The organism is Klebsiella sp. CN_Kp100, assembly GCF_040065315.1.
GTDB classification, from domain to species: Bacteria; Pseudomonadota; Gammaproteobacteria; order Enterobacterales; family Enterobacteriaceae; genus Klebsiella; species Klebsiella oxytoca.
On sequence record NZ_JBEAIJ010000051.1, the window covers coordinates 1 to 57,383 of the forward strand.

Here is a 57,383-nt window from a genome sequence, read left to right on the forward strand (position 1 = left end):
CCCGTTACACAAAATGCAGAGATGGCTTGCATAACGGGAGGTGTCCATATACGGCTAAGCGCAGCGCGAGCCGGGAAAGGCTGGACGGAGATTCAACCGTACTGGCGAATTCGCGCAATCAGCTCATCCACGCTGTCGATGCGATCGGCAATCACAATCAGCGCTTTACCCAGGGTGATGGCGTGGCGCAGGCATTCATGACGCATGGCTTCGTCCGGGATAGCGTCGATATCCGCCACGTGCGATAGCCCGACGCTGCGGCGAATCAGCTCGGTGCCGCAGAAGCCGACCGCGTCGGCCCACACTTTTTTCAGAAACGCGGAGGCATAGCCGGGGCAGGCCAGCGCCACGTCGCGGGATTTCTCCGCCGCCAGCGCCTGGAAACGCTCGGCAAAGGTGGTCCAGAACTGCTGTATATCGTTGAGGCGCTGTTCGCGAGCGGCGGCGGCATCGCGAATGCCCAGATGCCCCGGCAGGCCGCAGTAGTTGAGCAGCAGGTTGCCGATGGCGGTGCCGATATCGAAGCCAATCGGGCCGAAAAAACCGAACTCGGCGTCGATGGCCTTAAAGCTGCCTTCGGCGACGAAAATTGAGCCGCTATGAATATCGCCATGCAGTAACGCTTCGGCATGGGAGAAAAACCGGTGCTTCAGCGCGGCCACCACCAGCTTCAGCTGGGTATCTTCTCGCAGGGCGGCGACGTCGGTTTCCAGCGCTGATGGATAGCTGTTGCGCTCATGAACCTGATACGGATCGTTAAAGAACAGATCCTCGGTAATTTCGCACATCTCGGGGTTGATAAATTGCGCCACATGGGCCTTTTTCTCGTGAGGATGCAGATAAAAGTCGCTGGTGTGGAACAGCGCCTGGGCCAGGTATTCCCCCAGCTGGCTGGCGGCGCGCGGGTAGTAAACGTTGTTAATCAGCTCACCGCGCCAGATGCGGTGATCGGAAAGATCTTCCATCACCATCACCGCCAGCTCGGGATCGAAATGCACAATCCGCACCGTGTGCTGTGGGCAGTGCTGATGGTGAGCCACCAGGGTTTGCGCCTCAAGGCGCGCGCGGTCAAGGGTCAGCGGCCAGGACTCTCCTACGCAGCGCACGTAGGGCAGCGCCTGCTTAACGATAATCCGGCTCACGCCCTCGGTATCAAAAATTTTAAACACCAGGTTGAGGTTGCCATCGCCCACTTCCTGCGCGGACACCAGTTCTGTCGGATTATCGATACCGCCAAATTGTTGGGCGTAAGCCACCGCATCGCTGGCCGTGAAAGTATGGTATTGCGACATTGCCTCGATCCTCAAAATTCTGATTAAGCCGTTCAGACGTCTATACTTCTGGATTTCATCCTGACACAATGTGATACAACAACGCAACAGGGATTTAACTAAATGCAGACACTACAGACCACCAGCCTGCGGGTAAGCGAAAATCAGCTCTTTATTCTTGACCAGCAGGCCTTACCGCAGGAAAAACGCTGGCTGGCGGCGGATAACGTCGAATTGCTGGTGGACCATATTCACGCCCTGCGGGTACGCGGCGCGCCGTTGATTGGCCTGTCCGCCAGCCTGCTGCTGGCGCTGCTGGCGCGGCGCGGTCTGACCCGCGATGCGCTATCTGAGGCGCTGGAGACGCTGCGCGCCGCGCGTCCAACGGCGGTGAACCTGATGAATAATCTGGATCGCATGAAGCTGGCGCTGGCGAAGGAGCACTATCCGCAGGCGCTGGAAGCGGAAGCGCTGCGCCTGGTCGCCGAGGATAAACAGCTTTGCGCCAGCATCGCCGAGGCGGGCAGCGCGCTGGTGACGCCGGGTAGCCGCCTGTTGACCCACTGCAATACCGGCGGCCTGGCGACGGCGGGCGTCGGCACCGCGCTGGGGGTGATTGCGCTGGCGTATCAGCAGGGGAAAGTGGCAAACGTCTGGGTGGATGAAACGCGCCCTCTGTTGCAGGGCGGGCGCCTGACCGCCTGGGAGCTGGGTGAGCTGGGGGTGCCGTATCGGCTGATTACCGATTCGATGGCCGCCAGCCTGATGGCGCAGGGCCAGGTCGACGCGGTTTGGGTGGGCGCTGACCGTATTGCCGCCAACGGCGACGTAGCCAATAAAATCGGCACCTATTCGCTGGCGGTTCTGGCAAAATATCACCAGATCCCGTTTTACGTAGCCGCGCCGCAAACTACCCTGGATCGCCATTGCCCGAACGGCGCGGCGATCCCGATTGAGCAGCGGGCAGCCGCCGAAGTCACCGGCGTCGCCGGCAGCTTTGGCGCGGTGCAGTGGGCGCCGAAAGAGGCTGCGGTTTACAATCCCGCGTTCGACGTCACGCCCGCAACGTTAGTCAGCGGCTGGGTGCTGGATAGCGGCGTGGTCACCCCGGAGCAGGTCGCCGCCGGGGCGTTCAAACCAGAAAAAGCCTGAACCTGAGCCAAAAAGCGAAGCGACCGCCAAAGCTTCGCCTTCTACTTATTTATGGCAGCACCATCTCCACCGCCGGAGCGGACTGCGGATCGATATTGCGGCCCAGCGCGGTCAGCGCCGCCTGGTAAGGGCACAGCGTCCCGACATCGGTCGTCTGGCAGCCCGCCTGACGCCACTCCTGGCGCAACAGCGGATGCTGGCTATCCGGCGTTTGCAGGCGGCGCAAATCGTCCAGACTTTGCGCCTGGAAGTAGACGCGCAGGTAGCGTTGACCGCTGCGGGTATCGCGCCAGCGTTCCAGCACCAGGCTGCTGCCCGGCGGGATATTGCCGCGGCTGTACCCTGGCAGCTGCCAGCTAAAGTCCATTAACGTCCGCACCATGGCGATATTCGTATCGTGCGCTACCAGCAGCAGCCAGCGCACGTTCGGCGCGGCGCCCTCTTTTACCCCTTCAAGCATGGCGTTGAGCAGAATCGAGCCGCGTTTTTGCGCGGTATAAAACACATCGTTGCTGAGATCGTAGTTCTCCGTCAGCAGCGGCAACAGGGCGGTTATCTGGCTGGAACGGGTAATATGGCCCCACGCCAGCTGGCTGAGAGGCAGGTTCTCGCTCCACCCCAGACGCAGCGTCTCAACCATATTGGCCATCACGCTCAGCCCGCTAATCGAGGTTTTGCCGCTTTTGCTCTGCTCCACCTGCCACGGTAGATCAAACACCGGGCAGGGCTTATCGGGTATGCAGACCGCGTTTTTCAGCAGCTGAATTGCCGGAGCCAGCTCCTGCCGACGCTGCGCCAGATCGCCGGCCTTCTTCTTCACTTCCGCCAGCTGGCGGGCGGGATCGGTTTGCGTAGCGGCAAATTTGTCGGTCTGAAACAGCGGATCCGCGTCGCCGCTGACGTGATGAATCATCACGCCGCAGCCGGGAAAGGCGCCGTCCACCAGCGCCTGGGCGGTGGCCCGCGTACGCTGCAGGGGGCTGGCGCGAACATAAATCTCACCGCTCGCCGGGCAGCCCGCCGTCAGCAGACCCAGCTGGCGAAAGCGCGCGCCCTCATCGCGCCCCTTATTGACGACGGCGGCATAGCCGTGGCCGGTCAGCTCGCCGTCGTGGGTGGTCCACTGCGTCCACGGACGCTGGGTCGCGGCTTCGATGGCCTCCCGGTTGCCCTCGGTCGGCGGACGAATGCCGTGGCGGCTGAGTTCAACCACTTTTTCCAGCGCATACTGCGTGGCGGCATGGCCCGGTGCGGCCAGCAGCGGCAGAGCGCAGGCAAGCAGCAGGCGTAGCAAAACCTGATGTCGTACAGGCATCATAAAATCTTCCTTATAAGTTAAAAGGTTATGACGAGAATGAGGTCTGACGTTCTATCGCGTGTCGCCTGGCGACAATCGCAGCGGTGGTAAAACAGAATAGCGCGGACACGAGGCCGGTGCCTACCCAAAACAGCGACAGCGTACTGAAGTCATATAGCGTTTTGCCGTTTTCGATCATCGAGGTTTTATCGATGATGATGCCGGTGAGAAACTCGCCGAGTCCCGCCCCCGCGTAGCTGGCGATACCGATAGTGCCGAGCGCGGCGCCCGCGGCTTTACGCGATGAAATATCGACCGCGATCAGTCCGCCAAGGAAGCAGGTCAACGCTCCGATGGTGGCGCCGAAGATAATCATCGCCAGAATATCGGTGTAGTAGCCATGCGGCGACCAGAGCATCAGCGCGAAGCCGGCGGTGTTGAGCAGGCTGATAAACCCGGCCATCACGCTGCGGTTACGCGGGAAAAAGCGGTCGGAGAGCATCCCGGCGATAATGGTTCCGGCAATGCCCGCGATAGCGTTGACCCCGATAATCCCGGACGCTTCGAGAGTAGAGTAGGCTTTATCCTGTTCCAGAAAGAAGATCCCCCACGAGTTCACCGCGTAACGGTCGATATACATAAACGCCGAGGCCAGGGCCAGCGTCCACAGGGCCGGGTTACGCAGCGCCAGCAGCTGGTTTTTAAATACCGAGCCGCGGGCTTCCGTCTCCTCCTGCGGTTCATCGCGAATGACGTTGATGGGCGGGAAGCCGCAGCTTTGCGGCGAGTCACGCATAAACAACAGCATCAGCACCACCCCGGCGGCGCCGAGCGCGGCGGTCGACAGGTAGCCCATCTGCCAGCCGAATCCGGCAATCACCGCGGCGATCACCATATAGGTCATCGCTTCGCCGATGTTATGCGCCGTCGACCAGATCGCATAAAAGGTACCTCGTTCTTTACAGCCGTACCAGCGCGCCAGCGATACCACGCACGGGCCAACGCCCATCGACTGCGCCCAGCCGTTAATCCCCCAGAAGATTGCCAGCAGCATGGCGTTGCTGGTCATCCCCATCATCAGGTTCATTCCGGCGCTTAGCAGTAGCCCGAGGCTCATGTAGCGCACTACGTTGGCATGATCGGCAATAAAGCCGTTGACCAGCTTGCCGATGGCGTAGCTGAAAAATAGCGTTGAGCCGATCATGCCCAGCTCCGTTGGGGTTATGCCGAGTTCCACCAGCGCGCTTTTGGCGACGGTGAACGATAGCCGGCAAACGTAGAACGTGACGTACGCCAGGGTCATGGTGATAAAGGTTTGCCAGCGCACGCTGCGAAAGCGCCGCTCATCGAACTCTCCGCCCGCTTTGGGCGGCGAAGCGCGAAAAAATGCGATAATTCTTCCAGACATAATGGTATCTCCGAAGGTCGGAGGCCTGACTGATTAGTGTGGTTCGTCCGTGAGGTTTATCGTCGTTGTGTAGAGTACATAATCAGATAAAGCCTGACCCGATACGGTTAAGGTAATGGGTGACAAAGCATGTTTTTTAATTGTGGGTAGAGCGTCTTGCTGGCCAGCAGCAGCGGGTTGCCGTGACGAATCCCGTCGTTTGCCAGATAATCGTTGCTAAGGCCGCCCGCTTCGCGCATCAGCACCAGCCCCGGCAGCCCGTCCCAGGGGTTCATATGCGGTTCGTAGTAGCCGATAAGCCTGCCTGCCGCCGCCCAGGCGCTCATCAGCGCTCCGGAGCCGTTGCGGATAAACATCCCGCCGTCGCTCAGCAGCGCATCGAGGAAGGGCAGAAAGAGCGCAGGCGTCACGCGGTGCGAGGTGCCGACGCCCATCACTCCCTCTTTGACCGTCGCACCCGGATGCGGCGCGATAGGCGCATCGTTAAGCCATGCGCCCTGGCCTTTCAGGGCGTGGAACAGCTCGCGATGGTTGGGGTCGTACACCACGCCGATAACCGGTTCCCCGTCGGCGACGATAGCCAGTGACAGGCACCAGGTATGCAGGCCGTTAAGAAAACAGCTGGTGCCGTCGATAGGATCGACAACCCACAGGACGCGGGCGTCCGGCATCTGCGTTCCGCTCTCTTCGCCGAGAAAGCCGTCCTGCGGGAAGGCGTCCATAATGCGCTGCTTCACAAACGCTTCGACCTGTTTATCGGCGACGCTGACCACGTCCTGCAGGTCATCGCCTTTATGATCCACCGCCAGCCGGTCGCGCTGTTGATAGTATTCGAACGCCAGTTCCGCGCCGGCCTGCGCCAGCTCGCAGGCCAGGCGGTAGCGGGCCTGCAGTTCATGTAATTCCAGTGATTTCATCGTAACTCCCTATTTTGCACACGTGTGCAATTTGCCTGAATAAAACAGCCCCGAAGGGCAAAATGAGTGTGGATGGATTAAAAAAATTATTCTGTGATCGCTCCAGCATAAAATGAATTTTTCATTTTGCACTTTGACGAACGATCAGTTTCACCGGCACTTCACGATGGCGTGACGGCAGACTGAATTTGGCGATCCGCGTGACCAGCAGATCCACCGCATGGTGGGCGAGCAGGGCAGTATTTTGCTGCACGGTAGTCAGCTGATAGGGCTGCCAGTCCGCCTGCGGGATATCATCGAAGCCGATAATAGCGGGTAGCGAAGCGGCGGGGTTGTCTGCCCGCAGACCGTCCAGGGCGCCGAGCGCCAGCATATCGGTGGCGCAGAAGAGCGCCTGCAGCTGCGGATGTGCGGCAAGCAGCTGTCTGGCGGCGGCAAATCCCGCCTGATAGCCGCTGCTATCGCAGAAGTGCGCGGCGATCTCCATGCCCTGGCTATGGGCAACAAACGCTTCGTAGCGCTGGCGGGTGCTGAAGTTATCCAGACTTTCGCCGATAAACCCGGCCTGGCGCCACTGGCGCTGAGTACACAGGTCGGCGACCAGCTTCGCGCCCTGCGCGTTGTCGCTGCACACGCGATCGCAGCCGGCCAGGTCGGCGTGGCGGTTGATAAGGGTGACCGGGATTTTTCGCTCCAGATACTCCTCCGCCAGCGACAGCGGCGGCGCCCCGGAGGTAATAATGACGCCTGCGACGTGATAGCTCAGCAACTGTCTGAGCGACGGGGCGAGCTGCTGCGGATCGTCGGCGTTCATCAGCAGCGGCATAAAACCGTTGAGCGCCAGCTGGTGGACCAGCGGCGACAGCAGCTTACTGCGGAACGGGTTATCAAATCCGGCGGTGACGATGCCGATAAAGTTGCTGCTGCCGGTGTTCATCGTGCGGGCGATAATATTCACCTGATAGCCCAGCGTTTCCGCTGCGGCGAGAACCTTCTGGCGGGTTTTTTCCGCCACCGACGCGCCGGGGGTAAAGGTGCGGGAAACTGCGGAACGGGAGACGCCAGCGAGCCGGGCAACGTCCTCTGCCTTAATCCATTTTTTTTCGCTCATAGTATCAGGGTACGGGTTGTCCTCAGTGAGCCCGCGCCGACGCAGGAGCCCATCGTCGGCACGGAAAAAGTAGTAAGAAGGTACCACATAAATCCTCCGGCGAGCAGCGGGTTGACGCGGCACAGGTACCGCGCCAACGTCAGGCTTATGCCGGATAGCGAATCTGCTCCGCCTGGCGCTGCAAAATGATCTTACCGTGACGAATGGAGGTCAGCACTTTTGCCTGGCGGCGCAGCGCGTCATAGTCGTTTTCCGCATCGAGGATCAGCAGGTTCGCCGGGCGCCCTTCGGCAATACCGTAGTTATCGCCGAGGCACAGCGTGCGGGCGCTGTTATCGGTAATCAGATCGAGGCAGCGCTGCAAATCTTCGTATCCCAGCATATGGCAGATATGCAGCCCGGCGTCGAGAATGCGCATGATGTTACCGTTGCCCAGCGGGTACCACGGGTCCTGAATGGAGTCCTGGGCGAAGCAGACGTTGATCCCGGCGCGGTCCAGCTCCGCCACCCGCGTCACGCCGCGGCGTTTCGGCCAACTGTCGAAGCGCCCCTGCAGGTGAATGCTTTCGGTCGGGCAGGAGATAAAGTTGATGCCCGACGCTTTGAGCAGGCGGAACAGCTTCGAGCAGTAGGCATTATCGTAAGAACCCATAGCGCAGGTATGGCTGGCGGTGACCTGCGCGCCCATGCCGCGCACCCGGGCCTCTTCCGCCAGCACCTCCAGAAAGCGCGACTGCGGATCGTCGGTTTCATCGCAATGCACGTCCACCAGGCAGCCGTGGCGCTGGGCCAGGTCCATCAGAAAAACCAGCGAGCTGACGCCCTTATCGCGGGTGTTTTCGTAGTGCGGGATACCGCCCACCACGTCGGCGCCCATTTCGATGGCGCGGGTCATCAGCTCGCGTCCGCCGGGGAAGGACTCAATGCCCTCCTGCGGGAAGGCGACGATCTGCAGATCGATAAGATGAGCCGCCTCCTTTTTCACCCTCAGCATTGCCTCAAGGGCGGTCAGGGAAGGGTCGGTAACATCAATGTGGGTACGCACGTGCTGCACGCCGTTGTCGCGCAGCATGCCGATGGTTTTCAGCGCCCGCTGGCGGGTATCTTCGACGGTGACGCTCGCTTTACGCTGGCTCCAGCGGGCGATGCCCTCAAACAGGGTACCGCTCATATTCCACTCCGGCTCGCCCGCCGTCAGGGTGGCATCGAGATGAATATGCGGCTCGACGAACGGCGGGATCGCCAGCTTTTGCTCTGCGTCGATATCGTCGGCGTCAGCCGTCTGCACGGCGGTCTGCGCGGTGATGCTCTTAAACAGACCGTCCTCTAGCTCAAGGGTATAAAGCGCTTCTTGCTGGCGCAGACGCGCGTTGATAATTTTCATGGTTGTTCCCGTAAATGGTTTTGCGACATACGCCAGATCGCCAGGGCGACCGAGGCGTTGAGATGAAATTGCGGATGGCTGACCGGATAGCGGGTCAGCTTTTCAATACGTTGGATACGCTGATGCAGCGTGTTGCGGTGGATACCCAGCCGCTCGGCGGCCCGGACCACGTTGCCGCTCTCCTGAAGCAGCGTTTCCAGCGTCTCCATCAGCAGCCATGGGCTTTTGCGATCGGGTTCGATCAGACAGCCGAGGGTATCGTGCATAAAATCGCTCAGTAGCCCTGGGTCGCCGACGGCGGAGAGCAGCTTGATAAAGCCCAATTGCTGGTAGTCGCTGATGCGCTGGGCCGGACGCAGGCTATCGCTGAGGTCCAGCGCCTGACGGGCCTGCGACAGCGCGCGCTGATATTCCTGTAGCTGCTGCACCGGCGCCGAAAGGCCGCACAGCAGCGATAGCCCGTCGTCGCCCTCCGCCAGCGCATGCAGCCACGTCTGGAGCCACGTTTTCTGCTGATAAAACTCGCCCTCTTCATCCGGCAGCAGGAAGAGAAACATATTGCCGCGCTCGACCAGCGGAAAAGGATTGCCCTGCTGATTGAGCTGCTGCTGCAGGCGCTGGCGTACGGTGCGGCGGGCCTGCTGCAGCCAGGCCTCGGCCTGCTCCGGCGGAAACTGACGAAACAGGCGTTGGATACCTTCCAGCCGCAGCGCCGCTACCCGTAGCGGCCGGGTAAAGTCCAGCTGCTGGTGGAGCGCGCGCTGATGCAGAATTTGCAGGTCGGGAAAGTCGCCGGTTAACAGCTGCAGCAGAATATCGCGCTGCGATTGCAGGGCGTTTTCGCTGCGCACCAGCGCGGTACCGATGCGTTCGGTCACGATCACCATCTTCAGCAGATAGGGCTGTTCGATCAGCGGTATGCCCAGTTCATCGGCCAGCGCAATCAGGCGCGGCGGGATCGCCTGAATGTACGCATCGCCGGTGAGGATCACCATCCCGGCAATCCCGCGCTGCTTGCCCTCCATCAGCAAATGGATCAGGTTGTCTTCATCGCGGGGATGGTTGATCCCGGTGATGAACACCAGCTCCCCGCCCATAATCCATTCGGCGATATTTTCATTTTCCGCCACGTAGTACCAGCGCACCGCCAGCTGTAGCCCCTGCTTACCGGCGCGCAGGCGCATGGCGGAAAGCCCATCAAGGGCGAGGATTTCGCCCACCGTCAGACTCATGACTACTGTTCCACGACGGAATCAGCGGCGGGCTGGCGTTTGCTCAGACGAGTCAGCGCGATATAGACCAGCGCGGAAACGGTGATACCGACCAGCGGGGCGATCCACGGCGAGAGGTAGGCCACCACCGCGCCCACGGCGTAGGCGCTAAGCCCCAGCCAGTTAAAACGCGGCAAACGGGCGGTGTGCAGCAGCGGGTAGCGGCCGCCGCGATAAAACCAGTAGTCGGCGAGGATCACGCCGCCGATGGGGGGAATGATGCTGCCCAGCAGCACCAGGAAAGGAATCAGCATTTCATACATACCGCCAATGGCCAGCAGAATGCCGACTCCGGCGGCGACTACGGTCAGGGTGCGGCGACGCTCGCTGCGCAGCAGATGGCAGGCCGCCGCCGAGACGTTATAAATCGTCGGCCCCTGAATGGTCAGCAGATTGAGGCACAGCATCACCACCGCGGCGACCGACAGCCCCTGCAAAATCAGCACTTCCACGATATCAGCCTGCTGGTAAACGATGGCGCACCAGGCGCCGGCGATAATCATTAGCCCGTTGCCGATCAGGAAGCTACTCATGCTGGCGACGATGGCGGTACGGCTGGAGTTGGCCAGCCGCGTCCAGTTGGTCGCCTGGGTCGCGCCGCTGGCAAAGGTGCCGAATACCATGGTGATGGCCGCAGACCAGCTCATGGTTTCGCCGGGTTCGATTTGGGTCATCGCCTGCCAGCCGCCGGCGTGATGGGCGGCAAGGTACATCGACACCACCAGCAGAATAAACATCAGCGGCACCGATACGCGCGACAGCGCATCCAGCCCCTTGTAGCCCACCAGCGCGGTGACGCAAAACAGGATACCGAACAGGATCATCAGCGGAGTCGTCAGCGCCTCAGGAAGGGCGAGGATTTTGACCAGCGAGATGGCGACCGTCGCGGTCCCCCAGGCGTACCAGCCCAGCTCGGCGAAACCGAGGATAAAATCGGCGAGCTTGCTGCCGATTTCCCCGAAGCAAAAACGCCCCATCAGCACGGTATTTAGCCCGCTGCGCGCGGCAATCCAGCCGAGCGACGCGGCGTACAGAGCCAGCAGAAAGTTACCGATTACCGCAATCCACAGCAGGTTAACGATGGAGAAAGAGACGCCCAGCTTGCCGCCCGCGAACATGGTGCCGGTGAAAAAGGTAAAGCTGAACAGAACCATCGAGATGGAAAATACGCCCTTGCGCCCGGAAGCGGGCGCTTCGACGAGTGGAAAATCATTGCTGTTTGACATGGTGGAACCTCTGAGTGGCTATCCGAATAGCGATGGCTGATGGGTAGCAAGAGGTATGCCAAAAAAATCAAGGCAGGCATAACACAAGAGGGTGGGCAATCTGCACATAAAATCGTATTTCTCGGTCGTCGATTGCCATCAATCTGTGCACAGTGCCATGTTTTGCACCATCGCGGGGCGCGGGGGTTGGCTACGGTAGCCGCATAAATACCGGGCGGAGGCTGGCGCCTCACCCGCCCTGAAAGACCGTGCCGAATCGACAAATGATGTCAATTTTGCGCCTTTTCCCGCTGGAACGATTAGCCATCTTTTTAACACTCCGCAGCCGGTAATTTTGGCGTCATGAAAATGTGTAGTTGTATTGTTGTTAAAAATCGTAATTACATATGCATTTCTGATATAACCATTCTCAATGTAAGTCTTTCCTGAAATATTGTTCGCTTACGTCGGCGGTGTTAGTATCGGGTAAATAGCCATTTAGACGGCTAAATACAACATCGCTAAACTAAGGAACTGCTATGTGGCAAGAAAGACTCGCGCAACTGGTCACCACCTGTCATTGGATCGGTGCGAAAGGTTGGGCGCCCGCTACCGGCGGCAATATGTCGGTGCGTCAGGATGAGACCTGGTGCTGGCTGAGCGAGTCGGGGCGCGATAAAGGTAGCCTGACGACGGAGGATTTCCTGCAGGTGGAGATCGCCAGCAATAAAGCGCCTTCCGGGCGTAAACCCTCAGCTGAAACCGGCCTGCATACCCTGGTGTATCGCCTGTTCCCGGAAGCGAATGTTGTACTGCATGTGCATACCGTCAACGCGACCGTGCTGTCGCGGATTGAAAAAAGCGCCACCCTGGCGCTACAGGGTTATGAGATGCAGAAAACCCTGGCCGGCCAGCACAGCCATCTTGATACCGTGCCGGTCGCCATTTTTGATAACGACCAGGATATCGACGCCCTGGCGGCGCGCATTGAAGATTATGCGCAGACCCACCCGCTGCGCTACGGCTTCCTGCTGCGCGGCCACGGCCTGACCTGCTGGGGCAAAGATATTCCCGAAGCCCGTCGCCAGCTGGAAGGACTGGAGTTTCTTTTCGAATGCGAGCTGATGCGCCGCCGCTACGAGCGCGACTAAATTTCCCTCCATCAACGGGTCAGGCATGGATTTTTATCTCGGAATTGATATCGGCACTTCGCGCGTGAAGGCGGTGCTGTTTGATCAACATTTTCAGGCGTGCGCCAGCGCGGCGCAGAACACCGGCCCGCGACTGTCGGCCAACGGTGAAGCCGAACAGGATATGGCCCAGCTGTGGCAGTCGGTGGTGGCGATTTTGCGCGATATCGCGCGGCATCCGGCGCTGCAAAACGGGCGTTTACGCGCCATTGGCCTCGCCGGGCAGGGGGAGGGCGTCTGGCTCTGCGACGCCGAGGGCGAACCGGTCGGGCCGGGTATCCTGTGGAGCGACACCCGCAGCCGGGAACTGATGAACGAACTCCTCAGCCGCCCCGGTTTTGACCGCCGTTTCTTTGACGATACCGGTACCCATCTTCAGCCCTGCAACACCAGCATGCAGCTGTGCTGGCTCAAGCATCATCAGCCGGAGCGGCTGGCGGCGGCCCGCTATCTGTTCTTCGCCAAGGATTGGATCCGCTTTCGCCTCACCGGCGTCGCGGCACTGGATCTCACCGATGCCAGCACCTCTTTGCTGAATCAGCAGAGCGGGAAGTTATCCGCGGTGGTGCTCAACGAGATGGGGCTGGCAGATTTACAACCTCTGTTTCCGCCGCTGCTGGCGCCGGACGCGCAGGCTGGCGCGCTGCGTGAAGAGGTCGCGGCGCTGACCGGGCTTCCCGCTGCCACACCGGTAGCGGCCGGCGCGCTGGATGTCTGCAGCGCGGCGCTGGGCTGCGGCGCGGTCAATGATGGCGACATTTATACTATTCTCGGCACCACCTGCTGCACCGGCATCGTCTGTCAAGGTCGCCAGACGGTCAATGAGGGGACGCGCTACGTTACCCACACCGAAGCGGGCAGCTTTATTAACCTTTTTCCGATGCAGGCCGGGACGCCGAACATCGACTGGCTCCAGCAGCAGATTTCGCTGGATCCGGATTTACAGCAGCTGGAACAACATATCGCCAGCGTCGAACCGGGCAGCGGCGGCGTCTTCTGGCAGCCCTATCTCAACGGCGAACGCGCGCCGTTCTTCAGCCCAGAGGCGCGGGCAGGCTATTTCGGCATTAGCCAGCACACTACCCGCGCAGAGCTGCAGCGGGCGGTATTTGAAGGTCTGGCTTACGCTATCGTCGACTCGCTTCAGGGCTACCCGCAGGGCGGCGAACTGTACCTGACCGGCGGCGGCGCGGCTTCAGCGACCTGGTTGCAAATTATTGCCGACTGTACCGGCAGAACGGTGGTTTCCAGTACTTTCAACGAGCTTAGCGCGCGCGGTGCGGCGATTCTGGCGGCGCGCAGCGTTGATGCCCTCAGCCGCTATCCGGCGCTGGAGCAGACCCGCTATCGGCCCAATCCACAGGCGCACAGCCGCTACGTCGCGCTCTATCCGGTTTATCGCCTGCTACGCGAGCAGATGCTGCCGGTGTGGCACGCCCGCCGCGAGGCGCTTCAACGTATTTCTCAGGAACAACGCATATGAAAATTGTTTTTACCGCCGAACACGCCGGCGACCTCAGCGCTTTTCAGCAACTGGGCGAACTGCGGGTGGAAGGCTGGGCGCTGGGCAAGCCAAAGCTGAGCGCAGACCAATTGATCGAGCTGGCCCACGACGCCGAGGTGCTGGTGACCAGCTACGATGAGGTGACGGAAGCGGTGATCGCCGCCTGTCCGCGTCTGCAGGTGATCGCCTGCACGCGCGCCAATCCGGTGAACATCGATACCAAAGCCGCCCTGGCGCGCGGTATCCGCGTGCTCTATACGCCGGGGCGTAACGCGGACGCCGCCGCCGAGCTGACGCTGGGGCTGATGCTGAGCCTGGCGCGGCATATTCCGCAATCGCACGCGGCGCTGAAGCGCGGCGAATTCACCCACGCCGAAAACGCGGCGCAGACCACCCAGAGCGGACTGCGCCGCGATGTGGTGTGGGACGTCAGTCCGCAAAGCCCTTACGAAGTGTTTAAAGGCAGCGAGCTGCGCAACAAAACCCTGGGGCTGATTGGCTACGGTAATATTGGCCGCCGCGTGGCGCGCATCGCTCGCGCCTTTGGCATGGCGGTGCTGGTGGTGGACCCGTTTGTCGCTGCCGAAGAGATTAACGAGCCGGGGCTGCAAAAAACGACCCTTGAGGGACTGTTCCGCGAGGCGGATATCGTAAGTCTGCATCTGAGCAGCGGCCCGCACAGCGATGGCCTGGTGAACGCGGCGTTGTTGAATAGCATGAAGCCGGGCGCGCTGCTGATTAATACCTCGCGCGCGGCGGTCGTGGATGAAGAGGCGCTGATTCATGCGCTGCGCCACGGCCCGCTGGGCGGCGCGGCGCTGGATGTCTACCATCGCGAGCCGCTATGGCGCGATCATCCGTTTGTCACCGAGTTGAATAACGTCATTATCACCCCGCATATTGCCGGGGCGACGCGGGAGAGCATCGCTAAGCATACGGCGATGATTGCCGCCGACCTTCAGCGCTATGTCGCCGGCGAGCCGCTGCTCTATCAGTGGCGTTAACCGGCTTTTGCCGCCGCGCGATGCGGCGGCAAAGCTTGTTATCCGCGCCGGTTTGCCGCCATAAACTGCCGGGTATGCGGCCAGTCCACCACGCCGGCATCCGATCCCATGCCGGTCGCCACCAGCGCGGCGACGGCGGAAGCCACCTCGCATGCCTTTCTGACGCTTAGCCCGCGGGCCAGCGCGGCAATAAAGCCGCCGCAGTAGCTGTCGCCGCAGCCGGTGGTATCCACGGCATCGACCCGGTACGCCGGGATATGTTCAACGGCGCCGTTGCGGGTCAGCAGCCAGGAACCGTTCTCGCCGTCCTTCAAAATACAGGTCCCGACGCCAAGGGCAAAAAAGAAGCGGGCGATCGCTTCCGGCTGGGTCTCCCCGGAGAGATACGCCGCTTCTTCAAGGGAGGGCATAAAGTAGTCCACCGACGGCAGCAGCGGGCGCAGCAGTTCCAGGGTATGTTCATTGGGGGCAATCAAATCGAAGCTGGTGATGACGCCGCGAGCCTTCGCCGCTTGCAGCAGAAGGGCGCTCTGCCCGCGATCCATCGCCGCCAGCAGGCCGGTGCCGCCGTGGTGCAGGAAGCGGCAGTCGAGGACGGCAGCAAACTCTTCTTCGCGGATAAAAAGCGTATCGGAAGCGCCCCGGCAGTGTAGCGCCGGGCGCTCGCCGTTGGGGCGGATAGGGAGGATCGTCGCCGACGTTTCCTGCTGCGCGGTACGCTGGACCAGCGAACAGTCGATTCCCAGCCGTGCATAGCTGGCGAGTATAAAATCGGCCTTTTCATCTTCGCCGAGGCAGGCCACCGCGGCGGTACGAATGCCCAGCTTAGCGGCATTAATATTGGCTCCGGCGGCGGTTCCGGCGGGGTTCAGACGAATTTGTTCGATAAAGGCCACCCCGCCACGCGGCGGGATGTCGATCACCGGGCGACCGGCGATATCCAGAATAGTCAGGCCGACAAAGACGGCGTCAAAAGCTGCCATAGGTGCTCCGCTTAACGGTGGGTCTGGCGCAAACGCGCCTGCCAGAAGGAGAGGGCCAGCGCCACCACCAGGATTACGCCAACCAGCGCATCTTTCACCAGGTAGTTCAGCCCCATCAGGTTCAGGCCGTTATCAATAATGGCGAGGAACAGCACGCCGCCGAGGGTGCCGGCAATGCTGACCCGGCCCAGCCGGTTAAAGGCGGTGCCGATAAAGACCGCAGCGATGGCATCCATCAGGTAGGCCTGGCCGGCCAGCGGCGTAAACTGGCGCAGGTTGGCGGAGAGAATGACGCCGCCGACGGCGCACAGCGCGGAGGCCGCTACCAGCACCCACAGCATGGTCCGGCGGTCGCGGATCCCGGCGATACGCGCCGCTTCGCTGTTCTGACCGATAGCGCGCACGTACTTGCCGAACAGCGTGCGTTCGGTCAGCAGCCAGGCCGCCAACCACAGCGCCAGAACTATCACCACCGGCGTCGGAATTCCGGCGACGGTGCCGACCGCCAGATCGTGATACTCCGGCGCCATCCGGCGGTAGGAGATAGAGCCGCCGCCGTCGGTATAGATGCGCTCGGCGCTGCTGGCGATAAACCAGGTGCCGAGGGTGGCGAGGAACGGGCGAATCTGGCAGACAAGGATCAGGAAGGCGTTCAGCAGGCCGATAATCACCCCGCCGAGCAGCGCGCAGCCCACCGCCGCCTGCCACGGCAGGTGCCAGGTTTTCAGCGCCACCAGCGCAAAGGCGGCGCCGAAATCCAGCGCCACGCCGACGGAGAGGTCAATCGCTCCGGCGCTAACGATAAGGGTCATCGCCATCGCCACGATCAGCAGAATCGCGCTGCCCTGCAGCAAATTGGCCCAGTTGTCGAAGGTCAGAAATACCGGGTTCGCCCAGCCGAACAGGGCAATCGCCAGTAGGGTAATGATGCCGAACCCTGCCCGTGATAGCCACGCCAGCGGGCTGCTGCCGGTTTGTCCCGTAGCGGGGGTCTTGAGCGTCATCTGGCTCATCAGTTGCCTCCTTTATGTCTGACCGCTGACGCCGCCAGCACCACGAGGATCAGGCCGCCTTTGATCGCGCCCATCCAGAAAATATTTACTCCCAGCAGGCCGAGCCCGTTAGAGAGCGCGTTGACCAGCACCGCGCCGAGCAGCGCTCCCCAGATGGTGACCACGCGACGCCGCGAGAACGCCGCGCCGATAAAAGTGGCAAGGACGGTTTCCAGCAGTAGCGGCGTCGCCGTGCCGCTCGAGCTGCCTGAGCCCTGGCTGAGCAGCGGTAAAATCGCCAGACCGGCGGCGAGGCCCGCCAGCAGCCAGACGAGAAGGGTTAAACGGCGAACGTTGAGCCCGCTCATCTGCGCCATATCGCGGTTACCGCCCACCGCCTGTAAATGCTGGCCGAAGCGGGAGTGGTGGAGCAAAAGCTGAAACAGCGCGAAGACCGCCAGCAGATAGAGAAGCGGCCAGGGAATGCCAAAGAGAGCGTTATCGCGAAAGGCCACCATCAGCGGATCGCTTACCGCGATGCGTCGCTGGCCGGTCAGCAGGTCGGTCAGGCCGGTGAAGGCTACCGAGGTCGACAGGGTCGCCAGCAGCGGCGGCAGGCCTGCCGCCAGCACCAGCACGGCGTTGACCGCGCCGCAGGCCAGGCTCACGGCGACCAGCAGCAGAATCAGCGCCAGGTAAGGGGTGTTCCACTCCGCCATACCGAGGCTGAGTAACGCGACGCCGAGCACCGCGATGGCGGGCAGCGACAGATCGATACCGCCGGAAACCACGTCATCGCCGCCGACGGCAATCACGCAGACCAGGCCGAAACAGAGGATCGCCAGCGGCACGCTCTGCACCAGCATCATGCTGATATTCTGCCAGCTTAAAAAGAAAGGCGACTGCAGGCTGAGCCAGACCAGCAGCGCAAAAAAGAGAATCAGGGGGAATTTTTCGATAAGCGTCGTGATGCCCGGAAGGGGGCGGCGCTGAATATCTGCACTCATACCTGTTGTTCCTGTCCACCGTTAATCGTCACCAGCAGCGCGTCCAGCGTCAGCCCCCGGGTCGGGAGATTGGCCACCAGCTCGCCGCGCCACATCACCAGGATGCGGTCGCAAAGGCCGAGCAGCTCCGGCGCATCGCTGGATGAGACCAGCACGCCGCGACCGCGATCCGCCAGCTCGCGGGTGCGCTGATAAATATCGCTGCGCGCGCCGATATCCACCCCGAGAGTGGGTTCATCAAGAATAAAAAGCCGCGCATCGGTGCCGAGCCAGCGGGCAAGTATCGCCTTTTGCTGGTTGCCGCCGCTCATAAAGCGCACCGGCAGCTCCGGACGGCCAGGGCGGATGGAGAGCTGCTCAATCCAGCTGCGCGCTTTTGCCAGTGCCCGGCCGCGATGCTCCCAGCCGAAAGTGGCGGTCTCCGCTAGCGAGGCCAGATTGATATTGTCGGCGGTGGAGAAGGGGAGAATCAGCCCCTGATGGCGGCGGTCGCGCGGCACCAGCGCCATCCCCGCTCGGGTGGCCTGATACGGCGTGCGCAGCCGCTTCGGCTGGCCGTCGATGCTTATTGTGCCGCTGCGCGCGCGGCGCAGCCCATAAAGCAGATCGACCAGTACGTCGCGCCCGGCGCCCAGCAGGCCGGCGACGCCGACGATCTCGCCCGGCTGAATATCAAAGGTAATATCATTCAGATGGACGCCGTCGCTGAGATGGCGAACCGAAAGAACCGGCGCGGCGGCATCTACCCGTTGAGCGCTGCTCTGGCGCGGGGTATAGAGCTGTTCGATGTCGCGACCGACCATCATTTTAATCAGCGCGTCGGTGTCCTGCAGCAGCGCCCGGTCGGGATAGCCAACGACCTCGCCGTTACGCAGTACCGTGCCGCGATCGCAGAGGGCGGCGATTTCGTTGAGGTAGTGGGAAATATAGAGAATGCCGATCCCCTGCTCCCGCAGGCGCAAAATCGCTGAGGAAACCAGGCTGGCCTCCTGCGCTTCCAGCGGCGCGGTGGGTTCATCAAAGACCACCAGCTTTGCCGCGCCGTCAATCAGCGCCCTGGCGATCTGCACCAGCTTGCGTTCGGCGAGGCTGAGGTCGCGAATCAGGCGGCGGGGATTGATGTCCAGCTGCCAGCTGTCGCGGAAAAACGCTTCGGCGGCGGCATTCATCCGCCGCCGGTCCAGCGCGCCCCAGCGGGTGCGGTACTCCTGGCCGAGAAACACCGATTCCGCCACCGTAAAGTGGGGGATCAGATTGAGCTCCTGGTGAATGACGCGGATACCCAGCGCTTCAATCGCCGCTGGATTGCCAAGCGGCAGCGGCGCGCCGTCAAGAGTGGCGTTGCCGCTATCGGCCTGGTAGACCCCGGCGAGGATTTTTATCAGCGTCGATTTTCCCGCGCCGTTTTCGCCAATCAGACCGTGAATTTCACCGGGATTCAGAAGCAGCGTGACCGCATTTAATGCAGTCACGTTGGCAAAGCTTTTGCCGATCTGGTTCATCGCCAGACCAGCGGCGGGATTCGCCCCGCCGGAGGATTGAGTGATCACTGCAGTTCGCCATATCCCAGCTGTTTGTAGACTGCTTTCGCCTCCTGCGGGCCTTTCACCGGGACCACCGGGATAAAGGTTTGCAGCGGCAGCTTCTGTTTTTCGAAGTAGCGAGCGACGTTATCGGCTGAAGTCTGGCCGATCAGGTGCGGCTGCTGGGCGACGTTGGCGACAAGCGGGCTACCCGGCTCGGCCATGATCTCCAGCGTCTCCGGGCCAGCATCAATAGCGGTAACCTTGACGTCTTTATCGCGGCCGGTCTCTTCCAGCGCCTGGACAATACCGATAGCCGGCTGATCCCAGCAGGCAACGTGAATCGCATCGAGTTTGCCTTTCGGATACTGGCTCAGCAGTTCGAGGGTTTTCTTCCGCGCATCTTCCGGCGAGTTGGCGAACTGTTCGGCCAGCTCTGGCTGAATAATATGAATATCCGGGTAATCCTTAAGGACATATTTCCACTGGTCGTAACGAATCCCGCAAATACGCAGGGAACTGGAGAATGCGTTAAATACCGCCACGTTGCCTTTGCCGCCCAGTTCATCGGCCATATAGCGACCAATGGTTGACCCCAGCGTGTAGTTATCGGAGGTGGTGTTATTGACCGAGTATTTTGAGACATGGTCAACGGTAAATACCGGGATGCCGGCATCGCGCAGCGCTTTAAATTTAGGCTCAACGGAACTGTCGCCCAGAATGCTAATTACCGCATCAACTTTACGCGACAGTAAAATATCGTGGTTATTAGCATGAACCTGGTTATCGCGTCCGCCGTCGACGCCGATGGCTTTACCGCCCAGTTTCTCAACCTCTTCGCTGGCGCCTTTATAGGCTTCGCGATCCCAGAAGTGCTGCGTGCCGACGACGGCAATACCGATGGTTTTTCCCTGAAGCGATAAAGCCTCTGCTGCCAGAGCGTTAAAGGAGGCAAGCGAGAGCAGGCCCAGCGCGATGGGCAATAATTTCTTTTTCTGCGACATTCTTATTATGGTCCTGTAATGGAGGTGGTTGTGCGGAGCAGTAGCATGACAACAACAACTACACAACCTCAAATACAAAATATGTCTAAGTTATATCAACAATGTTATATCGCAGATTTGCCTGAGGAAAACGTAAATTTGTCATCTGCAACCTGAAAATATTTCATGATGCAGCTTAATCCCTTTTTATTTTGTGGGCTTAATTTGCTTGCAACTCTTATTTATTCAAATAAAGATTGCTGCTTAATTAAAATTATTCTGTCGCTGTAATATATCGCATCCCGGAATAGCGTAGAACTATTCTGCGTGGAAAATCCTTTCTCAGCAGCAGATTGTATGGTGATACGTATTTTATTCCCAGGATTCGCACGCTTTATTATAGAGGCCGTTAGCAGGTGAGAAAAAACCGCATGAGAAAACAACATAATCTGACCGTAATGCACTGGGGAACCTGGCGGGTACAGGCCGGTGACGGCAAAATTGAGGCGGTGACGCCGGTGCCCTGGGATAAAAATCCCTCGCGCATTGGTCAGTCGCTCCCTGATGCGGTCACCAGCAAGACGCGCATTCGGCGTCCGGCGGTACGCGCCGGCTACCTGCAAAATGGCCCGGCTTCCCGCGACGGGCGCGGTAAAGAGCCGTTTGTTGAGGTGAGCTGGGAAGTGGCGCTCGATCTGCTGGCCCGCGAGCTGCAGTCGGTTAAAGCGCGCTGCGGCAATGAGGCGATTTTCGGCGGTTCCTATGGCTGGGCCAGCGCCGGCCGTTTTCACCACGCGCAAAGCCAGCTGCACCGTTTCCTCAAATGCTTTGGCGGTTATACCGCCAGCACTAATACCTACAGCAGCGCGGCGGGGGAGCGTATCCTGCCGCATATTCTTGGGCCGCTGAGCCCGCTGCACCGTCAGCATACCCATTTTTCCGAGCTGGCGCGGGAGTGCCAGCTGTTCGTCGCATTCGGCGGCCTGCCGCTGCGTAATGCGCAGGTCAACGGCGGCGGCGCCAACGACCATATGCTGAAATACTGGCTGGAAAAGATGCAGGCGCAGGGGACACGCTTTATCAATATTAGTCCGGTGCGCAACGATCTGAGCGCCGTGGAGAGCGCCGAGTGGCTCGCCGTCCGTCCCGGAACCGATACCGCGCTGCTGCTGGCGCTGTGCTACGTGCTGATTAATGAATCCCTCTACGACAGCGGTTTTATCGCCAGCCATACCGTGGGTTTCGCACCTTATTGCGCCTACCTGATGGGGGAGAGCGATGGCGTCGCAAAAACGCCGGAGTGGGCGGCGGCGATAACCGGTATTGACGCGCAGCGGATTGTCGCGCTGGCGCGTGAGATGGCCAGCCAGCGTACGATGGTCAATATCTCCTGGTCGATTCAGCGGGCGCGCCAGGGCGAGCAGGCCTACTGGGCGACGGTGGCGCTCACCGCGCTGCTGGGGCAAATCGGTACGCCGGGCGGCGGCCTGGGATTTGGCTATGCCTGCACCAATCTGGCGGGGGCGGGGCGTAAGGCCTTTTCCGGGCCGCGCCTTCCCGCCGGGGAGAACGCGGTGAACCAGGTGATTCCGGTGGCGCGCCTCTCCGATATGCTGCTGCATCCGGGCGAAGCATACGAGTTTGACGGCCAGCATCTGCGCTATCCCGACATCCGCCTCGTCTACTGGGCCGGCGGCAACGCGTTTCATCATCATCAGGATATTAACCGCCTGTGCGAAGCCTGGCGGCGACCAGAAACGGTGGTGGTGCACGAACAGTACTGGACCGCGCAGGCTAAATTTTCCGATATCGTCCTGCCGGTCACCACGTCGCTGGAGCGGGAAGATATTGGCAGCGGCGGTCACGATGGTTTTATGATCGCCATGAGCGCACAGATCCCGCCGGTGGGCGACGCGCGTGATGATTACGCCATCTTTTGCGATCTTGCCGAACGGCTGGGCTGCGGCGAACGTTTTAGCGAGGGGCGCGATGCCGGGCAGTGGCTGAGGGAGATTTACGAAGCCTCGCGACCGCGCGCGCAGGAAGAGGGGATTACGCTGCCGTCATTTGAGGCGTTCTGGCAGCAGGGAGTGCTGGAGTACAGCGCGCCTGAGCAGCCGCAGGTTTTTCTGGCGGATTTTCGCGCCGACCCGCAGCGCTATCCGCTCTCTACGCCTTCCGGCAAGATTGTGCTCTTTTCAGAAACCATTGCCGGCTTTGGCTATCGCGAGTGCCCGGGCCATCCGTGGTGGGATGAGCAGGAAGCGGCCTGGCGGCGGCAGGAAGCTGCGCGCTGGCCGCTGCATCTGCTCTCCAGCCAGCCGCGTACCCGCCTGCACAGCCAGTACGATCACGGAAGCGTCAGCCGGGCGACGAAAATTCAGGGACGCGAGCCGCTGTGGATGCATCCGCAGGATGCACAGGCGCGGGACATCAGCGAAGGCAGCGTGGTCAAGGTCTTTAACGCGCGCGGAGCGATTCTCGCCGGCGTCCATCTCAGCGAGCAGATTTTGCCGGGAGTGGTGCAGATATCGACCGGGGCCTGGTACGATCCGCTGGACCCGAATGAAAAAGGCTCGCTGGATAAGCACGGCAATCCCAACGTGTTAACCGAGGATCGCGGCAGCTCGCGCCTGGGGCAGGGCTGTAGCGCTCAAAGCTGCTGGGTGGAGATCGAACCGTGGCGGGACGCGCTGCCGCCGGTAACCGCTTTCGATCCGCCGAGGTTTATTGAGGGTTAGGCGGCCGGTAATACCCGGCTTACGGAATCAAAGCCCTCCGCGGGCGGATAGCCCGAACAGATGCGCAGCATCGCCTCCGGGAAAATCAGCCACGCTGCGTTCTGCTCCCGGGGGCGGCGCAGGGCGCCTGCCCGGGCTACATGTTCACAGTTGTCTGCAGATCGGTAGCCCGGATAGGGCGCGTTACGCCAGCCGCGGGTAGGCGCTGGCAATATCGTCGCCGGTAAACCGGGCAATCCAGCCTTCCGGATTATCGAAGATACGGATGGCGGTGAAGTTGGGTTCCGAGCCCATATCAAACCAGTGCGGCGTGTGCGCCGGGACCGAAATCAGGTCGTTCTTTTCACACAGAACCTGGAACACCTCGTCGCCAATATGCAGGCAAAACAGACCGGCGCCCTCGACGAAGAAACGCACTTCGTCTTCTCCGTGGGTATGCTCATTGAGAAACTTCTCCCGCAGCGCCTCTTTCTGCGGATTATCGGCGCGCAGGCTAATCACATCCCAGCTCTGATAGCCCTTTTCTGCAACCAGCTTATCAATCGCGTGCTGATAGGCGGCAATGACCGCTTCAGACGTTGGCGCCGCGCCTAAATCGCGGTCGGCCTGCCAGCGCTCAAAACGCACGCCTTTAGCGTTGAGCTGCTGCTGGATCTCTTCGGCGTTAGTACTGTGCCAGAGAGAGTTTTGCGGGTCGTTTACGGAAAATATGGTTAATGCGCTCATGCTGGGATCTGCTCCGGGTGAATATCGTCGAAACGCTGAACCTGCGGATGATGGCTGGCCGGGTCGCGGTCGCCGCGTACCAGCTGCAGGGTACGGAAACCGGCCTCTTCAGCGGCATCCAGCTCCTGATGGATATCGGACAAAAACAGGATGGCGGCAGGAGGCTGCCCCAGTTGTTCAGCAATATTGCGGTAGGACTGTACTTCACGCTTGGCCCCTACCAGGGTGTCAAAATAGCCGTTGAACAGATGAGTAATATCACCTTCATCGCTGTAGCCAAATAACAATTTCTGCGCAGCGACAGAGCCTGAGGAATATACATATAAATCAATACCCTGTGACTTCCATTTTTCCAGTGCTGGCAAAACGTCCGGATAGAGATGGCCGGTGAAGTCGCCGTTGACGTAGCCTTCGCGCCAGATAATCCCCTGGAGCGCCTTGAGGGCGGTGGATTTGCGGTCTTCATCCATAAACGTGAACAGGGTAGCAATAAGCTGTTCGGCGCCAGCCGCCGGCTGGGCGATCTCCTGGCGCAGGTTATCGAGAATGGTCTTGACCGGCTCGCCAAACTGCTGAGCGGTCACAAAACCGGCCAGACGTTCGCGGGCGTACGGGAACAGGACGTTGTGGACGAAGCGTATGTCGCTGGTGGTGCCTTCAATATCGGTCACGATAGCGCGGATCATGAGTTCTCCAGAGTGAGCGGTGGGTCGTGCTGACGGTGGCGTTGTGTTGAGAGCTGTTATTAAAGCCTAAGCGAAATAACATTATCATTTAGACGTCTAAGCGTCTTGATTGCCAAATATTAACATCGTGTTATAGTGGCTTCAACAACAGCATCACAGACGGTACAAAAAGAATGAGCAATAAGCCACTGATTCCTGAGAGTAAACTCCCTTCACTGGGCACCACTATCTTTAGCCAGATGAGCGCCCTGGCCCAGCAGCATCAGGCGATTAATCTGTCGCAGGGTTTTCCGGATTTTGATGGCCCGCGCTATCTGCAGGAGCGTCTGGCGTATCACGTCGCGCAGGGGGCCAATCAGTACGCGCCGATGACCGGCGTCGCCGCGCTACGCGAAGCGATTGTCGATAAAACCGAAGAGCTGTACGGCTATTGCCCCGATGCCAATAGCGACGTAACCGTCACCGCCGGGGCGACGGAAGCGCTGTATGCGGCGATTACCGCGCTGGTACGTTCCGGCGACGAAGTCATTTGCTTTGACCCCAGCTACGATAGCTATGCCCCGGCGGTTGAGCTGTCGGGCGGCGTGCTGAAGCGCATTGCTCTGCAGCCGCCTCATTTTCGCGTTGACTGGCAGCAGTTCGCCGCTACCCTCAGCGACAAAACTCGTCTGGTTATTCTCAATACGCCGCACAACCCGTCAGCGACGGTGTGGCAGCGTGAAGATTTTGCCGCGCTGTGGCAGGCGATTGCCGATCGCGAAATCTACGTACTTAGCGATGAAGTTTATGAACATATCTGCTTTGCTGCCGAAGGGCATGCCAGCGTGCTGGCGCATCCGCAGCTGCGCGAGCGCGCGGTGGCGGTCTCTTCATTCGGTAAAACGTTTCATATGACCGGCTGGAAGGTGGGGTACTGCGTGGCGCCTGCCGCTATCAGCGCTGAGCTGCGTAAAGTGCATCAGTATCTGACCTTCGCCGTCAACACCCCCGCTCAGCTGGCGATCGCCGATATGCTGCGCAGCGAGCCGGAGCATTATCGCCAGCTGCCGACGTTTTACCGCGAGCGTCGAGACCTGTTTATTGATGCGCTGCGTTCCAGCCGTCTGGAAATTTTGCCCTGCGAAGGGACCTACTTCCTGCTGGCGGACTACAGCGCAGTCTCCGATCTGGATGATGTCAACTTCTGCCGCTGGCTCACCACCGAGATCGGCGTCGCGGCGATCCCGCTGTCGGTGTTTTGTGCCGATCCGTTCCCGCATAAGCTGATACGCCTGTGCTTCGCCAAACAGCCAGCCACGCTGCTGGCTGCTGCGGAACGCCTGTGCCGTCTGTAGTTATTTAACGGTCCACGCCTGAGAAAATTGACGGTCGCCGAACATCTCCACCAGACCGTTGATTTGCTTCATGCGTAATACTTCGTCGGCGTCCATCCCTAACTCTTTGCCGATTTTCTCATCGGTCCAGCCGAGACGCGCCAGTTCCTGAACGATTTCCGACATCGCATGAATCTGGTGACGCCCGCGCGCCCGGTTATGGCGGATGGTGGCGGCCATCAGTGAATCACGCCTGACGCTGCTCCTTTCCAGACAGGTGACGGGGAGATAGCCTTTCAGCCGTTTTTTCAGCGCCGCTTTGCCGTTGGCCAGTTCATGACGATGAAAACCATCGACAATCGAATAGCGCTCCCGCCCCTGTTTCAGCACCACGATAGGCTGGGTGAAGCCATCCGTCTCCAGCGAGGTGAACAACAGGCGTTTTTCCGGTGGCGCAAGGTTATTTGGGTTGTAATCATTAGGCGAAACGGCTTCCTGTTTTACCCACAGTACGCAATCAACCGGTTGGGATTTGAAGGGGCTATATTCATGCAGAATCTGGCGAAAGGCGTTAAGCGCAGTAATCTTTTCTTCTTCATTTTCCAGCGATTGCAGATAGCGTTCTATTTCCTGGATTAATTGTCGTTGCATAGTATTCCCCATTGCTGGCGCTTTTTATTCATCCGCTCGCGATAGCGTTTATATTGAGTCGCTTTGGTTGGGCTGAAAGAGAGCTGGCGGCACCAGTAATCATTGTTTAACAGCACTTTACAGATGCGCCGCCAGGACGGGACGTCTTTGGAGCCAATATCCGCCGGCTGGGTGTCCGGAATATCCAGCATGCCCTTTTTTTGATACCAGTGGAGATAGACGGCGATTTTATTGCGGTAATGCTCCGCCGTTTTCTCCGGCATACTGTCGAGTAAAAACAGGGCGTAGCTTTTCCACGTATGATGTTCGGGTTTATCCAGCTTTCGATGGCCGTAGAACTGATTGTCGTGACCGGCGTAAACCCCGCCGCAGTGAACGCCGCTGACGCGCTGGCACATGGCGGCCCAGCGTTCAGGCTCCAGGACGTGGTAGAGCCACAGACCCTGGCGCTGCTCCGGGCCAAAGGGTTCGCAGATGCGCATATAACGCAGCGGTACCCCCGCCTGATACATCAGGTTATAGAGCGGGTTATAGGAAAGACCGCTTTTGCCGAACCAGGTCCAGATATCGGCGGTTTTCCAGTCATAGATAGGATAGATATACCAGGCGTGTCCGCCCGGCGCCGACGTGGTCCAGGGTTTGTCGTCGGCAAAGCGCAGTTTGCGCTGCGAGGAGATGGTGATAAACCGGTTAAGCGATTCATCGGCGCGGATGCCGACCATTACCGCGGCCGGACGATTTTGCGAGAACCAATCGGCGAATTCGCGGACGAAGGTTTCAAAACTCATTCCGGGTTGATAAAACGGGAAATAGTCGGGATCGGTGATGGCATCCTCCGGCGGCTGGCGCACCCAGGGCGCGCCGGGTTCCCAGCACTGCCACTCCGGCGTGAACTGGGTTAGCGAGTTCTGGGTGGTGAGAGGTAGCGCCACCCAGAAAAATTGCTCAATAACGTCGCGATACTCCTCGCGCATCTTTTCGCAATGAGCAATGGTGCAGGAGAACTGCGCTTCCCAGTCAATAAACAGGACGCAAATCTTTTTACCTGCCTGGCGGGCATGCTGCGCCGTGAGATGCAGCATGGTTGTTGAATCTTTACCGCCAGAAAAAGAGACGCAAACGCGGGAGAAGTTTTCCATAACCCACTCTATTCTTTGCTGACTGGCTTGCAGAACAGATTCTGGTAATGGAATTTTAATAAAAGACACAGCCATTATTCCTTTAATGCCAAAGAGACTGTGTACTTATATCATATTCGTTTCTTAATCAAGAGATTAGTTATCATTCACCAATTCAATGAAATCACTTTAACTATTCAATAATATTATTTCTTTCACACTCTTCGATAAAATTTGCGAAGTTGGGGTCGTCAAGATTCACCCGGTTGTAAATCATATAAATATTGATAGATGGAATTTTGAAGGGAGTCTCAATGATCCTGAATTTATTCTGAAAGCTAATGTGCTCTAAAATACATGTCGGAACGAAACCAATTATATCCGTTTGTTGAATAACATTAAGAATGGCTATGTATGAATCGCTGCTGAAAGAGATTTTTCTGTCAGAAAGCATACCCGCAGTTTGACTCTGAAAGGATTTTGTACCCTGATCGTTACAAATATAATAGGTGAAGCGTTCCTGCATGATGGCTTTTGTCGTCGTTAGCGACGCCAGTCGCGGATGGTTTTCATTACACACTAATGAAATGTCCAGCTCCTGGATGCGTTTACAGACGGTCGCTCGTGATGACAGCGCCGTGGTGCTAAATATCAGATCGGCCTTCCGGTAGGATAACAAACTTTCTATCGATTCACCTGAAGCGAGCAGATCATGATGTTCAACCTGCAGATTTGAATCATCTAATAACATATGAATCAGGCTGGTGGTTTTGGGCGTTATAAAAAGCTGCGGCGCATAGACAACGAGGCGTTTCCTTAATTCAGAACGATTGGTGAGATTGATGGTTTGTTCTAACTGATTAAGGTTATTTTCCAGGTGGTGATGCAAATTAACGCCGACGGTAGTTGGGGTAATCCCTTTACCTGAACGCACGAATAGCGGATCGTTGAGCTGGTTGCGTAGCCGCTGAAGCGACTGGCTTACCGCAGACGGCGTAATAAATAGCGTTTCTGCAGCCTTACTGATACTTAAATGCTGGTAAATACATTCGAAAATAACGAGTAGGTTCAGATCGAACTTCTTGAGATCGTAAAGATTAGCCATTTTCAACATCCTGTTAAGCTGGCGAGTAGAAAAAGAGGTTATTATATGTCTGCATTATATACATTACGTGATTATTCATTTTTTATTATTAATTGCTAATGCCTTATTAAGTTTATCTAAATATATACTACAGCGGCGCATTCCGCCAGATCCTTTTGTGTACTGCTAAACCCGGCGGAGGAGTTAGTTTATAAATGCTTATCTTGCCCCCATCATAATCTGTAGTTTTTCTTTATCTGGAAGCCCGATCGCTTGTTGCAGCATATTTTCTTTATTCATGTAATAAATAGCAGGGGTGACGCTGGCGCCGAGTTCGTCCATCAGCTGTTGGTTGAAATTAAGTATCTTCATTTGCTCTGGCTGAATACTGGTGGGAATATTTAGCGCTGCTTTGCCACCAGACTGCTCATAGTGAAGCCAGGTTTTCGCCGGGTCTTTGCTGGCCAGGATGGCCGCCGCGGCTGCGGGACTTTCCGGTTTTATGACGCCAACCAGTAGGGTGCGCAGCTGAACTTTCCCTGATTCTACCCACGGACGAGCCTGTTGCCAGAACTGTTGGCAGTAGGGGCAGAAGGGATCGGCAAAAACGTACAGAATCGTCGGCGCGTTTTCGTTACCGTCAAGCAGCCAGCGAGCGCTTTCCAGCTTTTTCCACATCTCCTGGCCCGCGGGGGTATAGAGCTCTTGCTGGAAGAGTTGTTCGCTAAGATTAGTACCGCTTTCGTCGTACATATAGCCCGAGATGGCGTGTTTGCCGTCCGGCGTGAGGTAGATGGCGACGCCCATATCCTGATACTTCCCTAACCAGCCTTTCATCCCTCCGGGCGCCTTGAAGGGTTTAATAATGGTAATTCCCTGTTTTTCTATCGCTTTTACGGGGGCGGGAAGCTCCTCTGCATAGCAGTAAAAAGGTAATAAGCTCAGAAAGAACAGTCGTTTTAACATGATTATGCCTTGTAAATTCAAAGAGAAAAGTAAGTGTAGCGGTAAAACCTATTACAGCCATAGGTAAGACCTGAGGCCGCGCGGATTGCCCTTTCGTTCTGTGGGTGATGTAATCCCTGAGCTGTTACATTAAGGTGTAGAGCGCAACACATTGCCAGCTACTGGCGCTGAACCTACCTGCGGGTGTTTCAGGTAACGGGGCCGCCTGCGAGGGCGGCCTTTTTACTTTTCAGCGCATATAATGCGAAACGCGACAGAAGTTTGCCATCGCGTTGACAGGTTCACAAAGTTGTCTTGTTCCGGTTGTTAGATAACGCTTATTGATTCGATAATGCAAACGCATTGGTCGAGTCAGGAAAAATTCGTTAACTTAGACCTCAACGAAAACACGGAGGAAGTATAGATGTCCTTAATTAATACCAAAATCAAACCTTTTAAAAACCAGGCATTCAAAAACGGTGAATTCATCGAAGTAACCGAGAAAGATACTGAAGGCCGCTGGAGCGTCTTCTTCTTCTACCCGGCTGACTTCACCTTCGTTTGCCCGACTGAACTGGGCGACGTGGCAGATCATTATGAAGAACTGCAGAAGCTGGGCGTAGACGTTTACTCCGTCTCTACCGACACCCACTTCACCCACAAAGCGTGGCACAGCAGCTCTGAAACCATCGCTAAAATCAAATATGCGATGATTGGCGACCCGACTGGCGCCCTGACCCGTAACTTCGACAACATGCGTGAAGATGAAGGTCTGGCAGATCGTGCAACCTTCGTTGTTGACCCGCAGGGTATCATCCAGGCTATCGAAGTTACCGCTGAAGGTATCGGCCGCGACGCGTCTGACCTGCTGCGTAAAATCAAAGCAGCTCAGTACGTAGCTTCTCACCCTGGCGAAGTTTGCCCGGCTAAATGGAAAGAAGGTGAAGCGACTCTGGCTCCGTCTCTGGACCTGGTCGGCAAAATCTAAATTTCCGTCTCCTTTCACGCAATTGCTGCGTTGGCGTCGCCTGCTCACCCCGGTCACTTACTGAGGTAAGCTTCCGGGGATTCTCAGGCTAGCCGCCTTGCTCTTGCGTGAAATGCTGAGGAAATTGCGTAGTAATATCTGGGCGCATCTGCGCCCGTTTTATTCCAACACCATGATGCAAGCGCATTCAGGCTGCCTGAACGAGGCCGCTTGCATGATGATGTTTTAAGCCCAGGAGATAAAAATGCTCGACACCAACATGAAAACCCAGCTCAAGGCCTATCTTGAGAAGCTGACCAAACCTGTTGAGCTGATTGCCACGCTGGATGACGGCGCTAAATCGGCAGAAATCAGGGAACTGCTGGCTGAAATTGCTGAACTGTCAGATAAAGTCACCTTCAAAGAAGATAACGGCCTGGCGGTGCGTAAGCCGTCATTCCTCATTACCAACCCAGGCTCCAGCCAGGGCCCGCGTTTTGCCGGCTCTCCGCTGGGACATGAATTCACCTCTTTAGTTCTGGCTCTGCTGTGGACCGGCGGTCATCCGTCAAAAGAAGCCCAGAGCCTGCTGGAGCAGATCCGCAATATCGACGGTGATTTTGAATTTGAAACCTACTATTCACTTTCATGTCATAACTGCCCGGATGTGGTTCAGGCGTTGAACCTGATGGCGGTACTGAACCCGCGTATCAAGCACACGGCGATTGACGGCGGCACTTATCAGCATGAAATCACCGAACGCAACGTGATGGGCGTACCGGCGGTATTCATGAACGGTAAAGAGTTTGGCCAGGGTCGCATGACGCTGACTGAAATTGTGGCCAAAGTGGATACCGGTGCGGAAAAACGTGCGGCGGAAGAGCTGAATAAACGTGAATCCTATGATGTCTTAATCGTCGGCTCAGGCCCGTCAGGCGCAGCGGCTGCCGTTTACTCAGCGCGTAAAGGCATTCGTACCGGTCTGATGGGTGAACGCTTTGGCGGCCAGGTGCTGGATACCGTTGATATCGAAAACTATATTTCGGTACCGAAGACCGAAGGTCAGAAACTGGCTGGCGCATTAAAAGCGCACGTCAGCGAATACGATGTTGATGTTATTGATTCTCAAAGCGCTTCCAGGCTGATTCCTGCGACGGTTGAAGGCGGATTGCACCAGATTGAAACCGCCTCCGGCGCGGTGCTGAAAGCGCGTAGCGTTATCATTGCCACCGGTGCGAAATGGCGTAACATGAACGTTCCAGGTGAAGATCAGTATCGCACGAAGGGCGTAACCTACTGTCCGCACTGCGACGGCCCGCTGTTTAAAGGTAAGCGCGTGGCGGTTATCGGCGGCGGTAACTCCGGTGTGGAAGCGGCCATCGACCTGGCAGGCGTTGTTGAACATGTAACGCTGCTTGAATTCGCGCCGGAAATGAAGGCCGACCAGGTTCTGCAGGATAAAGTCCGCAGCCTGAAGAACGTCGATATTATCCTCAATGCCCAGACCACAGAAGTGGTGGGCGACGGCAGTAAAGTGACCGGCCTGCAGTATCGTGACCGCGTGAGCGGCGATGAGCATCACGTCGCGCTGGCGGGGATCTTTGTACAGATTGGCCTGTTGCCGAATACCAACTGGCTGGAAGGGGCGATTGAGCGCAACCGCATGGGTGAAATCATCATTGATGCGAAATGTGAAACTAACGTGAAGGGCGTCTTCGCGGCGGGGGACTGCACAACCGTACCGTACAAGCAGATTATTATCGCTACCGGCGAAGGTGCAAAAGCGTCTCTGAGCGCGTTTGATTATCTGATCCGCACTAAAACGGCATAATTCATAATAAAGTAAGACCGAACCTGCACAGTAAAGAGGCTACCCCTGGGTAGCCTCTTTTTTTTAGCTCTCTGACGCTATCTCACCACCATCACCGGAATATGCGCATGGCGGATCACGCTTGAGGCATTGGAGCCGAGCAGATGCGTGCTGATAGACGGATTACGCGAGCCTATCACCACTACGTCGGCTTTAATTTCATTGGCCAGTTCATTGACCATATCCCGCACGTTGCCAAAGCGAACGTGCATTTTGATTCGCGACGGCTCAATGCTGAAATGCCCGGCCATTGTTTTCAGGCGCGTTTCTGCTTCATGCTGCAAATGCTCTTCAAAGCGGCGCAGATCGGCGGTAAACCGGCTCATGGTAAAGCTTGATGAACCGGGCAGTACGTGGAGAAGATGGATAACCCCGTCCTGCTGGGCTAAAAACTCCGCATGGCGAACGGCTTTATCGCTTAACTCCATTTCAAAGACATCAACGGGCATAATGATTGTTTTATACATATGCATTCCTCCTTGTTCGTCTGCTTTTATATCAACATATTATAGGAAAATATTGTGCCATTCAGGTCGCAAAATTGTCAGATCGGTTAGAGGGTGGCGTAAAAGTTTGTCAAAAGAGAGGCGTAGAGGAGAAGGTGCAGAAAGAGGATGTAGCGACATCCTCTGGATAAAGCGCGAAACGCTTCAGGCAGCGGGGAGATTAACGGTGAAAATCGCCTGCGGCCTCCGGCTGGTATAGCAGTTCCAGCACTTCAAGATGCGTTGAGGTGCCGCCGGGCAACTCCCAGTGAATGGCGCTGCCGACCTTGAGCCCCAGCAACGCTGCGCCAACCGGCGCCATAACCGAGAGCTGGGTGGCGCTATCGGTCACCTGAGCCGGGAAAACCAGCGTGCGGATGCGCTCTTCGCCGGTGGTTAAATCGCGGAATCTCACCTGGCTATTCATGCTGACAACATCATGCGGCATGGCTTCCGGAGCCAGCATCTGCGCGCGGTCAAGCTCGTCGTTCAGTGCGTCCGCTACCGGCGAGTTAGCGAATGCCGGTTGTTCCAGCAGCCTGTCGATGCGTTCTGCATCCAGTTCATTAATGATGATTGCGGGTCTGGTCATCTCATACTCCATGTTATCCAGGAACCTGTCCGTAAAAGAAAACCCTCACCGAAAATGGCAAGGGTTAATGTTCTCTCATCATACTGAGACTTGCGGATGGTTTGAAGTGATTAAACGCACATTCATCAACGAACAATAGTTAAACCGTATGAAACTTAGCCGGCTTTATCCAGCAGAAATTGTTTACCGCAGTTCCCGGGATGAGGCTGAGGTAAGAATGAATTTACCGAGAGAGGCGCGTTGATGGCCGCCGCTTTGATGGAAATTTGCATCTCGGTCAGATAGGCGGGATTGCCGTTACAGGTTAACTTGAAAGCCTTAACGTTCTGATTTCCATAGGCCTCTGCGACCGCGGCATTGAAATCATCCCGGCTAACGGTCTGCCCATAGTGACTGGCCAGGAAATGACCAAGGGGGCTTTGTTTAATCTCGCCGTTCAGGCGCACCATAGTGCCGAAATAATTGTCAGGATCGAAACCAAAACAAACCCCGTGCTTGGCGTATTCATAACGCTCAAGACATGAATTGCCGCCGGATCCCGGCATCACGCCGTTAAGCTTATTCGCCATTTCCAGCGAAAGGCCGGTTTCAGCCGCCCGACATTTTTGCCCGGCTTTCGCTTCAGGCATATTGGGAACAGGGCGAGTCGCGCAGCCAAAACGCATCCAGCGGCGTTCGTCCACTCCGCGCGCGGCGATAGACTTGGGCAGGCCTGGCCACAAGCCGTGAACGGTGAGAAAATCGGCTTTGTTGTCTGGTTCCTGCTGCAGGCGGCACTCTTCCGGCTCGCTGCGGTTTCGGTCCTGCATACTCTGGCAAAACCCCGTTTGCCAGGAGAGGGCCAGCACGTAGCGATCGAAATCGCCGTATTGCGTTGCGATCAGCGGATCGGCGCTGACCTGAGAAGCGCTTAGCAAAAGAGCGAGAGCGACGAAATCCTTCCTGAACATTTTTATTCCTGATGACGAATGGTCATTAATAACTTTGAGTTATTAAAGCATAAAAAAGGCGCCAGCAGGCGCCTTTTCACACGGTTTCAGCGTTAGCGGATTGCGCTACCGGGAACGAGGACTTCGGTGGCGATAATAACCACTAATAAACCAACCAGTACCGGGACAGAGGTGCGTTTCACCACTTCGAACGGCGAAATTTTTGCCATACCGGCCACGGCGACCACGACGCCGGAGACCGGAGAAATGGTTCGGCCAAGGTTAGACGCCTGCAGCATCGGGATCGAAAGATAAGCCGGGTTAATGCCGGACGAGTGCGCCAGCTTCGGGATCATCTCAACGAAAGCATAGAAGGGGGCATTACCAGAGCCTGTGGTCATCGCCGCCAGCATGGTCAGAATGACCAGTACCAGCATCAGAATAATACTGGCGGAGCCGAAAGAAGTTGCAATGGAGATCAGGCCGTTAATAAAGCCAATGGTGCTCAGCCCCTGCGCAAAGACGCCAGCGGCGACCAGCAGCATCACCACACCGGCAAAGGCGTCGGCCATCCCGCGATATGCCGCTTCCAGCCCATTAAACACATTTTTAGTATTAAAGCCGCGGCAGAATTCCAGAACTGCCGCCAGCAGCATGCAAAGTACGAGGATGGTAATGATGTGCAGCTCCGGACCCCATTTGCCATCAAAAATCAGCACCCCGATTATCGGCGTAAACGGCAGGATGGCGTAGAAAGAAGGGGCGGTGGTGGTGATCTCGTTCACATCAAGCATTTCATGCGCGACGTTTTCCTTTTTATCCAGATAGCGCTGCCAGAAGAAGTGAGCAATCGCCATGCTGATAATCGCCACAATAGAGATAGGCAGCGTGGTTTTAAAGGCAAAGTCAATCAGCGGCATTTCGGCGGCTTTGGCGGCCAGCACGACGTCGCCGGAAGTCGGGGAGAGAATAATCGCCGCCGGGGAGGCGCAGATTGCGGCGGCGGCGCCGCGGCTGATACCAACGTTGACCATGACCGGGAACAGCGTGGCCATCAGCAGGACGCCCAGGCCGGTGGCTGAGGAAACAGCCAGCGACATCAGGCAGGCCACGAAATAAGCAGCGATCATCAGTAGATAAGGGGAGTTAATATAGCGCAGCGGTTTTGAGGCCAGTTTGACGACCATATCGTTGGCGCCAATATGCGTCATATAGGTGGCGAAACCGCAGAGCATCATGATCATCATGCCGAGGTCGCCGCCGCGGCTCATGAGCAGTATCTTAATATACTCAACGATATCGGTAGCAGAGTAGCCGGTGCTCTTTGCGTCGCCAGGTAAAATCTTATGCCCCATTAGCGCGCTGGCGATGAGTAATACTAAGCCACCGACGAACAGCACTCCGGTGGCGGAATAACCTTTAATGATATAGCGGGCGACGCCCACAATGACCACAATCCCAATCAGGATCTCTACTAGCGTAAGCATTCTTAAACCCCTAAACCATTAACCCAAAGAATCTACTGATAAATAAAGCGAAGGAAAAATTTAGTGAGGGAATGTGCCTAAAAAACGGGCAAAACTCGCTGATGCAAATCAATAAATCGATGAGAATCCCTGGATGGTTGGGCTTTACTGGCGTAACCGGCAAAACCGCGCGGAGAGTTTTTCAGATTTTTTGTAGCGGGCAAATCAAGAGTTTGCCTAATTTCGTTAAGGAAGTATTAAGCTTATCCTTGCTATTTTAACCCGCTCAAAAAATGATACTGGTAAGAGAAAAGTGTTAATGCATCGTCGATTTATAGGTTTTTTTCTTGGGTGCCTGGGGCTGCTGCTGTCGTCAACTTCTGCTAACGCTTCGTTCAGCTCGACGCTTCGCGATGGTTACAACACGCTGACTGATAACGTTGCGCAGACCTGGAATGAGCCTGAGCACTACGATCTTTATATCCCTGCGGTGACCTGGCATGCGCGTTTTGCCTATGACAAGGAGAAAACCGACAGGTACAACGAGCGCCCCTGGGGTGCCGGTTTTGGCGTTTCACGCTGGGATGATAAAGGGAACTGGCATGGCATCTATCTGATGGCTTTTAAGGATTCTTATAATAAGTGGGAGCCCATCGGCGGCTATGGCTGGGAGAAGACCTGGCGTCCTTTGGCAGATGATAATTTCCATCTTGGCTTAGGCTATACGCTCGGCGTCACGGCGCGTGACAACTGGAAATATATCCCGATCCCGGTAGTGCTGCCTTTGGCTTCCATCGGCTACGGCCCGGCCACCTTCCAGATGACCTATATTCCCGGCACCTATAACAACGGAAACGTTTACTTCGCATGGGCACGCATTCAGTTTTGAGGCGATTTTCCATAGCAATAAAAGAGATAAGCAGGCTGTCTTGAGGAAAAACAAAGACTAATGTGAACCCTGCCCAAAAAGATAGAGACTTTTATCACTTTTTAGCAAAGTTGCGCTGGACAAAAGGTACCACAATTGGTGTACTGATACCCGACACAGTATTAGTGTCGATTTTTTCATATAAAGGTAATTTTGATGTCTAAGATTAAAGGTAACGTTAAGTGGTTTAATGAGTCCAAAGGATTCGGTTTCATTACTCCGGAAGATGGCAGCAAAGATGTATTCGTACATTTCTCTGCAATCCAGTCCAACGGTTTCAAAACTCTGGCTGAAGGTCAGCGCGTAGAGTTCGAAATCACTAACGGTGCCAAAGGCCCTTCTGCTGCAAACGTAATGCCTATCTAAGCAACGCGTCAGCAGAATATAAAAACCCGCTCTCAGCGGGTTTTTTTTTGCCTGCGTCTAGCGGCTGGCGGCTTGCGAAAACAGCCAGAACGCAGCGGCCGTCATGGCAAATGAACCTAACAGATTGACGAAAACGTTCAGCAGCGCCCAGCTAACGCGCCCCTGCTGCAGCAAAAACACCACTTCAGCGGAAAATGTGGAAAAGGTGGTCAACCCGCCGCAAAAGCCGGTAGTGATGAGTAGCTTCCACATCGGATCGACGTCCGTCAGGCGATTAAACCAGGCCAGACCGGCCCCGATAATAAATGCCCCTAGCAGGTTAGCGGTGAGAGTACCAATGGGGATAGCATGGTGCATGGGGTTAAACTTCATACCCAGCCACCAGCGCAAAACGCTGCCGGTGCCGCCGCCAAGAAATACAGCCAAAAGGAGTTGCAACACGATTGTTCTCTGCTTATTGATTGCGACTAAACTTCGAGTGTAGCGCGCGAAATACCTTGCTGGCTATGAATTACCTGACGGGAGAGAAAAGATGCTTGTTGCTGCCGGACAATTTGCCGTAACGCCGGACTGGACGGTCAATGCTCAGACCTGCGTGAGCATGATGCGTCAGGCCGGGGAGCGCGGAGCAACGCTTCTGGTGCTACCCGAGGCGTTGCTGGCGCGAAACGACGCCGATGCGGATTTATCAGTCAAGTCCGCCCAGCAGCTGGACGGCGGTTTTTTACAGCTTCTGCTGGCGGAAAGCGAAAACAGTCCCTTGACGACGGTGCTGACCCTGCACGTGCCTTCTGCAGAAGGGCGGGCAACGAATACGCTGGTGGCGTTACGTCACGGGAAAATTATTGCGCAATATCAGAAACTGCATTTGTATGATGCTTTCAATATTCAGGAATCCCGGCTGGTCGATGCCGGTCAGCAAATTCCGCCGCTCATTGAGGTCGACGGGATGCGCGTCGGGTTAATGACCTGTTACGATTTACGCTTTCCTGAGCTGGCGCTATCCTTAGCGCTCAGCGGCGCGCAGCTTATTGTCCTGCCCGCCGCGTGGGTAAAAGGGCCGCTGAAAGAGCATCACTGGGCGACTCTGCTGGCGGCACGGGCGCTGGATACCACCTGCTATATTGTCGCTGCGGGGGAGTGCGGAACGCGTAATATTGGTCAGAGTCGAATTGTCGATCCTTTAGGAACGACGATTGCCGGGGCAGGGGAGCAGCCGCAGCTGATTTTCGCGGAGCTTTCAACCGATTATATTCAGCAGGTAAGAGAGCGCCTGCCGGTGCTGCAGAATCGTCGCTTTGCGCCACCGCAATTATTATGACGTTTTTTTAAACAAGGCTTGATTCACCTTGTTACAGATTGCTATTGTGTCCGCGCGTCAAATAGCCGTTAATTGTATGCGTGTATGATGGCGTATTCGCAGCTTGTATTAGAGAAGAAGGTTAGCTATGGGTGAGATTAGTATTACCAAACTGCTGGTAGTCGCAGCGCTGATTATCCTGGTGTTTGGTACCAAAAAGTTACGCACGCTGGGTGGAGACCTGGGCTCGGCTATCAAAGGCTTCAAAAAAGCCATGAGCGATGACGATGATAGTGCGAAAAAGACCAGTGCCGAAGAGGCTCCGGCGCAGAAGCTCTCTCATAAAGAGTAATTCGCGACGAGTTTCCCGCTGAAGGAGGCTCGCTACCGACGGGGAAACCGCGTCGGCAAAGAGGCCGCAGCGATAGCGCTGCGGCCTCTTTTTGTCATCTGCACGGATTTTGCTTAAAAAGATGCAACTAACTGTTACCGCGTTGGGTTTTATTATTGGCTAGCAAAATGAGTGGCAGGAAAGACCGCTGCGCTACAAATATAACGCCGCGGTCGCAACAGGAATTACTTCACTTCCATGCCTTTGGCCTGCAGGTCGGCATGATAGGACGAACGAACAAAGGGTCCGCAGGCGGCGTGGGTAAAGCCCATTGCCATCGCTTCGGCTTTCATCTCTTCGAATTCATCCGGGCTCACGTAGCGCTGTACCGGCAGGTGGTGGCGGCTCGGCTGCAGATACTGGCCTAAAGTCAGCATCGTCACGCCGTGGCGGCGCAGATCGCGCATGACTTCAATGATTTCAGCATTCGTTTCGCCTAAACCCACCATCAGTCCCGATTTCGTCGGGATCTCCGGGTGCGCTTCTTTAAAGCGCTCCAGCAGCTTCAGGGACCAGTTGTAGTCGGCGCCAGGGCGAACCTGACGATAGAGGCGCGGAACGTTTTCCAGGTTATGGTTAAACACGTCCGGCGGCGTGGCCTGGAGGATCTCCAGCGCACGATCCATACGGCCGCGGAAGTCCGGCACCAGAGTTTCAATTTTGATCGTCGGGCTTTTTTCACGAATCGCGCTGATGCAGTCGGCAAAATGCTGAGCGCCGCCATCGCGCAGATCGTCGCGGTCCACGGAGGTTACAACCACATAGCGCAGCGCCATATCGGCGATGGTTTGCGCCAGCTTTTGCGGCTCGTTGGCGTCCGGCGTTATCGGGCGTCCGTGGGCAACATCGCAGAATGGGCAACGGCGGGTACAGATGGCGCCCAGGATCATAAAGGTCGCCGTTCCGTGGTTAAAACATTCCGCGAGGTTAGGGCAAGAGGCTTCTTCGCACACGGAGTGCAGGCCGTTCTTACGCATCGCTGCCTTGATCCCCTGGATACGGGACGAGTCAGCCGGAAGTTTGATTTTCATCCATTCCGGTTTTCTGAGCAGAGCTTCACGCTCAGTTGCCACGTTTTTCACCGGGATAAGGGCCATTTTATCGGCATCGCGGTATTTAACACCGCGTTCCATCACAATGGGTTTACTCATAGCGTGCGTGTTCCAGTTGCGAGTGACGAAGGAAAGCGAATCAATTCAAGTAAATGTTGCATTTATCAACTATTTTTGAATTAAACGCAGGCAGTATATCATTGATACGGGGCATAAAGCAGCCTGCTTGCCGGGCAAATTGTAAAATAGTTGTTGTTTTATGCTTTTCCCACACGTGCCTTATCGACTAGAAAGCCTGACGAATTGTCCCGACGATCTCTTTCAACAAGGGTTCCTGCGCGCTGAGCTTGTTATAGTGCAACGCAATATCAATTTTTTCTTCGCGCAGAGGGGCGAAGTCGATCATTTTCAAAGGCCATATTCTGTCAACCAGAGAAAACATCCCGGAAGTTATCAGCCCCAGCATATCGCTTTCGCTGACCAGCGCCGCCTGAGTTAACAGATTGTAGCTACTAAAACCGCAGCGGCGTTCGCCGAGGTGTTCCTGCAGGCGACGCAGGATGGTGGTGTAGCGCTGCCCCTCTGGCTGCAGCAGAGCGAATTCATATTGACTAAGATTATCTGCGGTTGCAGGCAAGGCGAGAGCCGGATGTCCTGCCCGGCAGAAGATGTGCACGCTGTCCTGGTAAAGCACATGGTGCGTAATCGTCTGCCCGCTGTGGGGATAGCTGTCGATAAGCAGGTCCACCTGACGCTGGTTTAGCTGACTGACTGCGTCGTTGATAGCGATATTGTGCAGCAGTATCTGGGGAAAGACGGCCCGCAGTTTTTGGGTGATAACCGGCATGATTAACGCGCCAATAGCCGGGGAAGTGGCAATCGTTATCACCCGCTCCCGCTGCGTATTGCCGGTGAGATCCAGCGCGTTGAGAAACGCCTCCATCCCCTGACTAATATGCTTATGCAAATGCGTAGCGTAGGCCGTGGGGGTCACGCCCTGTCCCTTACGAATAAATAGCGGGTCAGGGAAGAGCGCGCGCAGCTTGTTGATTGACTGGCTTATCGCCGACGGCGTGATATTGAGTACCTTTGCCGCGTTAACGATGCCTTTATGGACGTAAACCGCTTCAAAAATAGTGAGTAAATTGAGGTCTATCGTACGCAGAATGCGAAACATCTGCCGACCGTGGCGATCGTCAAGCCGATCGCCTGATTCTGCCTGAGAGTTATTGTCGTCCACTCTTTATTTCCGCTAGTGATGATTAGCACCATTATAGCGGTCACATTTATTTTATTAGTGATGATAGATTGCAAATAAAAGGCTTAATCCGGTCCGAGGAAAAACGAGACGTCCCGCGGCAACGGGACGTGATGGCTAACGGGATAAAATGTATTCCGATGGCGGATCGTTCAGGAGCGCCAGCAGATGAGCGACCAGACGTGGCGATACGTTTTCCGGCTGGGCATCTGGCTGCCACTGACGCATCTGCGTCATCTCCATTCCGGCATAGCCGCAGGGGTTAATTCTCAGGAACGGCGACAGATCCATGTTGATATTTAGCGCCAGGCCGTGGAATGAGCAACCTCTACGAATGCGCAGACCCAGAGAGCAGATTTTCCGATCGCCCACGTAGACGCCGGGAGCATCGGCGCGCGGGTGTGATTCGATGTCATATTCCGCCAGGGTGTTCACGACGGTTTGCTCCAGAAGCGTGACCAGCTCGCGCACCCCCAGCTTACGGCGTTTCAGGTTCAGCAGAACGTACATCACCTGTTGGCCGGGACCGTGATAGGTGACCTGCCCCCCGCGATCGCTCTGAATTACCGGGATTTCGCCGGGAACGAGAACATGTTCGGCTTTGCCTGCCTGCCCCTGAGTGAATACGGGATGGTGCTCTACCAGCCAGATTTCATCCAGCGTAGTCTCGTCGCGGGTGTCGGTAAACTCGTGCATTGCCTGCGAGACAGGTTCGTAAGGTTGCAGGCCGAGCTGGCGGATGAGAATTTTATTGTGCTGCAAAACAACGTCTCCGCAGAGAGAGAATGATTTGAGTGGGAAAGTATATCACAGCAAGAAAGCGAGAATGACCCGGCGTGGACGCCGGGTCAGGGGAAGAGATTTACAGCACCATCCGAACGATTTCAATATTGCCCAGCTCTTCGTAGAGAGTTTCTACCTGCTCAATATGGGTTGCATTGATGGTAATAGAGACAGAGTGGTAGTTGCCTTTGCTGCTGGGTTTTACCGTCGGAGAGTAATCACCTGGTGCATGGCGCTGTACCACTTCAACCACCTGGTCAACCAGCTCCGGCAACGCCTGTCCCATTACTTTGTAAGTAAATGGGGTAGGGAATTCAAGCAGTTCGTTAAGTTTGGTTTTCATGTCAGCTCCGGTGTTACAACAAAAAATAATAACTCCCACGACGTGTGGGAGTTATCAGGATATCTAGTATATGGGGATGTAAATCACACTTTCAAGCGTTCGGTTTTTAACCAAACCAGTGATGGAACATTAATTTAATGTAATCAATGATTTTACCGAAGAAATTGCCTTCCGGGATTTCCTGCAGGACCACCAGCGGACGCTGATCGATGGTTTTGCCATCAAGCTGGAAGTTAATGGTGCCCACAACCTGGTTTTTCTGCAGCGGCGCGTGCAGCTCGGCATTATTCAGCACGTAGCTGGCTTTCAGATCTTTCATCCGACCGCGAGGAATCGTCAGATAAACGTCTTTATCCACGCCGAGAGAGGCGCGATCGCTATCGCCGAACCAGGCAGGTTCAGAGGCGAATTCTTTACCGGCTTTAATCGGGTTAACGGTTTCAAAGAAGCGAAAGCCCCATGTCAGCAGCTTTTTGCTTTCGGACTCGCGTCCTTTATAGGTACGACCGCCCATCACGGCGGAGATGAGGCGCATCTGGCCTTCAGTTGCCGATGCCACGAGGTTGTAGCCCGCTTTATCCGTGTGGCCGGTTTTAATGCCGTCGACGTTGAGGCTATTATCCCACAGCAGGCCGTTGCGGTTGAGCTGGCGAATACCGTTGAAGGTAAACTCTTTCTCTTTGTAGATGGTGTATTCGTTTGGAACATCGCGAATCAGCGCCTGGCCAATCAGCGCCATGTCGCGCGCTGAGCTGAACTGACCATCGGCATCCAGGCCGTGAACGGTCTGGAAATGGGTGTTCTTCAGGCCCAGCGCGTTAACGTAGTTGTTCATCAGGCTGACGAAGGCGTCCTGGCTACCGGCGACGTAGTCGGCCATCGCCACGCAGGCATCGTTGCCCGACTGCAGGTTGATACCGCGGATCAGCTGGGATACCGGCACCTGCATACCCGGTTTGAGGAACATCAGCGAAGAACCTTTGAACACCGGATTACCGGTTGCCCACGCGTCGTTGCCTACGGTGACCAGGTCGGACTCTTTAAATTTGCCCGCTTTCATGGCCTGACCAATGACATAGCTGGTCATCATTTTAGTCAGGCTTGCCGGGTCGCGACGGGAGTCAGCGTTGTTTTCCGCCAGCACTTTGCCTGAGTTGTAATCGATAAGAATCCAGGATTCGGCGTCAATCTGCGGGGCGCCTGGGATCATAGTTTTGATATTCAGGTCATCGGCGCGGGCAGCGGAGGACAGCGCTGCCACGGAGAGCGCCGTAACGAGTAAACGAGCGGTAAAAGAGGTCTTCATGGTCTGAACAACGGCATCCGTGATGGAGTTAAAAAAGTGCCTTACTATAACAAATGCACTACGAACCAGCATCCGACATTGCGTACGACTTTGTTAATGACTTTGTCATACGCAATGAACCGGGGCGGCTGGACCAATGCCTTTAGTTGGCGCGAGTAATAAATGATTGCAGCTGAGCTTCGCTTTGCAGGCGCTGTTGGATCGTGCTGGCCTCCGCTTTGCTGCTGAATGGGCCAAGCTGGATACGCCACACCGCGCCGTTTTGCATGACGCGGCCCGGAACGGAAAATTGCTGACTCAGACGCTGCTGGTACTGTTGCGCACGGGACTGGTCGCTGACGGCGCCGACCTGTACGACGAAATCGCCGTTGGCGCTTGCCGCTGCGGCTGGCGTCACTGCTGCGGTCGCGACGGCGGCGGGCGCTACGCTTCCCTGAACAGAACCCGGCGCGGTAACCGGCGCGGTTTGCACCACGGGCTCGCTGCCTTCCAGCACACCGTTATTCAGCGGCGTCGGCGCGCCGAGAAAACCGCCGCTGTTGACCGGTGCGCCGGTGCTATCCTCCGGCTTCAGCGTTGCGTTGCTGATGGCGTGCACGTCAGTTGGCGCGGGTTGCCCCATCGCCGCGCTGCCGTCGCCGTCAAGATTCGGGCGCGCCGGCAGGGCGTAGGTCTGTTTGGCCACCGTCGTACATGCCATGCCCGGCCCGGAAAGCGAGCCGTCCGGTGCGACGATGATAGGGTCGATACGTACTTTGGTATTATTTGATGTATTCAGACGATCGGCTGAGGCGCGCGACAGTGAGATCACGCGATCGTTACCGTAAGGCCCGCGATCGTTGATGCGCACGACGATCATGCGGCCGTTCGCCAGGTTGGTGATCCGCGCGTAGCTTGGGATCGGCAGCGTAGGATGGGCTGCGGTGAGCTGCGTAGGATCGAACGCTTCTCCCGATGCGGTCAGATTGCTGTTGGGCTCGGCGTCATAGATAGCGGCGAAACCGGCCTGGGTAAAGTTGGACGGATCCTGAACGATTTTGTAGCTTTTGCCGTCGCGTTCATAATCCTGATTCGCCGTGGCGTTAGGCGTTTCGTACTGCGGATCGGCGCCGCTAATCTCCACCGTTGGGCCATTGCAAACGGCCGGCTGTGGAGTGCTGACCGTTTTCTGTTGAACGTCTTCACCCGAACATGCCGCCAGCAGCCCTGCTGCTATGCAGATCCCCAGCCATTGCTTACGCATCGCGAACCCCTTACACGCTTTTCGACAACATTTTTCTGTGAGTATGGATCGACATGACGATACCAAACCCGGCCATCAATACGATTAGGGCAGAGCCCCCGTAGCTGACCAGCGGCAAAGGTACCCCCACCACCGGTAAAATACCACTTACCATACCAATATTTACGAAGACATAAACGAATAAAATCAACATTAAACCACCGGCCATCACTCGGCCAAAGGTGGTTTGCGCCTGGGCGGCGATCCAGAGTCCGCGCATGATAAGCAGAATATAGAGCGCCAGCAGGATCAATACGCCAATCAGCCCCAGTTCTTCCGCCAGTACCGCAAAGATAAAGTCGGTATGGCGTTCTGGCAGAAACTCCAGCTGCGACTGGGTACCGTGCAGCCAGCCTTTACCGCGCAACCCGCCGGAGCCGATAGCGATCTTTGACTGAATAATGTGGTAACCCGCGCCGAGCGGATCGGTTTCCGGGTCGAGCAGCATCATTACGCGCTGGCGCTGATAGTCATGCATCAGGAAGAACCAGAGGATTGGAATAAAGGCGGCGACCAGCACCACCGCAATACCAATCAGACGCCAGCTCAGGCCAGAGAGAAACAGGACAAACAGACCGGACAGGGCGACCAGAATCGAGGTTCCGAGGTCAGGCTGCGCGGCGACCAGCAGCGTGGGCAGGAAAATCAGCACCAGCGCGATGGCGGTATTTTTCAGCGATGGCGGACACACGTCGCGGTTGATAAAGCGCGCCACCATCAGCGGTACGGCTATTTTAGCGATTTCCGACGGCTGGAAGCGGACGATGCCGAGATCCAGCCAGCGCTGCGCCCCTTTGGAAATGGCGCCGAAGGCATCAACCGCCACCAGCAGAATAATACAGAAAATATAGAGATAGGGCGCCCAGCCTTCATAGACCCGCGGCGGGATTTGCGCCATGACGATCATAATAACAATCCCCATAGCGATCTGGCCGATTTTACGCTCCATCATGCCCATATCCTGACCGCTGGCGCTCCAGATAACCAGCGCGCTGTAGGTCAGCAGCGCCAGCAGGATAAGCAGCATGGTGGGATCGAGGTGGATTTTATCCCATAGCGATTTTTTGTTCGGATTATCAGTCATTATTGATCCTCCCCAGCCGTTACCGCCGGATTTTCAGTCGGCAGATTGGTGTTGTTATCGCCCAGCATTATATGATCGAGAATCTGACGCATAATGGTACCGACTGCCGGACCTGCGCCGCCGTTCTCAAGAATAATGGCTACGGCAACCTGGGGGTTATTGTAAGGGGCAAACGCCGTCATCAGTTTATGGTCACGCAGGCGTTCGGCGATTCTGTGCGCGTTATAGGTCTCATTGGCTTTCAGGCCAAAGACCTGGGCGGTACCCGACTTGGCCGCGATTTTATACGGTGCGCTGGCAAAGTATTTATGCGCGGTACCGTTGCCTCGGTTGGCTACGCCATACATCCCGTCTTTAGCGATTTCCCAAAAGCCAGAGTGAATGTCTCCGACCGGCGGTTCATGCGGCTGAACCCAGGGAACCGGTTTACCGTCTTCCACCGTGCTTTGCAGCAGATGCGGTACTTTAACTACTCCGTCGTTAATCAGGATCATCAGCGCCTTGTTCATTTGAATAGGCGTTGCGGTCCAGTAGCCCTGACCGATCCCGACTGGAATGGTATCGCCCTGGTACCACGGTTTCTTGAAGCGCTTGAGCTTCCATTCGCGAGTCGGCATATTACCGGAGCGCTCTTCCGCCAGGTCAACGCCGGTATAGTGGCCGTAGCCGAATTTACCCATCCACTCAGACAGGCGGTCGATGCCCATATCATAGGCAACCTGATAGAAGTAGGTATCGGCGGACTCTTCCAGCGCTTTGGTGACATTCAGATGGCCGTGGCCCCACTTTTTCCAGTCACGGTAGCGTTTTTCCGAGCCGGGAAGTTGCCACCAGCCGGGGTCAAACAGGCTGGTGTTGCGGGTTATGACCCCGGCGCTGAGCGCTGAGACCGCAACGTATGGCTTAACCGTCGAAGCCGGCGGGTAAACGCCCTGGGTCGCGCGGTTAACCAGCGGCGTATTAGGATCGTTGAGGAGTCCGGAGTAATCCTTGCTGGAAATACCGTCAACGAACAGATTAGGGTCGTAGCTTGGCGTCGAAACCAGCGCGAGGATAGCGCCGGTTCGCGGGTCAGTGACGACGACCGCCGCGCGGCTGCCGGCGAGCAGGGTTTCAATATACTGCTGGAGCTTAAGGTCGAGCGTTAAATAGATATCGCGCCCGGCCTGCGGGGGCACCTCTTTGAGCTGACGAATCACGCGGCCGCGGTTGTTCACTTCAACCTCTTCATAGCCGGTTTGCCCGTGCAGGACATCTTCGTAGTAGCGCTCGATCCCCAGCTTGCCGATATCGTGCGTGGAGGCGTAATTAGCCAGCTTGCCCTCTTTATCCAGGCGATCGACGTCTTTGTCGTTAATTTTAGAGACGTAGCCGATAACGTGGGTCAGGGCGGAGTTATAGGGATAGTAGCGGCGCTTGTAGCCCTTAACTTCCACCCCGGGAAAGCGGTACTGGTTGACCGCGAAACGGGCAACCTGCACTTCGCTGAGGTTAACTTTGACCGGAATGGAGGTAAAACGATGCGAGCGGGCGCGCTCTTTTTTAAAGTTCGCCACATCGTCATCGGTGAGATCGATAACGTCGCGCAGCGCATCCAGCGTTTGCTGAACGTTGTCGACCTTCTCCGGCATCATCTCCAGCTGGTAAATCGTGCGGTTAAGCGCCAGCGGCGTGCCGTTGCGATCGTAGATAATGCCGCGGCTCGGCGGAATCGGGACCAGTTTAATGCGGTTTTCGTTTGAACGCGTTTGATAGTCGGTATAACGCACAATCTGCACGTTATAAAGGTTGGCGATCAGTACGCCGGTAAGCAGCAAAATCCCCAAAAAAGCGACCAGCGCCCGGCGCACGAACAGCGAGGATTCAGCCGAATAGTCGCGGAAAGAATTCTGTAATTTCATTCGCTGCTTAGTCTACCCTGGTCATCATTACTCACGGTGGTAAGGGTGGTTGGTGGTAATGCTCCACGCCCGATACAGACTCTCGGCCACCAGTACGCGAACCAGCGGGTGAGGTAGGGTGAGCGTTGAGAGCGACCAACTTTGTTCCGCCGCCGCTTTGCAGGCGGGTGAAAGGCCTTCCGGGCCGCCGATAAGCAGGCTGACGTCGCGGCCATCCTGTTTCCAGCGTTCCAGTTCGCGCGCCAGCTGCGGCGTATCCCACGGTTTCCCCGGAATATCCAGGGTGACGATGCGGTTTTTGCCTGCTGCCGCCAGCATCATTTCGCCCTCTTTTTCAAGAATGCGTTTGATGTCGGCGTTTTTGCCGCGTTTACCGGCGGGGATTTCCACCAGTTCGAACGGCATATCCTTTGGAAAACGGCGCAGATATTCACTAAAGCCGGTCTGAACCCAGTCCGGCATTTTGGTGCCAACGGCTACCAGGTGCAGCTTCACGCGTTAACTCCAGAGTTTTTCCAGCTCGTACAGACGACGGCTCTCTTCCTGCATGACGTGAACCATAACGTCGCCGAGATCGACCACGATCCAGTCCGCGGCGGCTTCGCCTTCAACGCCCAGCGGCAGCATCCCGGCGGCGCGAGACTCCTGCACGACGTGGTCAGCGATGGACATAACATGGCGCGTGGAAGTGCCTGTGCAGATGACCATGCAATCTGTAATGCTGGATTTGCCATGAACGTCAATGGCAACGATGTCCTGACCTTTCAGGTCATCAATTTTGTCGATAACAAAATCCTGGAGTGCTTTACCCTGCAAGAGTTCCCCCTGGGTGTGTGAAGAGTGAAAAACAATAAACAGCCTGACAGTATACCCGAACTGTTGGCAAAGTCGGGATAAATGTCGATAAACGGGCGGTGAAGGCGGCTATCATCCCATCCATCGCCGATGATTGCATCGCCATTTTTGTAAAACAATTTCTGCAAAGTTCAAATAGCGGATACAGCCTGGCTGCGGAGAATAGCAGCCTGCTTTGCACTGTCAATGGTCTGCGCGCAATTCTTCTTCCGCCAGCCAAACGGCCCGGCTATTTAGCACCCGCAGCGTGGTGAATTCAGGCTGGAGATCGATCAGGCTCCACGCGCCATGCTCGATGGGAAAGTGCCACATCGCTGAAGCCGGCATGTGCAGAAGATGAGCGATTAACAGGCTCAGAACCCCCTGGTGACCGACGATCAGCAGATGATTAAGTTCCTGATACTGAGAGAGGGTGGCAGTAAAGCGGCAAACGCGCTCGGAAAAGGCCTGAAAGCCCTCTCCGTTGGTAGGCGCCGCATGCTGCCAGTCGGCGCACCAGGCGGCGTAGTTTTCAGCATCTTCCTGCTGCAAATCGCGATGGTGGCGCATTTCCCAGTCGCCGAAGAACATTTCATTGAGCTCAGCGAAGGTATGACGGGGGATGCTCCGTTCCCCCAGCAGCAGGCTGGCCGTGCGCTGGGTGCGCTCAAGCTCACTACAAAACACGCGCTCAAACGGAACGGCATGCAGTCGCTGTCCGAGCGTTTGGGCCTGTCTGATTCCACGTTTCGTTAACGCAGTGGGGGCATGCCCGCTGTAGAGGCCTGCGACGTTGGCCTCGGTTTCGCCATGCCGAACTAACCATAATTTCATGATGACCCTCTCGAAAGGCGTCTCTGAGACCGTCCTGGCTGCCAGGCTAGCAGTAAAGCTTTTGCTGGTGGATATACTCAAGCACGCTTTCCGGCATCATGTCCGCGCAGGACTCGCCTGCTTCCAGACGCTGGCGAATAAGGGTTGCTGAGATATCAAACCACGGCGTTTCGGCCAGGTAGATAACGCCTGCCGGGGCGCTATGCAGCCGCTCGACGTCATGGGTGAGATGCTTGTCCAGCCACTGCTGATCCTGCTCGCACGCCATAGTCAGCGGGTAGCCGGGGCGTCGGCAGACGATCAAATGAACGTTATCAAGGATGCTGGCATAGTCGTGCCAGGAGGTAAAAGTCAGCAGCGAATCCTGGCCTATGATAAACGCCAGCGGCCGTCCCGGCCCCTGCTCCTGGCGCCACTCGCGCAGGGTCTGCGCAGAATAGGACGGCGTGTCGCGCCTAAGTTCACGATCGTCGAGGATAAACAGCGGCTTATCGGCGATAGCCAGTTCCAGCATATGCCGTCGCTGGTCGCTGGTCGCTTCGGGCTGCGGGCGATGCGGCGGCACGTTGTTAGGCACAATGGTGACGCGATTGAGGCCGATTTGGTTGGCCAGAATTTCCACCGGTTTGAGGTGACCGTAATGCACCGGATCGAAGGTGCCGCCGTACATCGCCTGTAACTGAGTCATATCAACCATCAATAAAAACGTCTGCCAGCGCTTTATGGCAGAGCAACAAAGAGAGACTTTCCAGCTCGGGCCAGACGGAATGCCCGTAATCCTGCTTAAAGGTGAGCTCGGCGCGGGTCAACAACGTGACGGCCTGGCGCAGCTGGTCGGCGCTCAGGCGGGCCAGCGCGTCGCTGACCAGCTGGCGTCGGTTTTGCCACACCCGATGCTTGTCAAACAGGGTACGCAGTGGCGTATGGGCTGATTGCCGCTTCAGGTTGACCAGCAGCAGCAGTTCACGCTGTAGGGTGCGCAGCAGGATAGCCGGTTCACTGCCTTCCAGCCGCAGCTGTTGCAAAACGTGCAGGACGCGTTTGCTTTTACCCGCCAGCAGCGCATCAACCCAATGATAAGGCGTGAAATGCGCGGCGTCGTTGACTGCCTGCTCAACGCGCGGCAGGGTCAGTTTACCGTCCGGCCACAGTAGCGACAGGCGCTCCAGAGCCTGCGCTAGCGCCAGCAGATTGCCTTCATAGCAGTAGCACAGTAGCTGGCTGGCTGCGTCATCAAGCTGCAGATGATGCTGCTTTGCGCGCGCGGCAAGCCAGCGCGGCAGCTGGGCATATTCCGGCGTCTGACAGCTAACCTGAACGGCACGGCTGGCAAGAGCGGCGATCCACGCGGCGTTCTCCTGCGCTTTCGTCAGCTTATTGCCGCGCACGATCAGCAGAAGATCGTCATGCAGCATGCTGACAAGCGTGGCGAGCTGTTCGTTGATTGCCGCATTGGGGCCGTTCTCCGGCAGGATCAGCAGCAGCGTCTGGCGGCTGGCAAACAGGCTCATCGCCTGACTGAGGGAGAAAAGGGCAGACCAGTCGGTGCTGGCATCAATGCTGGCGGTATGGTGTTCGATAAAGCCCTGGGCGGCAGCGGCTTCGCGGATGGCGTCCTGGCTTTCCTGCAACAGCAGCGGGTCGTTGCCAAGCAGCAGATAGGCCGCGCGCAGCCCTTCAGTGAGCTGCGCGCGGAGCTGTTCCGGGTACAACCGAATCATCAGTTACCCAGCGTGGTGGAGACGCGATTGCCGGAGGTGGAAGCGGCGTTCACCGGCTTCTCATCCTCTTTGGTGGCTTCGACATCCGCAACGTGTACGCTCGGCAGCTTACGGATCAGCTGTTCGGCTGCTTTGTCGTACATTTCCTGAATGATCATGTCCTGCTCGGCATCTTTCGCTAGCGCCGCCTGCGGGTTATCGAAGAACGAACGGTAGACTTTGGTCGTGATGGGATAGATATCATGACCAGGGATCAGGACGCTGGCATTCACCGTCATCACCATCTGATATTCAGCAGTACGGCCATCCTGGAAAATAGATGCCGTGTCTTTCTGAATGGACGATGACTCCAGACGCAGGGAAGGGATATCCTTGCGCAGCGTACTGGCATCAACCAGCTCGACGCCGTTCAGGCGCAGCTGATTACGGACAGCGCGACTTAATGGACCATTTGGATCGCCCGACTGGAAGATCATGGTTTTCATTGCGGTCGGAACCTGCGTAGTGCTACGCAGGTGCCAGCCACAACCGGCGGTGATTAACACCGCCAGAGTTAACAACAATGTTGCCAGATATCGCACGCTTCCTCCCGCGCTTAGCCAACGACCAGATTGAGCAGTTTACCCGGAACGTAGATCACTTTACGCACGGTCACACCGTCGAGATATTTCGCGACCAGATGCTCCTGAGCCGCACGCTCGCGCACCTGCTCTTCGGTTGCATCTACCGCAACGGTAATTTTACCACGAACTTTACCATTTACCTGGACGACAACCAGCGTGGTGTCTTCAACCATAGCGCTTTCGTCCGCAACCGGCCACGGCGTGTTGTCAATATCGCCTTCGCCGCCCAGCTCCTGCCACAGGGTAAAGCTGGCATGCGGGGTGAACGGGTTGAGCATGCGAACGACCGCCAGCAGAGCCTCACGCATCAGCGCGCGATCCTGTTCGCTTTCCTGCGGCGCTTTCGCCAGCTTGTTCATCAGCTCCATAATCGCCGCGATCGCGGTATTGAAGGTCTGACGGCGGCCGATATCATCGGTCACTTTAGCGATCGTTTTGTGTACGTCGCGGCGCAGCGCTTTTTGATCTTCGCTGAGGCTGGCAACGTCCAGCGCGGCAACTTCACCCTGTGTGGTATGCTCGTAAACCAGTTTCCAGACGCGTTTCAGGAAGCGGTTGGCCCCTTCCACGCCGGACTCCTGCCACTCCAGCGTCATGTCAGCCGGCGAGGCGAACATCATAAACAGACGCACGGTGTCGGCGCCGTAACGTTGAACCATGACCTGCGGGTCGATGCCGTTGTTTTTCGACTTGGACATCTTGCTCATGCCGGTATAGACCAGCTCATGGCCTTCAGCATCTCTCGCCTTCGCAATGCGGCCTTTCTCATCGCGCTCAACGATCGCGTCAACCGGAGAGACCCAGTTACGTTCCCCGTTCGCGCCAACGTAGTAGAAGGCATCCGCCAGCACCATGCCCTGGCAAAGCAGCTGTTTTGCCGGTTCGTCAGAGTTAACCATGCCCGCGTCGCGCATCAGCTTGTGGAAGAAGCGGAAGTACAGCAGGTGCATGATGGCGTGTTCGATACCGCCGATATAAATATCCACCGGCAGCCAGTAGTTCGCCGCTTCCGGGTCCAGCATGCCCTGGTCGTACTGCGGGCAGGTATAGCGCGCGTAGTACCAGGAGGATTCCATGAAGGTATCAAAGGTATCGGTTTCACGCAGCGCCGGCTGGCCGTTTACGGTGGTTTTCGCCCACTCAGGATCGGCTTTAATGGGGCTGGTGATGCCGTCCATGACCACATCCTCCGGCAGAATTACCGGCAGCTGATCTTCCGGAGTCGGCATTACGGTACCGTCTTCCAGCGTCACCATTGGAATCGGCGCACCCCAGTAGCGCTGACGGGAAACGCCCCAGTCGCGCAGGCGGTAGTTCACTTTACGTTCGCCGACGCCAAGTGAAGCCAGCTTATCGGCGATGGCGTTAAAGCCAGCTTCGTGATCCAGACCATCGAATTCGCCAGAGTTGAACAGCACGCCTTTTTCGGTCAGCGCCTGTTCGGAGAGATCCGGTTCGGAACCGTCGGCGGCCAGAATGACCGGCTTGATCTCCAGACCGTATTTACTGGCAAACTCGTAGTCGCGCTGATCGTGACCCGGAACGGCCATTACCGCGCCGGTGCCGTACTCCATCAGGACAAAGTTTGCCGCCCAGACCGGGATCGCTTCGCCGGTCAGCGGATGAATCGCTTTATAACCGGTATCGACGCCTTTTTTCTCCATAGTTGCCATTTCGGCTTCGGCAACTTTGGTATTGCGGCATTCGTCGATAAACGTCGCCAGCGCGGGGTTATTGGCTGCTGCCTGCTGCGCCAGCGGGTGACCCGCCGCCACGGCCAGATAGGTACAGCCCATAAAGGTGTCCGGGCGGGTGGTGTAGACGGTCAGCTTGTCGGCGTAGTCGTTAACATCGAAGGAGATTTCGACGCCTTCGGAGCGGCCAATCCAGTTACGCTGCATGGTCTTCACGGTATCCGGCCAGTGATCCAGGTTGTCCAGATCGTTCAGCAGCTCGTCAGCGTAGGCGGTGATTTTAATAAACCACTGCGGGATCTCTTTACGCTCAACTTTGGTATCGCAGCGCCAGCAGCAGCCGTCGATAACCTGCTCGTTTGCCAGAACGGTCTGGTCGTTCGGGCACCAGTTCACCGCGGAGGTTTTTTTGTAGACCAGGCCTTTTTTATACAGCTCGGTGAAGAACTTCTGCTCCCAGCGGTAGTATTCCGGGGTGCAGGTCGCCACTTCGCGGCTCCAGTCATAGCCAAAGCCCAGCTTTTTCAGCTGATTCTTCATGTAGGCGATATTGTCGTAGGTCCACGGTGCCGGAGCTGTGTTGTTTTTCACCGCCGCGCCTTCCGCAGGCAGGCCAAACGCATCCCAGCCGATAGGCTGCAGCACGTTCTTGCCTAACATGCGCTGGTAACGGGAAATCACGTCGCCAATGGTGTAGTTGCGCACGTGGCCCATGTGTAGTCGACCAGAAGGATAGGGAAGCATCGACAGGCAGTAATACTTCTCTTTACTCTCGTCTTCGGTAACTTCAAAGGTACGCTTCTCGTCCCAGTGTTGCTGGACTTTTGATTCTATCTCTTCCGGGCGGTATTGCTCTTGCATGGCAGCCAGTGGTCCTGTTTTCAATACAGCTACAAAATGTAGCCAATGGATGTGTTATTTCAGATCGGCATAGCATAGCCCAAACGCCAACGTCAAAACAGCCTTTCACACAGTTACCGCGAGGAAAGCGCCAGAGAATATTTCGCGACTCTTTGGCATGACGGGCAGAGCTATGCGCAGATAACGTCTATCATTAGAAGAAGTTAACCACACCGGAGGCGAAAAGATGAACAAGGTAGCTCAGTTTTACCGAGAGCTGGTGTCGACGCTCAGCGAGCGGTTACGCAATGGAGAACGCGATATCGATGCGCTGGTGGAGCAGGCCAGGCTAAGGATTAGCCAGTCCGGCGAGTTAACGCAGAGTGAAATCGACAACGTCATTCGCGCCGTCAGACGCGATCTGGAAGAGTTTGCGCTCAGCTATGAAGAGAGTCAGGAGGAGCTTACCGATAGCGTCTTTATGCGCGTGATTAAGGAGAGCCTATGGCAGGAGCTGGCGGATATCACTGACAAAACCCAGCTTGAGTGGCGCGAAGTCTTCCAGGATCTCAGCCACCACGGCGTTTATCACAGCGGCGAAGTGGTTGGACTCGGCAATCTGGTTTGTGAGAAGTGTCATTATCATCTGCCGGTTTATACGCCGGACGTGCTGCCGCGTTGTCCAAAATGCGGGCACGATCAGTTCCAGCGTCGTCCATTCGAGCCCTGATCGATCGGGTCTGGTGCATAATTATTGCATCGGGCCCGATTAAAAATGATTAATTGTAAATTTTTTAGCCAATATAAGTTATATTGGTTTCCGTTTTAAGAATACGTCGTTCATCTTTTTTATCTCAACTGGTTTGCTACTCATTTTTTCATTAATCTACCGATCATTGTGGGTCATGATAGGCAACGTATTGCAGACATTGCAGCGTATTATATTGGCCAACTTATATGTAATAACCTGTGTAGCACCATTATGCCTGTCGCTGTTTGAACTATTGTTGGTCGCAGGAACAATTCTAATAGCGTTATTTTCATTATCTATTTCTCGTCGCTGTAAAAATGAGGGGATTATTGAGTAAGGGAAGCCACGGGTACGATCGTGATTGAGCCAAATCAAGAGGAAGTTGGCTCTCTGGGGTGCCTGAAAAACGCTAGTGTTTGCGCATTTGGCGTTCGCTTCAGGCATATATAAGCGATGCGCTGTCAGCAGCGCATCGCTTATTTTTAACGCATGGAGTTTACTTCTGCATATTTAAACTGCAGGCGTCCACCCATTTCATAACTATAGTCATGATAAGAATTGAGTACCAGTTTATTAGTTGAAATAGAACCAACACCACAAGATGCGAGACCCATGAAACCGCAGCGGTAGCCTCCGTTCTTAACGTTTCTGGCAGTCATCGTCAGTGTACCACCAGCTTTAATAGTGTTGTAGTTGGTTATATTTGCACTATATTTCGTATTCAGATTCATATCACCATTCGCAGAAATTTGGCCTTCGTTAAAAATACCATTTCCCGCAGTGATGCTGGTGGTATTGCCATCGATTGTGGCCCTGTTGCGGACATAATTACTCTCTATGTTCAGCGAAGCCCCATAGATATAGTAAACATTATCTAATGAGTTGCTTTTAATTGACAGTGAATTGTAGCCAATAATATTACCTTCCTGATCCAGATTGCCGTTAGTAACCAATGTCACATCGTTACCGGAAATACGGCCTGTGTTATATATTTTACCAGAACCAATGTTTTCATCTTGCACTGATTTCACGGTCAGGCTGGAGTTACCTGAGATATTACCGGTGACGTTAAACTTGTCACCACTAAATTTAATATCAGTGATATCACCTCGCATTGAACCTCCGTGGTTGATATTACGGGCTGACATGTCAATCCGACCATCGGAAATGATATTTGAGCCATAGCGAGTAGTGATATCGCCATTGCTGGCTACGGATAAAGCTTTTGTTCCGCGAATGGTACCTGTATTTACAAGATTACCCGTCGCGCTAATGGCAAGCGCCTGGCTGCTGGTAATTTTCCCTTCATTGGTCAGGGCATCCATGCTACTGAGTTGTGTAGCGTAAGCGGTACTACTAATCGTACCCGTATTTTTCATATCCAATGCTGAAACAATATTTGTCATAAGACCATTCCCGTTGATGGCCCCTTCATTAACCAGAGAACCATAGCTGGTCATGGCGAGCGCGGCATTTGCGGTAATAGTGCCTTTATTACGCACGCCAAGACCTAAGGTATTACCCACCATGCTAATACTATTGGCCTTGATTCCACCCAGGTTACTGATATCGATGCTGTATTCCGGAAAGATCATTTGCATAACCGTTGCTGTTTTCCCAAGGGTAGCTATTTTCCCGGTCTTATTGTCAAACGTGAAGTTACCCGCACCCAATGTAGCATTGGCGGCAGTTACGCTGCCGTTAATCGCAATGGCATCCGCAAGCAGGGCGGCATAGTTAGTAGAGGCATCCATACCTTTATCACCGATGGTGATTTTCCCTTGTGTGACCGTATAGCTATCAATCGCCCCGGTATCGCTCAGGTTGACCTGGCCCGTGGTGAGTACCGCTTTGTTGGTGTTGATAAAACTGCACCCGGAGCAGGTGATGCCGTTGGGGTTGGCGATCACGACATCGGCTTTTTGCCCGTTAACTTCGATAAAGCCCTGTAGGTTACTCATTTTATTGGAGGTGACTTCATTCAAAATAACGGAAGCGCTGCCGTTGGTCAGATTATTATTCTTTGCGATATTACCGTGAGTGCTGTGGTTCACGTCGCTGGCGCTATTGTTTAAAATAGTGCCGTTAGGGCCGACGTTGAATTCGCGATATAAGTTATGCGAGACGCCTGCGGCATTAGGCGCTTCAATATCAATAACATTTGCCCCTGACCTATGCGTATAGCTTGACGGGTCGGCATAAACAACGGATGAGCTTAGCGCTGCCGCCAGCGCAACATATGAAACCTTGAATTTAAACATGTAATTTATTCCTTTAAATATAAAAAGATGAATCAGTAAATAGCAGTAATGCGCGG

The 57,383-nt window shown here is 56.3% G+C and carries 53 protein-coding genes; 13 read left to right on the forward strand and 40 right to left on the reverse strand.

Annotated elements, in window-relative coordinates; all coding sequences use genetic code 11:
- Positions 1-92: 92 nt before the first annotated feature.
- Complete coding sequence (mtnK, locus tag ABLV12_RS22985) at positions 93-1,292, reverse strand: S-methyl-5-thioribose kinase (protein WP_004100097.1); 1,200 nt, start codon at positions 1,290-1,292, stop codon at positions 93-95.
- A 102-nt stretch (positions 1,293-1,394) separates the two neighbouring features.
- On the opposite strand from mtnK, the gene mtnA reads away from it, so the two are divergent.
- Positions 1,395-2,423 (forward strand): S-methyl-5-thioribose-1-phosphate isomerase, encoded by a 1,029-nt coding sequence (mtnA, locus tag ABLV12_RS22990; protein WP_023320545.1) that lies wholly within the window; start codon positions 1,395-1,397, stop codon positions 2,421-2,423.
- Positions 2,424-2,472: 49 nt separating this feature from the next.
- Here the strand turns inward: mtnA and ABLV12_RS22995 are convergent, their stop codons facing one another.
- The 7 genes from ABLV12_RS22995 to codB form a co-directional block, all read right to left on the reverse strand.
- A complete protein-coding gene (locus tag ABLV12_RS22995; protein WP_348867378.1) occupies positions 2,473-3,741 on the reverse strand; it encodes a histidine-type phosphatase in 1,269 nt (422 codons plus the stop codon).
- 25 nt (positions 3,742-3,766) lie between these two features.
- Positions 3,767-5,128 carry an MFS transporter gene (locus tag ABLV12_RS23000; RefSeq protein ID WP_004100101.1) on the reverse strand — a complete coding sequence of 454 codons (1,362 nt, stop codon included), beginning with the start codon at positions 5,126-5,128 and terminating at the stop codon, positions 3,767-3,769.
- Between the two features lie 107 nt (positions 5,129-5,235).
- A complete protein-coding gene (locus tag ABLV12_RS23005) occupies positions 5,236-6,045 on the reverse strand; it encodes an inositol monophosphatase (RefSeq protein ID WP_335269398.1) in 810 nt (269 codons plus the stop codon).
- Positions 6,046-6,166: 121 nt separating this feature from the next.
- A complete protein-coding gene (locus ABLV12_RS23010) occupies positions 6,167-7,156 on the reverse strand; it encodes a LacI family DNA-binding transcriptional regulator (protein WP_024273902.1) in 990 nt (329 codons plus the stop codon).
- 145 nt (positions 7,157-7,301) lie between these two features.
- Positions 7,302-8,540: a cytosine deaminase gene (codA, locus tag ABLV12_RS23015; RefSeq protein ID WP_004100106.1), complete on the reverse strand. Its 1,239-nt coding sequence runs from the start codon at positions 8,538-8,540 to the stop codon at positions 7,302-7,304.
- On the reverse strand, positions 8,537-9,772 hold the full coding sequence (locus ABLV12_RS23020; RefSeq protein ID WP_004100108.1) for a PucR family transcriptional regulator ligand-binding domain-containing protein: 1,236 nt from the start codon (positions 9,770-9,772) through the stop codon (positions 8,537-8,539). Before ABLV12_RS23020 ends, codA begins: the two co-directional genes overlap by 4 nt.
- A 2-nt stretch (positions 9,773-9,774) precedes the next feature.
- Positions 9,775-11,037: a cytosine permease gene (gene codB, locus ABLV12_RS23025; protein WP_004111297.1), complete on the reverse strand. Its 1,263-nt coding sequence runs from the start codon at positions 11,035-11,037 to the stop codon at positions 9,775-9,777.
- A 518-nt stretch (positions 11,038-11,555) separates the two neighbouring features.
- Here codB and ABLV12_RS23030 point away from each other — a divergent pair.
- From ABLV12_RS23030 to ABLV12_RS23040, 3 genes are read left to right on the forward strand one after another with little or no spacing between them, the layout of a single operon-like run.
- Positions 11,556-12,167: a methylthioribulose 1-phosphate dehydratase gene (locus ABLV12_RS23030; protein WP_004111298.1), complete on the forward strand. Its 612-nt coding sequence runs from the start codon at positions 11,556-11,558 to the stop codon at positions 12,165-12,167.
- Positions 12,168-12,192: 25 nt separating this feature from the next.
- On the forward strand, positions 12,193-13,689 hold the full coding sequence (locus ABLV12_RS23035) for an FGGY-family carbohydrate kinase (protein WP_325905268.1): 1,497 nt from the start codon (positions 12,193-12,195) through the stop codon (positions 13,687-13,689).
- Complete coding sequence (locus ABLV12_RS23040; RefSeq protein ID WP_105889904.1) at positions 13,686-14,714, forward strand: 2-hydroxyacid dehydrogenase; 1,029 nt, start codon at positions 13,686-13,688, stop codon at positions 14,712-14,714. The genes ABLV12_RS23035 and ABLV12_RS23040 overlap by 4 nt, the downstream gene beginning before the upstream one ends.
- Positions 14,715-14,752: 38 nt before the next feature.
- Here the strand turns inward: ABLV12_RS23040 and ABLV12_RS23045 are convergent, their stop codons facing one another.
- From ABLV12_RS23045 to ABLV12_RS23065, 5 genes are read right to left on the reverse strand one after another with little or no spacing between them, the layout of a single operon-like run.
- Positions 14,753-15,697 carry a sugar kinase gene (locus tag ABLV12_RS23045; RefSeq protein WP_160885832.1) on the reverse strand — a complete coding sequence of 315 codons (945 nt, stop codon included), beginning with the start codon at positions 15,695-15,697 and terminating at the stop codon, positions 14,753-14,755.
- A gap of 11 nt (positions 15,698-15,708) precedes the next feature.
- Positions 15,709-16,710, reverse strand: coding sequence for an ABC transporter permease (locus ABLV12_RS23050; protein ID WP_064345049.1), 1,002 nt, complete (start codon positions 16,708-16,710; stop codon positions 15,709-15,711).
- The gene (locus ABLV12_RS23055; RefSeq protein ID WP_004100123.1) at positions 16,710-17,696 is read right to left on the reverse strand and encodes an ABC transporter permease; all 987 of its coding nucleotides are present in this window, start codon (positions 17,694-17,696) and stop codon (positions 16,710-16,712) included. The genes ABLV12_RS23050 and ABLV12_RS23055 overlap by 1 nt, the downstream gene beginning before the upstream one ends.
- Positions 17,693-19,198: a sugar ABC transporter ATP-binding protein gene (locus ABLV12_RS23060; protein ID WP_187416165.1), complete on the reverse strand. Its 1,506-nt coding sequence runs from the start codon at positions 19,196-19,198 to the stop codon at positions 17,693-17,695. The genes ABLV12_RS23055 and ABLV12_RS23060 overlap by 4 nt, the downstream gene beginning before the upstream one ends.
- A 44-nt stretch (positions 19,199-19,242) precedes the next feature.
- A complete protein-coding gene (locus ABLV12_RS23065; protein WP_004100127.1) occupies positions 19,243-20,223 on the reverse strand; it encodes a sugar ABC transporter substrate-binding protein in 981 nt (326 codons plus the stop codon).
- Positions 20,224-20,633: 410 nt separating this feature from the next.
- Between ABLV12_RS23065 and ABLV12_RS23070 the strand changes: the two genes are divergently transcribed.
- Positions 20,634-22,943 carry a molybdopterin-dependent oxidoreductase gene (locus tag ABLV12_RS23070; protein ID WP_348867379.1) on the forward strand — a complete coding sequence of 770 codons (2,310 nt, stop codon included), beginning with the start codon at positions 20,634-20,636 and terminating at the stop codon, positions 22,941-22,943.
- Between the two features lie 183 nt (positions 22,944-23,126).
- On the opposite strand, the gene ABLV12_RS23075 is transcribed toward ABLV12_RS23070, so the two are convergent.
- On the reverse strand, positions 23,127-23,669 hold the full coding sequence (locus ABLV12_RS23075) for an acireductone dioxygenase (RefSeq protein ID WP_004111302.1): 543 nt from the start codon (positions 23,667-23,669) through the stop codon (positions 23,127-23,129).
- Positions 23,666-24,355: an acireductone synthase gene (gene mtnC / locus ABLV12_RS23080; RefSeq protein ID WP_004100131.1), complete on the reverse strand. Its 690-nt coding sequence runs from the start codon at positions 24,353-24,355 to the stop codon at positions 23,666-23,668. The genes ABLV12_RS23075 and mtnC overlap by 4 nt, the downstream gene beginning before the upstream one ends.
- A 188-nt stretch (positions 24,356-24,543) precedes the next feature.
- Between mtnC and ABLV12_RS23085 the strand changes: the two genes are divergently transcribed.
- Positions 24,544-25,689 carry a pyridoxal phosphate-dependent aminotransferase gene (locus ABLV12_RS23085; RefSeq protein WP_348867382.1) on the forward strand — a complete coding sequence of 382 codons (1,146 nt, stop codon included), beginning with the start codon at positions 24,544-24,546 and terminating at the stop codon, positions 25,687-25,689.
- Here the strand turns inward: ABLV12_RS23085 and ABLV12_RS23090 are convergent, their stop codons facing one another.
- From ABLV12_RS23090 to dsbG, 4 genes are all read right to left on the reverse strand, one after another.
- Positions 25,690-26,319: a ParB/RepB/Spo0J family partition protein gene (locus tag ABLV12_RS23090; RefSeq protein WP_348867380.1), complete on the reverse strand. Its 630-nt coding sequence runs from the start codon at positions 26,317-26,319 to the stop codon at positions 25,690-25,692.
- Positions 26,304-27,527: a phosphoadenosine phosphosulfate reductase gene (locus ABLV12_RS23095; protein ID WP_032704826.1), complete on the reverse strand. Its 1,224-nt coding sequence runs from the start codon at positions 27,525-27,527 to the stop codon at positions 26,304-26,306. The genes ABLV12_RS23090 and ABLV12_RS23095 overlap by 16 nt, the downstream gene beginning before the upstream one ends.
- A 103-nt stretch (positions 27,528-27,630) precedes the next feature.
- Positions 27,631-28,542, reverse strand: coding sequence for a LysR family transcriptional regulator (locus tag ABLV12_RS23100; protein WP_004100136.1), 912 nt, complete (start codon positions 28,540-28,542; stop codon positions 27,631-27,633).
- Positions 28,543-28,740: 198 nt separating this feature from the next.
- Positions 28,741-29,487, reverse strand: coding sequence for a thiol:disulfide interchange protein DsbG (gene dsbG, locus ABLV12_RS23105; protein ID WP_064397437.1), 747 nt, complete (start codon positions 29,485-29,487; stop codon positions 28,741-28,743).
- A gap of 403 nt (positions 29,488-29,890) precedes the next feature.
- Between dsbG and ahpC the strand changes: the two genes are divergently transcribed.
- Together ahpC and ahpF are read left to right on the forward strand one after the other, a co-directional pair.
- On the forward strand, positions 29,891-30,454 hold the full coding sequence (gene ahpC, locus ABLV12_RS23110; protein WP_002894394.1) for an alkyl hydroperoxide reductase subunit C: 564 nt from the start codon (positions 29,891-29,893) through the stop codon (positions 30,452-30,454).
- A gap of 244 nt (positions 30,455-30,698) precedes the next feature.
- The gene (gene ahpF, locus ABLV12_RS23115) at positions 30,699-32,264 is read left to right on the forward strand and encodes an alkyl hydroperoxide reductase subunit F (RefSeq protein ID WP_133497867.1); all 1,566 of its coding nucleotides are present in this window, start codon (positions 30,699-30,701) and stop codon (positions 32,262-32,264) included.
- Between the two features lie 77 nt (positions 32,265-32,341).
- Here ahpF and uspG read toward each other — a convergent pair whose 3' ends face one another.
- The 4 genes from uspG to dcuC all read right to left on the reverse strand — a co-directional run bounded on the left by uspG (position 32,342) and on the right by dcuC (position 35,796).
- Positions 32,342-32,770 carry a universal stress protein UspG gene (gene uspG, locus ABLV12_RS23120; RefSeq protein ID WP_213801917.1) on the reverse strand — a complete coding sequence of 143 codons (429 nt, stop codon included), beginning with the start codon at positions 32,768-32,770 and terminating at the stop codon, positions 32,342-32,344.
- A gap of 199 nt (positions 32,771-32,969) precedes the next feature.
- Positions 32,970-33,380, reverse strand: coding sequence for a nucleoside diphosphate kinase regulator (gene rnk, locus ABLV12_RS23125; protein WP_004111326.1), 411 nt, complete (start codon positions 33,378-33,380; stop codon positions 32,970-32,972).
- A gap of 155 nt (positions 33,381-33,535) precedes the next feature.
- Positions 33,536-34,330 carry a ribonuclease I gene (gene rna, locus ABLV12_RS23130; RefSeq protein WP_064397442.1) on the reverse strand — a complete coding sequence of 265 codons (795 nt, stop codon included), beginning with the start codon at positions 34,328-34,330 and terminating at the stop codon, positions 33,536-33,538.
- A 92-nt stretch (positions 34,331-34,422) separates the two neighbouring features.
- Positions 34,423-35,796: an anaerobic C4-dicarboxylate transporter DcuC gene (gene dcuC, locus ABLV12_RS23135; protein ID WP_004100144.1), complete on the reverse strand. Its 1,374-nt coding sequence runs from the start codon at positions 35,794-35,796 to the stop codon at positions 34,423-34,425.
- Between the two features lie 292 nt (positions 35,797-36,088).
- On the opposite strand from dcuC, the gene pagP reads away from it, so the two are divergent.
- Complete coding sequence (gene pagP, locus ABLV12_RS23140) at positions 36,089-36,664, forward strand: lipid IV(A) palmitoyltransferase PagP (RefSeq protein WP_160887563.1); 576 nt, start codon at positions 36,089-36,091, stop codon at positions 36,662-36,664.
- A gap of 195 nt (positions 36,665-36,859) precedes the next feature.
- On the forward strand, positions 36,860-37,069 hold the full coding sequence (gene cspE, locus ABLV12_RS23145; RefSeq protein ID WP_004100146.1) for a transcription antiterminator/RNA stability regulator CspE: 210 nt from the start codon (positions 36,860-36,862) through the stop codon (positions 37,067-37,069).
- 57 nt (positions 37,070-37,126) lie between these two features.
- Here cspE and crcB read toward each other — a convergent pair whose 3' ends face one another.
- The gene (gene crcB / locus ABLV12_RS23150; RefSeq protein WP_004100147.1) at positions 37,127-37,510 is read right to left on the reverse strand and encodes a fluoride efflux transporter CrcB; all 384 of its coding nucleotides are present in this window, start codon (positions 37,508-37,510) and stop codon (positions 37,127-37,129) included.
- Positions 37,511-37,601: 91 nt separating this feature from the next.
- On the opposite strand from crcB, the gene ABLV12_RS23155 reads away from it, so the two are divergent.
- Positions 37,602-38,390 (forward strand): deaminated glutathione amidase, encoded by a 789-nt coding sequence (locus ABLV12_RS23155; RefSeq protein ID WP_004100148.1) that lies wholly within the window; start codon positions 37,602-37,604, stop codon positions 38,388-38,390.
- Between the two features lie 127 nt (positions 38,391-38,517).
- Complete coding sequence (gene tatE, locus ABLV12_RS23160) at positions 38,518-38,721, forward strand: twin-arginine translocase subunit TatE (RefSeq protein WP_004100149.1); 204 nt, start codon at positions 38,518-38,520, stop codon at positions 38,719-38,721.
- A 224-nt stretch (positions 38,722-38,945) separates the two neighbouring features.
- On the opposite strand, the gene lipA is transcribed toward tatE, so the two are convergent.
- The 15 genes from lipA to leuS all read right to left on the reverse strand — a co-directional run bounded on the left by lipA (position 38,946) and on the right by leuS (position 54,336).
- Positions 38,946-39,911, reverse strand: coding sequence for a lipoyl synthase (gene lipA, locus ABLV12_RS23165; protein WP_004100150.1), 966 nt, complete (start codon positions 39,909-39,911; stop codon positions 38,946-38,948).
- Between the two features lie 187 nt (positions 39,912-40,098).
- On the reverse strand, positions 40,099-41,052 hold the full coding sequence (locus ABLV12_RS23170) for a YbeF family transcriptional regulator (protein ID WP_004100151.1): 954 nt from the start codon (positions 41,050-41,052) through the stop codon (positions 40,099-40,101).
- 135 nt (positions 41,053-41,187) lie between these two features.
- Entirely contained in the window at positions 41,188-41,832 is a 645-nt protein-coding gene (lipB, locus tag ABLV12_RS23175) for a lipoyl(octanoyl) transferase LipB (protein ID WP_004100152.1), read from the reverse strand.
- Positions 41,833-41,932: 100 nt separating this feature from the next.
- Positions 41,933-42,196, reverse strand: coding sequence for a DUF493 family protein YbeD (gene ybeD / locus ABLV12_RS23180; protein ID WP_004100153.1), 264 nt, complete (start codon positions 42,194-42,196; stop codon positions 41,933-41,935).
- 106 nt (positions 42,197-42,302) lie between these two features.
- Positions 42,303-43,502, reverse strand: a complete 1,200-nt coding sequence (dacA, locus tag ABLV12_RS23185; protein WP_004100154.1) for a D-alanyl-D-alanine carboxypeptidase DacA — start codon at positions 43,500-43,502, stop codon at positions 42,303-42,305.
- Positions 43,503-43,644: 142 nt separating this feature from the next.
- Complete coding sequence (gene rlpA, locus ABLV12_RS23190; protein WP_004100155.1) at positions 43,645-44,745, reverse strand: endolytic peptidoglycan transglycosylase RlpA; 1,101 nt, start codon at positions 44,743-44,745, stop codon at positions 43,645-43,647.
- Positions 44,746-44,755: 10 nt separating this feature from the next.
- The gene (gene mrdB, locus ABLV12_RS23195) at positions 44,756-45,868 is read right to left on the reverse strand and encodes a peptidoglycan glycosyltransferase MrdB (RefSeq protein ID WP_004100156.1); all 1,113 of its coding nucleotides are present in this window, start codon (positions 45,866-45,868) and stop codon (positions 44,756-44,758) included.
- Complete coding sequence (gene mrdA / locus ABLV12_RS23200; protein ID WP_004100158.1) at positions 45,868-47,769, reverse strand: peptidoglycan DD-transpeptidase MrdA; 1,902 nt, start codon at positions 47,767-47,769, stop codon at positions 45,868-45,870. Before mrdA ends, mrdB begins: the two co-directional genes overlap by 1 nt.
- A gap of 27 nt (positions 47,770-47,796) precedes the next feature.
- A complete protein-coding gene (rlmH, locus tag ABLV12_RS23205; protein WP_004100160.1) occupies positions 47,797-48,264 on the reverse strand; it encodes a 23S rRNA (pseudouridine(1915)-N(3))-methyltransferase RlmH in 468 nt (155 codons plus the stop codon).
- Positions 48,265-48,267: 3 nt separating this feature from the next.
- Positions 48,268-48,585 carry a ribosome silencing factor gene (gene rsfS / locus ABLV12_RS23210; RefSeq protein WP_004100162.1) on the reverse strand — a complete coding sequence of 106 codons (318 nt, stop codon included), beginning with the start codon at positions 48,583-48,585 and terminating at the stop codon, positions 48,268-48,270.
- A gap of 222 nt (positions 48,586-48,807) precedes the next feature.
- Positions 48,808-49,437: an adenosylcobalamin/alpha-ribazole phosphatase gene (locus ABLV12_RS23215; protein ID WP_064397449.1), complete on the reverse strand. Its 630-nt coding sequence runs from the start codon at positions 49,435-49,437 to the stop codon at positions 48,808-48,810.
- Between the two features lie 46 nt (positions 49,438-49,483).
- A complete protein-coding gene (gene nadD, locus ABLV12_RS23220) occupies positions 49,484-50,134 on the reverse strand; it encodes a nicotinate-nucleotide adenylyltransferase (protein ID WP_004111375.1) in 651 nt (216 codons plus the stop codon).
- Complete coding sequence (gene holA, locus ABLV12_RS23225) at positions 50,127-51,158, reverse strand: DNA polymerase III subunit delta (protein ID WP_023320564.1); 1,032 nt, start codon at positions 51,156-51,158, stop codon at positions 50,127-50,129. Before holA ends, nadD begins: the two co-directional genes overlap by 8 nt.
- Positions 51,158-51,739 (reverse strand): LPS assembly lipoprotein LptE, encoded by a 582-nt coding sequence (gene lptE / locus ABLV12_RS23230; protein ID WP_004100169.1) that lies wholly within the window; start codon positions 51,737-51,739, stop codon positions 51,158-51,160. The genes holA and lptE overlap by 1 nt, the downstream gene beginning before the upstream one ends.
- 14 nt (positions 51,740-51,753) lie before the next feature.
- A complete protein-coding gene (gene leuS / locus ABLV12_RS23235) occupies positions 51,754-54,336 on the reverse strand; it encodes a leucine--tRNA ligase (protein WP_004111380.1) in 2,583 nt (860 codons plus the stop codon).
- Between the two features lie 226 nt (positions 54,337-54,562).
- Between leuS and ABLV12_RS23240 the strand changes: the two genes are divergently transcribed.
- Positions 54,563-55,045, forward strand: a complete 483-nt coding sequence (locus ABLV12_RS23240; protein ID WP_064397453.1) for a zinc ribbon-containing protein — start codon at positions 54,563-54,565, stop codon at positions 55,043-55,045.
- 503 nt (positions 55,046-55,548) lie between these two features.
- Here the strand turns inward: ABLV12_RS23240 and ABLV12_RS23245 are convergent.
- Positions 55,549-57,327 carry a filamentous hemagglutinin N-terminal domain-containing protein gene (locus ABLV12_RS23245; protein WP_049591137.1) on the reverse strand — a complete coding sequence of 593 codons (1,779 nt, stop codon included), beginning with the start codon at positions 57,325-57,327 and terminating at the stop codon, positions 55,549-55,551.
- Positions 57,328-57,383: the final 56 nt, after the last annotated feature.

Bases quoted from the DNA above. Each gene is read 5' to 3' on its own strand.
- mtnK (WP_004100097.1), bottom strand. From the start codon at position 1,292: ATGTCGCAATACCATACTTTCACGGCCAGCGATGCGGTGGCTTACGCC.
- mtnA (WP_023320545.1), top strand. From the start codon at position 1,395: ATGCAGACACTACAGACCACCAGCCTGCGGGTAAGCGAAAATCAGCTC.
- ABLV12_RS22995 (WP_348867378.1), bottom strand. From the start codon at position 3,741: ATGATGCCTGTACGACATCAGGTTTTGCTACGCCTGCTGCTTGCCTGC.
- ABLV12_RS23000 (WP_004100101.1), bottom strand. From the start codon at position 5,128: ATGTCTGGAAGAATTATCGCATTTTTTCGCGCTTCGCCGCCCAAAGCG.
- ABLV12_RS23005 (WP_335269398.1), bottom strand. From the start codon at position 6,045: ATGAAATCACTGGAATTACATGAACTGCAGGCCCGCTACCGCCTGGCC.
- ABLV12_RS23010 (WP_024273902.1), bottom strand. From the start codon at position 7,156: ATGAGCGAAAAAAAATGGATTAAGGCAGAGGACGTTGCCCGGCTCGCT.
- codA (WP_004100106.1), bottom strand. From the start codon at position 8,540: ATGAAAATTATCAACGCGCGTCTGCGCCAGCAAGAAGCGCTTTATACC.
- ABLV12_RS23020 (WP_004100108.1), bottom strand. From the start codon at position 9,772: ATGAGTCTGACGGTGGGCGAAATCCTCGCCCTTGATGGGCTTTCCGCC.
- codB (WP_004111297.1), bottom strand. From the start codon at position 11,037: ATGTCAAACAGCAATGATTTTCCACTCGTCGAAGCGCCCGCTTCCGGG.
- ABLV12_RS23030 (WP_004111298.1), top strand. From the start codon at position 11,556: ATGTGGCAAGAAAGACTCGCGCAACTGGTCACCACCTGTCATTGGATC.
- ABLV12_RS23035 (WP_325905268.1), top strand. From the start codon at position 12,193: ATGGATTTTTATCTCGGAATTGATATCGGCACTTCGCGCGTGAAGGCG.
- ABLV12_RS23040 (WP_105889904.1), top strand. From the start codon at position 13,686: ATGAAAATTGTTTTTACCGCCGAACACGCCGGCGACCTCAGCGCTTTT.
- ABLV12_RS23045 (WP_160885832.1), bottom strand. From the start codon at position 15,697: ATGGCAGCTTTTGACGCCGTCTTTGTCGGCCTGACTATTCTGGATATC.
- ABLV12_RS23050 (WP_064345049.1), bottom strand. From the start codon at position 16,710: ATGAGCCAGATGACGCTCAAGACCCCCGCTACGGGACAAACCGGCAGC.
- ABLV12_RS23055 (WP_004100123.1), bottom strand. From the start codon at position 17,696: ATGAGTGCAGATATTCAGCGCCGCCCCCTTCCGGGCATCACGACGCTT.
- ABLV12_RS23060 (WP_187416165.1), bottom strand. From the start codon at position 19,198: ATGAACCAGATCGGCAAAAGCTTTGCCAACGTGACTGCATTAAATGCG.
- ABLV12_RS23065 (WP_004100127.1), bottom strand. From the start codon at position 20,223: ATGTCGCAGAAAAAGAAATTATTGCCCATCGCGCTGGGCCTGCTCTCG.
- ABLV12_RS23070 (WP_348867379.1), top strand. From the start codon at position 20,634: ATGAGAAAACAACATAATCTGACCGTAATGCACTGGGGAACCTGGCGG.
- ABLV12_RS23075 (WP_004111302.1), bottom strand. From the start codon at position 23,669: ATGAGCGCATTAACCATATTTTCCGTAAACGACCCGCAAAACTCTCTC.
- mtnC (WP_004100131.1), bottom strand. From the start codon at position 24,355: ATGATCCGCGCTATCGTGACCGATATTGAAGGCACCACCAGCGACATA.
- ABLV12_RS23090 (WP_348867380.1), bottom strand. From the start codon at position 26,319: ATGCAACGACAATTAATCCAGGAAATAGAACGCTATCTGCAATCGCTG.
- ABLV12_RS23100 (WP_004100136.1), bottom strand. From the start codon at position 28,542: ATGGCTAATCTTTACGATCTCAAGAAGTTCGATCTGAACCTACTCGTT.
- dsbG (WP_064397437.1), bottom strand. From the start codon at position 29,487: ATGTTAAAACGACTGTTCTTTCTGAGCTTATTACCTTTTTACTGCTAT.
- ahpC (WP_002894394.1), top strand. From the start codon at position 29,891: ATGTCCTTAATTAATACCAAAATCAAACCTTTTAAAAACCAGGCATTC.
- ahpF (WP_133497867.1), top strand. From the start codon at position 30,699: ATGCTCGACACCAACATGAAAACCCAGCTCAAGGCCTATCTTGAGAAG.
- uspG (WP_213801917.1), bottom strand. From the start codon at position 32,770: ATGTATAAAACAATCATTATGCCCGTTGATGTCTTTGAAATGGAGTTA.
- rnk (WP_004111326.1), bottom strand. From the start codon at position 33,380: ATGACCAGACCCGCAATCATCATTAATGAACTGGATGCAGAACGCATC.
- rna (WP_064397442.1), bottom strand. From the start codon at position 34,330: ATGTTCAGGAAGGATTTCGTCGCTCTCGCTCTTTTGCTAAGCGCTTCT.
- dcuC (WP_004100144.1), bottom strand. From the start codon at position 35,796: ATGCTTACGCTAGTAGAGATCCTGATTGGGATTGTGGTCATTGTGGGC.
- cspE (WP_004100146.1), top strand. From the start codon at position 36,860: ATGTCTAAGATTAAAGGTAACGTTAAGTGGTTTAATGAGTCCAAAGGA.
- ABLV12_RS23155 (WP_004100148.1), top strand. From the start codon at position 37,602: ATGCTTGTTGCTGCCGGACAATTTGCCGTAACGCCGGACTGGACGGTC.
- tatE (WP_004100149.1), top strand. From the start codon at position 38,518: ATGGGTGAGATTAGTATTACCAAACTGCTGGTAGTCGCAGCGCTGATT.
- lipA (WP_004100150.1), bottom strand. From the start codon at position 39,911: ATGAGTAAACCCATTGTGATGGAACGCGGTGTTAAATACCGCGATGCC.
- ybeD (WP_004100153.1), bottom strand. From the start codon at position 42,196: ATGAAAACCAAACTTAACGAACTGCTTGAATTCCCTACCCCATTTACT.
- dacA (WP_004100154.1), bottom strand. From the start codon at position 43,502: ATGAAGACCTCTTTTACCGCTCGTTTACTCGTTACGGCGCTCTCCGTG.
- rlpA (WP_004100155.1), bottom strand. From the start codon at position 44,745: ATGCGTAAGCAATGGCTGGGGATCTGCATAGCAGCAGGGCTGCTGGCG.
- mrdB (WP_004100156.1), bottom strand. From the start codon at position 45,868: ATGACTGATAATCCGAACAAAAAATCGCTATGGGATAAAATCCACCTC.
- mrdA (WP_004100158.1), bottom strand. From the start codon at position 47,769: ATGAAATTACAGAATTCTTTCCGCGACTATTCGGCTGAATCCTCGCTG.
- ABLV12_RS23215 (WP_064397449.1), bottom strand. From the start codon at position 49,437: ATGAAATTATGGTTAGTTCGGCATGGCGAAACCGAGGCCAACGTCGCA.
- nadD (WP_004111375.1), bottom strand. From the start codon at position 50,134: ATGGTTGATATGACTCAGTTACAGGCGATGTACGGCGGCACCTTCGAT.
- holA (WP_023320564.1), bottom strand. From the start codon at position 51,158: ATGATTCGGTTGTACCCGGAACAGCTCCGCGCGCAGCTCACTGAAGGG.
- leuS (WP_004111380.1), bottom strand. From the start codon at position 54,336: ATGCAAGAGCAATACCGCCCGGAAGAGATAGAATCAAAAGTCCAGCAA.
- ABLV12_RS23240 (WP_064397453.1), top strand. From the start codon at position 54,563: ATGAACAAGGTAGCTCAGTTTTACCGAGAGCTGGTGTCGACGCTCAGC.
- ABLV12_RS23245 (WP_049591137.1), bottom strand. From the start codon at position 57,327: ATGTTTAAATTCAAGGTTTCATATGTTGCGCTGGCGGCAGCGCTAAGC.